58 protein-coding genes and 6 tRNA genes (2 of these 64 only partly in view) are annotated in these 55,757 nt (G+C 66.5%); 8 read left to right on the forward strand and 56 right to left on the reverse strand.

Going from position 1 to position 55,757, the window contains the following annotated elements:
* The 27 genes from rpsC to WC971_02940 form a co-directional block, all read right to left on the reverse strand.
* Positions 1-540 carry the 5' portion of a 30S ribosomal protein S3 gene (rpsC, locus tag WC971_02810; protein MFA5843746.1) on the reverse strand. The gene continues 216 nt to the left of window position 1, outside the view, so 540 of the gene's 756 nt are visible here — the first part of the coding sequence; it begins with the start codon at positions 538-540; the stop codon falls past the left edge of the window.
* Positions 541-543: 3 nt separating this feature from the next.
* Positions 544-885: a 50S ribosomal protein L22 gene (rplV, locus tag WC971_02815; protein ID MFA5843747.1), complete on the reverse strand. Its 342-nt coding sequence runs from the start codon at positions 883-885 to the stop codon at positions 544-546.
* Positions 886-891: 6 nt separating this feature from the next.
* Entirely contained in the window at positions 892-1,167 is a 276-nt protein-coding gene (rpsS, locus tag WC971_02820; GenBank protein ID MFA5843748.1) for a 30S ribosomal protein S19, read from the reverse strand.
* A 28-nt stretch (positions 1,168-1,195) separates the two neighbouring features.
* Positions 1,196-2,026, reverse strand: a complete 831-nt coding sequence (gene rplB / locus WC971_02825; GenBank protein MFA5843749.1) for a 50S ribosomal protein L2 — start codon at positions 2,024-2,026, stop codon at positions 1,196-1,198.
* A gap of 153 nt (positions 2,027-2,179) precedes the next feature.
* Positions 2,180-2,467: a 50S ribosomal protein L23 gene (gene rplW, locus WC971_02830; protein ID MFA5843750.1), complete on the reverse strand. Its 288-nt coding sequence runs from the start codon at positions 2,465-2,467 to the stop codon at positions 2,180-2,182.
* On the reverse strand, positions 2,467-3,093 hold the full coding sequence (rplD, locus tag WC971_02835; protein ID MFA5843751.1) for a 50S ribosomal protein L4: 627 nt from the start codon (positions 3,091-3,093) through the stop codon (positions 2,467-2,469). Before rplD ends, rplW begins: the two co-directional genes overlap by 1 nt.
* Before the next feature lie 35 nt (positions 3,094-3,128).
* Positions 3,129-3,749: a 50S ribosomal protein L3 gene (gene rplC / locus WC971_02840; GenBank protein MFA5843752.1), complete on the reverse strand. Its 621-nt coding sequence runs from the start codon at positions 3,747-3,749 to the stop codon at positions 3,129-3,131.
* Between the two features lie 118 nt (positions 3,750-3,867).
* Positions 3,868-4,176, reverse strand: coding sequence for a 30S ribosomal protein S10 (gene rpsJ / locus WC971_02845; GenBank protein MFA5843753.1), 309 nt, complete (start codon positions 4,174-4,176; stop codon positions 3,868-3,870).
* Between the two features lie 60 nt (positions 4,177-4,236).
* Positions 4,237-6,318, reverse strand: coding sequence for an elongation factor G (gene fusA / locus WC971_02850; GenBank protein ID MFA5843754.1), 2,082 nt, complete (start codon positions 6,316-6,318; stop codon positions 4,237-4,239).
* Between the two features lie 17 nt (positions 6,319-6,335).
* Positions 6,336-6,806 (reverse strand): 30S ribosomal protein S7, encoded by a 471-nt coding sequence (gene rpsG, locus WC971_02855; GenBank protein MFA5843755.1) that lies wholly within the window; start codon positions 6,804-6,806, stop codon positions 6,336-6,338.
* A 59-nt stretch (positions 6,807-6,865) separates the two neighbouring features.
* Positions 6,866-7,237 carry a 30S ribosomal protein S12 gene (gene rpsL, locus WC971_02860; protein ID MFA5843756.1) on the reverse strand — a complete coding sequence of 124 codons (372 nt, stop codon included), beginning with the start codon at positions 7,235-7,237 and terminating at the stop codon, positions 6,866-6,868.
* Between the two features lie 218 nt (positions 7,238-7,455).
* Complete coding sequence (locus WC971_02865; GenBank protein ID MFA5843757.1) at positions 7,456-11,709, reverse strand: DNA-directed RNA polymerase subunit beta'; 4,254 nt, start codon at positions 11,707-11,709, stop codon at positions 7,456-7,458.
* 62 nt (positions 11,710-11,771) lie between these two features.
* Complete coding sequence (locus tag WC971_02870) at positions 11,772-15,275, reverse strand: DNA-directed RNA polymerase subunit beta (GenBank protein MFA5843758.1); 3,504 nt, start codon at positions 15,273-15,275, stop codon at positions 11,772-11,774.
* Between the two features lie 254 nt (positions 15,276-15,529).
* The gene (gene rplL, locus WC971_02875) at positions 15,530-15,910 is read right to left on the reverse strand and encodes a 50S ribosomal protein L7/L12 (protein MFA5843759.1); all 381 of its coding nucleotides are present in this window, start codon (positions 15,908-15,910) and stop codon (positions 15,530-15,532) included.
* Between the two features lie 78 nt (positions 15,911-15,988).
* Positions 15,989-16,507 (reverse strand): 50S ribosomal protein L10, encoded by a 519-nt coding sequence (gene rplJ, locus WC971_02880; protein ID MFA5843760.1) that lies wholly within the window; start codon positions 16,505-16,507, stop codon positions 15,989-15,991.
* Positions 16,508-16,795: 288 nt separating this feature from the next.
* Positions 16,796-17,509, reverse strand: a complete 714-nt coding sequence (gene rplA, locus WC971_02885) for a 50S ribosomal protein L1 (GenBank protein MFA5843761.1) — start codon at positions 17,507-17,509, stop codon at positions 16,796-16,798.
* An 84-nt stretch (positions 17,510-17,593) separates the two neighbouring features.
* Positions 17,594-18,025, reverse strand: a complete 432-nt coding sequence (gene rplK, locus WC971_02890) for a 50S ribosomal protein L11 (protein MFA5843762.1) — start codon at positions 18,023-18,025, stop codon at positions 17,594-17,596.
* A gap of 48 nt (positions 18,026-18,073) precedes the next feature.
* Positions 18,074-18,604 (reverse strand): transcription termination/antitermination protein NusG, encoded by a 531-nt coding sequence (gene nusG, locus WC971_02895; protein MFA5843763.1) that lies wholly within the window; start codon positions 18,602-18,604, stop codon positions 18,074-18,076.
* Between the two features lie 13 nt (positions 18,605-18,617).
* The gene (gene secE, locus WC971_02900) at positions 18,618-18,848 is read right to left on the reverse strand and encodes a preprotein translocase subunit SecE (GenBank protein ID MFA5843764.1); all 231 of its coding nucleotides are present in this window, start codon (positions 18,846-18,848) and stop codon (positions 18,618-18,620) included.
* A gap of 77 nt (positions 18,849-18,925) precedes the next feature.
* Positions 18,926-19,002, reverse strand: a tRNA-Trp gene (locus tag WC971_02905).
* A gap of 33 nt (positions 19,003-19,035) precedes the next feature.
* Complete coding sequence (gene rpmG / locus WC971_02910; GenBank protein MFA5843765.1) at positions 19,036-19,185, reverse strand: 50S ribosomal protein L33; 150 nt, start codon at positions 19,183-19,185, stop codon at positions 19,036-19,038.
* Positions 19,186-19,357: 172 nt separating this feature from the next.
* Entirely contained in the window at positions 19,358-20,545 is a 1,188-nt protein-coding gene (gene tuf, locus WC971_02915) for an elongation factor Tu (protein ID MFA5843766.1), read from the reverse strand.
* A gap of 89 nt (positions 20,546-20,634) precedes the next feature.
* Positions 20,635-20,710: transfer RNA gene (locus WC971_02920), tRNA-Met, on the reverse strand.
* A gap of 54 nt (positions 20,711-20,764) precedes the next feature.
* Positions 20,765-20,840 (reverse strand) — tRNA-Thr (locus WC971_02925).
* A gap of 45 nt (positions 20,841-20,885) precedes the next feature.
* Positions 20,886-20,970, reverse strand: a tRNA-Tyr gene (locus WC971_02930).
* A gap of 153 nt (positions 20,971-21,123) precedes the next feature.
* The gene (locus WC971_02935) at positions 21,124-21,744 is read right to left on the reverse strand and encodes a hypothetical protein (GenBank protein MFA5843767.1); all 621 of its coding nucleotides are present in this window, start codon (positions 21,742-21,744) and stop codon (positions 21,124-21,126) included.
* 26 nt (positions 21,745-21,770) lie between these two features.
* Positions 21,771-22,193 (reverse strand): cyclic nucleotide-binding domain-containing protein, encoded by a 423-nt coding sequence (locus WC971_02940; protein ID MFA5843768.1) that lies wholly within the window; start codon positions 22,191-22,193, stop codon positions 21,771-21,773.
* 194 nt (positions 22,194-22,387) lie between these two features.
* Here WC971_02940 and WC971_02945 point away from each other — a divergent pair, with 194 nt between their 5' ends.
* Both WC971_02945 and WC971_02950 read left to right on the forward strand, forming a co-directional pair.
* The gene (locus tag WC971_02945; protein ID MFA5843769.1) at positions 22,388-23,107 is read left to right on the forward strand and encodes a DUF3307 domain-containing protein; all 720 of its coding nucleotides are present in this window, start codon (positions 22,388-22,390) and stop codon (positions 23,105-23,107) included.
* A 16-nt stretch (positions 23,108-23,123) separates the two neighbouring features.
* Positions 23,124-24,629, forward strand: a complete 1,506-nt coding sequence (locus tag WC971_02950; protein ID MFA5843770.1) for an adenylate/guanylate cyclase domain-containing protein — start codon at positions 23,124-23,126, stop codon at positions 24,627-24,629.
* A gap of 49 nt (positions 24,630-24,678) precedes the next feature.
* Here WC971_02950 and WC971_02955 read toward each other — a convergent pair.
* The 19 genes from WC971_02955 to WC971_03045 form a co-directional block, all read right to left on the reverse strand.
* Positions 24,679-24,753 (reverse strand) — tRNA-Thr (locus WC971_02955).
* Between the two features lie 72 nt (positions 24,754-24,825).
* Positions 24,826-25,476 carry an RNA polymerase sporulation sigma factor SigH gene (gene sigH, locus WC971_02960; protein MFA5843771.1) on the reverse strand — a complete coding sequence of 217 codons (651 nt, stop codon included), beginning with the start codon at positions 25,474-25,476 and terminating at the stop codon, positions 24,826-24,828.
* A 173-nt stretch (positions 25,477-25,649) separates the two neighbouring features.
* Positions 25,650-26,156 (reverse strand): NYN domain-containing protein, encoded by a 507-nt coding sequence (locus WC971_02965; protein ID MFA5843772.1) that lies wholly within the window; start codon positions 26,154-26,156, stop codon positions 25,650-25,652.
* Position 26,157: 1 nt separating this feature from the next.
* On the reverse strand, positions 26,158-26,898 hold the full coding sequence (gene rlmB / locus WC971_02970; GenBank protein ID MFA5843773.1) for a 23S rRNA (guanosine(2251)-2'-O)-methyltransferase RlmB: 741 nt from the start codon (positions 26,896-26,898) through the stop codon (positions 26,158-26,160).
* A 2-nt stretch (positions 26,899-26,900) separates the two neighbouring features.
* Positions 26,901-28,400, reverse strand: a complete 1,500-nt coding sequence (cysS, locus tag WC971_02975; GenBank protein ID MFA5843774.1) for a cysteine--tRNA ligase — start codon at positions 28,398-28,400, stop codon at positions 26,901-26,903.
* A gap of 9 nt (positions 28,401-28,409) precedes the next feature.
* Positions 28,410-29,129 carry a serine O-acetyltransferase gene (cysE, locus tag WC971_02980; GenBank protein ID MFA5843775.1) on the reverse strand — a complete coding sequence of 240 codons (720 nt, stop codon included), beginning with the start codon at positions 29,127-29,129 and terminating at the stop codon, positions 28,410-28,412.
* Between the two features lie 144 nt (positions 29,130-29,273).
* Positions 29,274-29,759 carry a 2-C-methyl-D-erythritol 2,4-cyclodiphosphate synthase gene (gene ispF, locus WC971_02985; protein MFA5843776.1) on the reverse strand — a complete coding sequence of 162 codons (486 nt, stop codon included), beginning with the start codon at positions 29,757-29,759 and terminating at the stop codon, positions 29,274-29,276.
* Positions 29,756-30,454, reverse strand: a complete 699-nt coding sequence (gene ispD, locus WC971_02990) for a 2-C-methyl-D-erythritol 4-phosphate cytidylyltransferase (protein ID MFA5843777.1) — start codon at positions 30,452-30,454, stop codon at positions 29,756-29,758. The genes ispF and ispD overlap by 4 nt, the downstream gene beginning before the upstream one ends.
* On the reverse strand, positions 30,451-31,515 hold the full coding sequence (locus tag WC971_02995) for a TRAM domain-containing protein (protein MFA5843778.1): 1,065 nt from the start codon (positions 31,513-31,515) through the stop codon (positions 30,451-30,453). The genes ispD and WC971_02995 overlap by 4 nt, the downstream gene beginning before the upstream one ends.
* 150 nt (positions 31,516-31,665) lie before the next feature.
* Entirely contained in the window at positions 31,666-32,727 is a 1,062-nt protein-coding gene (gene disA, locus WC971_03000; protein ID MFA5843779.1) for a DNA integrity scanning diadenylate cyclase DisA, read from the reverse strand.
* 41 nt (positions 32,728-32,768) lie between these two features.
* The gene (gene radA, locus WC971_03005; protein ID MFA5843780.1) at positions 32,769-34,169 is read right to left on the reverse strand and encodes a DNA repair protein RadA; all 1,401 of its coding nucleotides are present in this window, start codon (positions 34,167-34,169) and stop codon (positions 32,769-32,771) included.
* Position 34,170: 1 nt separating this feature from the next.
* Entirely contained in the window at positions 34,171-36,723 is a 2,553-nt protein-coding gene (locus WC971_03010; GenBank protein MFA5843781.1) for an ATP-dependent Clp protease ATP-binding subunit, read from the reverse strand.
* A 183-nt stretch (positions 36,724-36,906) separates the two neighbouring features.
* Positions 36,907-38,415 (reverse strand): lysine--tRNA ligase, encoded by a 1,509-nt coding sequence (lysS, locus tag WC971_03015; GenBank protein ID MFA5843782.1) that lies wholly within the window; start codon positions 38,413-38,415, stop codon positions 36,907-36,909.
* A gap of 4 nt (positions 38,416-38,419) precedes the next feature.
* Positions 38,420-38,893, reverse strand: coding sequence for a transcription elongation factor GreA (greA, locus tag WC971_03020; GenBank protein ID MFA5843783.1), 474 nt, complete (start codon positions 38,891-38,893; stop codon positions 38,420-38,422).
* A gap of 142 nt (positions 38,894-39,035) precedes the next feature.
* Entirely contained in the window at positions 39,036-39,266 is a 231-nt protein-coding gene (locus tag WC971_03025) for a twin-arginine translocase TatA/TatE family subunit (GenBank protein MFA5843784.1), read from the reverse strand.
* Positions 39,267-39,348: 82 nt separating this feature from the next.
* On the reverse strand, positions 39,349-40,002 hold the full coding sequence (locus WC971_03030) for a redox-sensing transcriptional repressor Rex (GenBank protein ID MFA5843785.1): 654 nt from the start codon (positions 40,000-40,002) through the stop codon (positions 39,349-39,351).
* 135 nt (positions 40,003-40,137) lie between these two features.
* Positions 40,138-40,932, reverse strand: coding sequence for an S-methyl-5'-thioadenosine phosphorylase (locus WC971_03035; protein ID MFA5843786.1), 795 nt, complete (start codon positions 40,930-40,932; stop codon positions 40,138-40,140).
* Between the two features lie 96 nt (positions 40,933-41,028).
* The gene (locus tag WC971_03040) at positions 41,029-42,033 is read right to left on the reverse strand and encodes an HD domain-containing protein (protein MFA5843787.1); all 1,005 of its coding nucleotides are present in this window, start codon (positions 42,031-42,033) and stop codon (positions 41,029-41,031) included.
* Between the two features lie 80 nt (positions 42,034-42,113).
* On the reverse strand, positions 42,114-42,920 hold the full coding sequence (locus WC971_03045) for an SAM-dependent chlorinase/fluorinase (GenBank protein ID MFA5843788.1): 807 nt from the start codon (positions 42,918-42,920) through the stop codon (positions 42,114-42,116).
* Positions 42,921-42,998: 78 nt separating this feature from the next.
* On the opposite strand from WC971_03045, the gene WC971_03050 reads away from it, so the two are divergent.
* Positions 42,999-43,463 (forward strand): hypothetical protein, encoded by a 465-nt coding sequence (locus WC971_03050; GenBank protein MFA5843789.1) that lies wholly within the window; start codon positions 42,999-43,001, stop codon positions 43,461-43,463.
* A gap of 5 nt (positions 43,464-43,468) precedes the next feature.
* Here WC971_03050 and WC971_03055 read toward each other — a convergent pair whose 3' ends face one another.
* The 7 genes from WC971_03055 to WC971_03085 form a co-directional block, all read right to left on the reverse strand.
* Entirely contained in the window at positions 43,469-43,879 is a 411-nt protein-coding gene (locus WC971_03055) for a hypothetical protein (protein MFA5843790.1), read from the reverse strand.
* 261 nt (positions 43,880-44,140) lie between these two features.
* Positions 44,141-44,827, reverse strand: a complete 687-nt coding sequence (locus WC971_03060; GenBank protein MFA5843791.1) for a DUF2085 domain-containing protein — start codon at positions 44,825-44,827, stop codon at positions 44,141-44,143.
* 61 nt (positions 44,828-44,888) lie between these two features.
* A tRNA-Pro gene (locus WC971_03065) sits at positions 44,889-44,965 on the reverse strand.
* Positions 44,966-45,112: 147 nt separating this feature from the next.
* The gene (locus WC971_03070; GenBank protein MFA5843792.1) at positions 45,113-46,945 is read right to left on the reverse strand and encodes a NapC/NirT family cytochrome c; all 1,833 of its coding nucleotides are present in this window, start codon (positions 46,943-46,945) and stop codon (positions 45,113-45,115) included.
* Positions 46,946-47,084: 139 nt separating this feature from the next.
* Positions 47,085-48,302: an MFS transporter gene (locus tag WC971_03075; GenBank protein MFA5843793.1), complete on the reverse strand. Its 1,218-nt coding sequence runs from the start codon at positions 48,300-48,302 to the stop codon at positions 47,085-47,087.
* Positions 48,299-48,766, reverse strand: coding sequence for a RidA family protein (locus tag WC971_03080; GenBank protein MFA5843794.1), 468 nt, complete (start codon positions 48,764-48,766; stop codon positions 48,299-48,301). The genes WC971_03075 and WC971_03080 overlap by 4 nt, the downstream gene beginning before the upstream one ends.
* Before the next feature lie 5 nt (positions 48,767-48,771).
* The gene (locus WC971_03085; protein MFA5843795.1) at positions 48,772-49,983 is read right to left on the reverse strand and encodes a methyl-accepting chemotaxis protein; all 1,212 of its coding nucleotides are present in this window, start codon (positions 49,981-49,983) and stop codon (positions 48,772-48,774) included.
* Between the two features lie 65 nt (positions 49,984-50,048).
* Here WC971_03085 and WC971_03090 point away from each other — a divergent pair, with 65 nt between their 5' ends.
* Genes WC971_03090 through WC971_03105 form a run of 4 tightly spaced genes read left to right on the forward strand, consistent with a single transcriptional unit; the run spans position 50,049 to position 51,809 of the window.
* Positions 50,049-50,291 (forward strand): 4Fe-4S binding protein, encoded by a 243-nt coding sequence (locus tag WC971_03090; GenBank protein MFA5843796.1) that lies wholly within the window; start codon positions 50,049-50,051, stop codon positions 50,289-50,291.
* Positions 50,228-50,374 carry a hypothetical protein gene (locus WC971_03095; protein ID MFA5843797.1) on the forward strand — a complete coding sequence of 49 codons (147 nt, stop codon included), beginning with the start codon at positions 50,228-50,230 and terminating at the stop codon, positions 50,372-50,374. The genes WC971_03090 and WC971_03095 overlap by 64 nt, the downstream gene beginning before the upstream one ends.
* A gap of 33 nt (positions 50,375-50,407) precedes the next feature.
* On the forward strand, positions 50,408-50,644 hold the full coding sequence (locus WC971_03100; GenBank protein MFA5843798.1) for a DUF1462 family protein: 237 nt from the start codon (positions 50,408-50,410) through the stop codon (positions 50,642-50,644).
* A gap of 4 nt (positions 50,645-50,648) precedes the next feature.
* On the forward strand, positions 50,649-51,809 hold the full coding sequence (locus WC971_03105) for a DUF362 domain-containing protein (GenBank protein ID MFA5843799.1): 1,161 nt from the start codon (positions 50,649-50,651) through the stop codon (positions 51,807-51,809).
* Here WC971_03105 and WC971_03110 read toward each other — a convergent pair.
* Both WC971_03110 and WC971_03115 read right to left on the reverse strand, forming a co-directional pair.
* Positions 51,806-52,108, reverse strand: coding sequence for a DnaJ domain-containing protein (locus tag WC971_03110; GenBank protein MFA5843800.1), 303 nt, complete (start codon positions 52,106-52,108; stop codon positions 51,806-51,808). The two genes, WC971_03105 and WC971_03110, sit on opposite strands and share 4 nt — an antisense overlap.
* Positions 52,108-54,096, reverse strand: a complete 1,989-nt coding sequence (locus tag WC971_03115; protein ID MFA5843801.1) for a transglycosylase domain-containing protein — start codon at positions 54,094-54,096, stop codon at positions 52,108-52,110. The genes WC971_03110 and WC971_03115 overlap by 1 nt, the downstream gene beginning before the upstream one ends.
* A gap of 96 nt (positions 54,097-54,192) precedes the next feature.
* Between WC971_03115 and WC971_03120 the strand changes: the two genes are divergently transcribed.
* Positions 54,193-54,870, forward strand: a complete 678-nt coding sequence (locus tag WC971_03120; protein ID MFA5843802.1) for a hypothetical protein — start codon at positions 54,193-54,195, stop codon at positions 54,868-54,870.
* A 5-nt stretch (positions 54,871-54,875) separates the two neighbouring features.
* Here the strand turns inward: WC971_03120 and WC971_03125 are convergent, their stop codons facing one another.
* Positions 54,876-55,757: the 3' portion of a DMT family transporter gene (locus WC971_03125; GenBank protein ID MFA5843803.1), read on the reverse strand. It continues 27 nt past the right edge of the window; the window shows 882 of its 909 coding nt (coding positions 28-909); its start codon lies off the right edge, out of view; the stop codon is at positions 54,876-54,878.

Raw genomic sequence — 55,757 nt, forward strand, 5'->3', positions numbered from 1 at the left:
GCGGAGCGTGTGCAGCGGCACACGGCCCTCGCGATACCACTCGCGACGGCCCATCTCAGCGCCGCCGAGGCGACCCGAGCACTGGATCCGGATACCGAGAGCGCCACTCTTCATCGACGCCTGGACGGCCTTCTTCATCGCCCGGCGGAAACTCACGCGCGCCTGGAGCTGTTCGGCGACGCCCTGCGCGGAGAGCGTGGCGTCGAGTTCGGGCCGCTTGATCTCGACGATGTTGACTGCGACGGCATGCCCCGTGAGCTTCTCGAGCTCCTTGCGCAGGATGTCGACCTCGGTGCCCTTCTTGCCGATGACGATGCCGGGCCGAGCGGTCCAGAGGTCGACGATCACCTTGTCGCCCTTGCGCTGTATCTCGATCTTCGAGAGGGCGGCGCGGGCGAGCTTCACGCTGAGGTACTTGCGGATCGCAAGATCCTCGGCGAGCGTCTCGCGGTACCCCTTCGCCTTGCCGACGAACCAGCGGGAGCGCCAGTCCTCCGTGATCCCGAGCCGTAGCCCGATGGGGCGGACTTTCTGACCCATCCCCTACGCCTCCTCTCGCTGCTTGACGACGATCGTGATGTGGCTCGTGCGCTTGTTGATGCGGAACGCGCGGCCCATCGCGCGCGGACGCATCCGCTTCAGCGTCGGACCTTCGTCGACGAACGCCTGCGAGACCAACAGCGAGTCCGCGGGGATCTTCAGGTTCTTCTCCGCGTTCGCTACGGCGCTCTTGAGCACCTTCCCGACGTCCTCCGCCGCGGCGCGCGGGGTGAACTTCAGTATCGCGGCTGCGTCCGTGGCCGACTTGCCCCGGACCAGATCGACGACAAGGCGCGCCTTGCGCGGGCTGACCCGCACGTAGCGGGCGACTGCTCTCGTCTCCATCGGTTCCTACCTCTTGCCCTTCTTGTCGGCGGCGTGCCCGCGGAACGTCCGCGTCGGCGCGAACTCGCCGAGCTTGTGGCCGACCATCGACTCGGTGACGTAGACGGGCACGTGCTTGCGCCCGTCGTGGACGGCGATGGTGTGCCCGACCATCTCGGGGAAGATGGTCGAGGCGCGGGACCACGTCTTGATGACCCGCTTCTCGCCCGCCTCGTTCATCGCGTGGATCCGCTCGAGCAACCTCGGCTGCACGAACGGTCCTTTCTTAAGACTCCTGCTCATAGTCGTCTCTTTCGCTCTCTCGTCGCCGCTACTTCTTGCGGCGGCGGATGATCAGGCGGTCGCTGCCCTTGCCCTTGGTGCGGGTCCGGTGACCCTTCGTCGGCACGCCCCACGGTGTGACCGGGTGACGGCCGGCGGTCTTGTTCTTGCCCTCGCCGCCTCCGTGCGGATGGTCCACCGGGTTCATAGCCGTGCCGCGCACGGTCGGCCTCACACCGAGCCACCTGCTGCGCCCGGCCTTGCCGACCGAGATGCCCTCGTGCTCCGCGTTGCCTACGACACCGACCGTCGCACGGCAGCGAAGCAGGACCCGGCGCATCTCGGAGGAGGGCATGCGCAGGATCGCGTAGTCGCCCTCCTTCGCCATCAGTTGCGCCGAGCTGCCCGCGGAGCGCGCGATCGCCGCGCCCTTGCCGGGCTGGAGCTCGATGGCGTGCACGACGGTACCCGTCGGGATGTCGCCGAACTCTAGCGCGTTGCCCGGCTTGATGTCGGCGGAGCCGCCGCTCATCACGGTGTCTCCCACCGACAGCTTCTGCGGCGCGATGATGTACCGCTTCTCGCCGTCGGCGTAGTGCAGCAGCGCGATGCGCGCCGACCGGTTGGGGTCGTACTCGATCGTCGCGACCTTCGCGGGAACGGCGTCCTTGTCGCGCTTGAAGTCGATCACGCGATAGCGCCGCTTGTGACCGCCGCCCTGGTGACGCGTCGTTATGCGCCCGTTGTTGTTCCGGCCGCCCCGATTGTGCAGCGGCTCGAGCAACGACTTCTCCGGCGTGCTCCGCGTGATCTCCGCGAAGTCGGAGACCGTCTGGAACCGGCGGCCCGGCGATGTCGGCTTGTACTTCTTCAGTCCCATTCTCGCTCCTTCCGTCCGATGGCCCGCCCGCCTGGGACACGCGTACCCCGCCGAGAAGCGGGTTCACGCGGCGGCGCGGACGCCGGACCTAACACGGTGCCGGGCGGCTCCATCGCGTCGTCGCGCGAAGGCCCCCGACCGTTCCCACCGCTGCTAGCGGCCCTCGAAGAACTCGATTTTGTCGCCATCCTTCAAGGTGACGACGGCCTTCTTCCACGATCGGGTGAGTCCCTTCGCGGTCCTGACCCTACGAGGCTTCCCATGCACGTTCATGGTGTTCACACTCGTCACCGTGACGTTGAAGATCTCCTGGACAGCCGAGGCGATCTCGGGCTTCTTCGCCCTCTTGTCGACCTCGAACGTGTACCGGTTGTGCTCGATCAGCCCGTAGGACTTCTCCGAGACGATCGGGCGCACGATCACGCTGTGTGCGTAGCGCATTACGACAGCACCCCCTCGAGCCAACCGAGCGCGGGCTTCGTGAAGAGCAGCGCTACGTTGTCCACCAGGTCGTATGTGTTGGCCTCCGAAGCGGTGATCACGCGGATGCCCTCGATGTTGCGAAGCGACTTGATCGTCACGATGTCGTCGTTGGCGACGACGACGGTCGTGCGTCCCGTGATGCCGAGCGCCTTGAGGACGGCTACGGCCTTCTTGGTGGAAGGCGTATCGCCGATGCCGAAGTCCTCGACCACGTGAAGGACGCCCTCAGAACCCTTGGCCGAGAGCGCGCTTCGCATGGCGAGCTTGACGACCTTGTTCGGCACCCTGAACGCGTAGCTGCGCGGGCTCGGGCCGAAGACGGCGCCCCCGCCGCGCCACTGCGGGGCGCGGATCGTGCCCTGCCGGGCTCGGCCGGTCCCCTTCTGGCGCCAGGGCTTCGCACCGCCTCCCGACACCATCCCGCGGGTCTTCGTCGAGTGCGTGCCCGAACGTCGCGCGGCCATCTGGCTGCGCACGACCTGGTGCATCGCGAAAATGTTCGGCGCGACGGCGAAGACGGCATCGGCGACTTTCGCCGTGCCCACCTTCTTGCCGCTCGCGTCCCGTATCTCGAGGCTTGCCATTGGTCTCTCTCCTTCGATGCGTCGCGCGGCCGGGCTCAGGCCTGCCGGATGGTGAGCAGGGAGTCCTTGCCGCCAGGCACGGCGCCCTTGATGACGAGCAGGTTCTGCTCGGGGTCGACCTTCACGACCTCGAGATTGCGCACTGTGACGGTCTGCGCCCCCATGTGTCCGGGAAGCCCGGTGCCCTTGAGCACACGCGACGGCGAGGCGCACATGCCGATGGAGCCGGGAGCACGATGGAAGTGGGAGCCGTGACCGCCGGGACCGCCCTTGAAGTTGTGCCGCTTCATGACGCCGGCGAATCCCTTGCCCTTGCTCGTGCCGGAGACGTGTACCTGCATCCCGGGCTCGAAACCGGAGACCGTGACCTCCTGCCCGGCCTTGAAGGTCTCGTCGCCCTCGACCCTGAACTCGGCGACGTAGCGCTTCGGGTCGACACCCGCCTTCGCGAAGTGCCCGGCGTCGGGCCGGTTCACCTTGCGAGGATCGATGTCGCCGTATGCTAGTTGGATGGCCGTGTATCCGTCGCGCTTGACCGTCTTCACCTGCGAGATGACGCAGGGGCCGGCCTCGATGACGGTGACTGGGATGAGACGGTCGTCTTCGCTCCACACCTGCGTCATCCCCAGCTTCCTGCCGAGTATCGTCGTTCCCATCGTGACTCTCCCGCTCTTCCGTGCGGTCATGGGCTCGTCCCGCCGCTTCCTCGCGGCTGCTCCCAGCGGACCGCGTCTCCCGGCCCGGGGTTCCGGGCCGCGCGACGCCGAAGCGTCGCTATAGCTTGATCTCGATGTCCACGCCCGCCGGCAGGTCGAGCCGCATGAGCGAGTCGACCGTCTTGGGCGTGGGATCCAGGATGTCGATGAGCCGCTTGTGCGTCTTCATCTCGAAGTGCTCCCGGCTGTCCTTGTTGACGTGCGGTGACCGGATGACGCAGTAGAGATTGCGCTCGGTCGGCAGCGGGATCGGCCCCGAGACGCGGGCGCCGGTCTTCTGGGCTGTCTCCACGATCATCTTCGTGGACTGGTCCACGACCTCATGATCGTAGGCCTTGAGCCGGATGCGGATCTTCTGGTTGGCCAACTCTCTACCCTCCGTACCGTTCGTGCCAGGGACGACGGTTCGGGTCCGTCGCTTGGGCGACTACCCGTGGTACTTGGCGACTATCTCTTCGGCCACACTCTTGGGCACCTGCTCGTACGCCTTGAACTGCATCGTGTAGATCGCGCGGCCCTGCGTGCGGCTGCGCAGGTCGGTCGCGTACCCGAACATCTCCGAGAGCGGGACCTTCGCACGGATCACCTGCGCGTTGCCGCGCGCTTCCATGCCCTCGATGTGGCCTCGCCTGCTCGAGAGGTCGCCCATCACGTCGCCCATGAACTCCTCGGGCGTGACGACCTCGACCGCCATCATCGGCTCCAGGAGCACGGGCGTGGCCTTGCGCATGGCCTCCTTGACGCACATCGAGCCGGCGATCTTGAAGGCCATCTCCGACGAGTCCACCTCGTGGTAGGAACCATCCACCAGCTGGACCTTGACGTCGACGACCGGGAACCCGGCGAGCACGCCACTCGTCATCGCTTCCTGGATGCCCTTGTCCACCGCGGGGATATACTCCCGCGGGATGACGCCGCCGACGATCTTGTTCTCGAAGACGTAGCCGTCGCCCGGCTGCTGCGGCGTGAGCGTCAGGACGACATGGCCGTACTGGCCGTGCCCGCCCGTCTGCCGGACGAACTTGCTCTCGACCTCGACGATCGCCTTGGAGATGGTCTCGCGGTATGCGACCTGCGGCTTGCCGACGTTCGCCTCGACCTTGAACTCCCGCAGGAGGCGATCGACGATGACCTCGAGGTGGAGTTCTCCCATCCCGGCGATGATGGTCTGGCCGGTCTCGGTGTCGGTGCGGACCCGGAACGTCGGATCCTCCTCGGCGAGCTTCTGTAGAGCGACGCCGAGCTTGTCCTGCTCGGCCTTCGTCTTCGGCTCGATCGCGATATCGATGACGGGGTCCGGGAAGACCATCGACTCGAGCAGTACCGGCGCGTCCTCGCTGCACAGCGTGTCGCCGGTGGTCGTGTTCTTGAGCCCGACGGCGGCGACGATGTCGCCGGCGAAGACCTGGTCGACGTCCTCGCGGTGGTTGGCGTGCATCTGCAGGAGACGCCCGATGCGCTCCCTGTGCCCCTTCGTCGAGTTGATGACGTAGGAGCCGGAATCGAGTTTGCCCGAGTACACGCGGAAGTACGTCAGCTTGCCGACGTACGGATCGGTCATGACCTTGAACGCGAGCGCCGCAAAGGGAGCATCCTCGTCCGGCGGGCGGCAGACCTGCTCGCCGGTCTTGATATCCTCACCGTTGATGGGCGGTACATCGAGGGGCGACGGCAGGAAGTCCAGTACCGCGTCGAGCAACGGCTGGACGCCCTTGTTCTTGAACGACGCCCCGGTGACCACCGGGGTGACGGCGCATGCGATGGTCCCGACACGCAGGGCCGAGCGGAGCTCGTCCGCGGAGAACGGCACGTCATCGAGCACCTTCTCCATCAACGAGTCGTCGAACTCGGTGGCGATCTCGACCAACTCGTGACGGTGCAGCTCGGCATCGTCCGACATCTCGGCAGGTATCTCGCCCACCGTCGGATTGATGCCCTTGTCGTCCTCGTTGAAGTAGATGGCGTTCATCTCGACGAGATCCACGATGCCGATGAAGAGGTCCTCGGCTCCGATCGGGAGTTGCAGGAGCGCCGCGCGAGTGTCGAGACGGTCCTTCATCATCGAGACCACGTTGAAGAAGTCAGCGCCGGTGCGATCCATCTTGTTGATGTAGGCGATCCTCGGGACCCCATACGTATCGGCCTGCCGCCACACCGTCTCGGACTGGGGCTCGACGCCGCCGACCGCGCAGAAGATGGCGACAGCGCCGTCGAGGACGCGCAGGCTGCGCTCGACCTCGACGGTGAAGTCGACGTGTCCGGGCGTATCTATGATCTGGATGCGGTGGTCCTTCCAGAAGCACGTCGTCGCGGCGGACGTGATCGTGATGCCGCGCTCCTGCTCCTGGACCATCCAGTCCATGGTGGCCGCACCCTCGTGGACCTCGCCGATCTTGTGCGTCTTCCCCGTGTAGAAGAGGATCCGCTCGGTCGTCGTGGTCTTACCGGCATCGATGTGGGCCATGATGCCGATGTTGCGGGTCTTGGCCAGTGGATATCGCTTCGCCATTCGGTGCGCTACCTCGTCTACCAGCGATAGTGGCTGAAAGCCCTGTTGGACTCGGCCATCTTGAATAGATCCTCGCGCTTCTTGACGGAAGCGCCCGTCCCTGCGGAGGCATCCATGATCTCGTTCGCGAGACGCTCCGCCATCGTCTTCTCGCGGCGCTTGCGGGAGTACCCGACGATCCAGCGGATGGCCAGCGTCGTCGAACGGCGCGAGTTCACCTCGACCGGAACCTGGTACGTCGCCCCACCGACACGCTTCGGGCGCACTTCGAGGGTGGGCCGCACGTTGTCCATCGCCTTCTTGAACGTCGCAAGAGGATCGGCGGCGGTCTTCTTCTCGATGATGTCGAAGCTGTCGTAGACGAGGCGCTCTGCCAGCGATCGCTTCCCGTCCAAGAGGACCTTGTTGATCAACTGGGTCACGAGCCGGTTGTTGTACACGGGGTCCGCCTGGACCTCACGTCTGGTGGCTGCTGCGCGCCTAGGCATCGCGTATCTCCTTCATTACCGAGCGTCGCTCCGCGGTCTCCCCGCGGCCGCGTGCGTCCTTACTTCGGCTTCTTCGCTCCATAGCGGGACCGTGCCTGCGCGCGATTCGTCACAGCGGCGCAGTCGAGCGCCGCACGGATGATCTTGTAGCGCACACCCGGAAGGTCCTTCACGCGACCGCCCCTGACGAGCACGATCGAGTGCTCCTGCAGGTTGTGCCCGATCCCCGGGATGTACGCCGTCACCTCCATCTGGTTCGAGAGGCGCACGCGCGCTACCTTGCGCAGAGCCGAGTTCGGTTTCTTCGGTGTCGTGGTATATACGCGGGTGCAGACGCCGCGCTTCTGGGGGCTGCCCTTGAGCGCTGGCGTCTTGCTCTTCTCAGCCACCTGCTTGCGGCCCTTCCGGACCAGCTGGTTGATCGTCGGCACGACCCTCTCCTCGTCTCGTCGTTCACTTTCGCACGGCACGCGCGCAGGGCGCACGTCACCGAGTGCAGTCACAAAGCCGGACTATACCGAAGCAGCCTCGTGGTTGTCAAACCACGCACCCGGGCGTATCGCATCGCCCCCACACCCTCGCGGACGTCGGGCCTCCGCCGCCTACGTCGACGGCGGAGGCCCCTATGGATCGGATCCCCGTCCGGCTCCTAGGAGCCGGACCCCTCTAGCTTCGCGTGAACGCCACAGTACTCGCTGCCTTCGCGCGCCTTGTTCTTGCACTGCCGGCCGTCGCCGTAGTTGCCCTTGCACATGCCGTCGGTCTCGGCGAGCTTCACGTGGGTGCGGCAGTAGCGTGCGCCGGAGAGCGCCTTGTTACGGCACCGCTCCCCGTCCTTGGTCGTGGCAAGGCAGCGGTCCTCGTCCGGCTCCTCTGCCCCGGCGGCGCCGACGAAGAGCTTCTCGTCAGGTTCGAACACCTTGCCCGCGAACAGCGAGGGGTCGATGTCGAGATCCGCGTCGGCGAGGGCGAGGTCCGCGAAGAACGCTGCGGCCTCTTCCTCGCTGAGCGCACTGTCGTCGGACTGCGGTCCTGGCAGGAGCGCCTCGAGTTCCTTGAGCTCCTCCGGAGCGAAGTCCGGCAGAGGCCCACCGCCCTCTTCGGCCGTCCACTCTGCGCGCTGACCCTTGTAGGTGAGCTGCACGCCGCGATAGCGCTTCATGCCTGTCGCCGCAGGGATGAGCTTGCCTATGATGACGTTCTCCTTGAGCCCGAGGAGCATGTCCTCCTTGCCGGCGATCGCCGCGTCGGTCAGTACGCGAGTCGTCTCCTGGAAGGAGGCGGCAGACAGGTAGCTGTCGGTCGCGAGCGACGCCTTCGTGATGCCGAGCAGCACCTTCGATCCGTTCGCCGGCACGCCACCGTCAGCGATGATGCGCTCGTTCTCCTCGTCGTACACGAACCGGTCGACGAGCTGGCCGGGAAGGAACGCCGCGTCGCCGGGCTCGAGCACCGAGATCTTGCGCATCATCTGCCGCGCGATCACCTCGATGTGCTTGTCGTTGATGTCGACGCCCTGGCTCGCGTAGACTTCCTGCACCTGGCGGACGATGTACGTGAGCACCGCTTTGTCGTCGCGCAGGTGGAGAAGGTCATGCGGGTTGAGGGAACCTTCGGTCATCTGGTCGCCGACCTCGACGGTCACGCCGTCCGCAATACCCGGGCGCAACCTGGAGCGGCGGGATACCGTGTAGGACTTCTCGTGTCCGTCCGCGCCCGTGACCATGATCTTCCGGGTCTTGTCGCCTTCTTCGATGGTAAGCTTACCGGCGCTCTCGGCTAGAAGAGCCTGCCCCTTCGGCTTTCGGGCCTCGAAGAGCTCGGTCACGCGCGGAAGGCCGTGGGTGATGTCCTCGCCCGCGACGCCGCCGGTGTGGAAGGTGCGCATCGTGAGCTGCGTGCCCGGCTCGCCGATCGACTGTGCCGCGATGATGCCGACGGCCGTGCCGATGTCGACGGGACGGCTGCTCGCCAGGTCCCAACCGTAGCAGCGCTGGCAGATACCATGCTTCGCGTGGCAGGTCATGACCGTGCGCAGCTCGAGGGTCGGCACGCCGCGGTCGGCGAACCGACGAAGCTCGGCGTCGGAATCGACGAAGTCGCCGGCCTCCTTGAGGATCTCCCCGGTCTTCGGATCGACGGCCGGAGAGAGCAGACAGCGCCCGACGAGGTTGTGATCGACCTTCTCGCCCTTGGCGTCGAGGATCCGGAAGACGACGCCCTCGTCGGTCTCGCAATCGGCGTGGCGGACGATGACGTCCTGGGCGACGTCGACGAGGCGTCGAGTCAGGTATCCGGAGTCGGCGGTGCGAAGCGCCGTGTCCGCGAGTCCCTTGCGGGCGCCGTGGGTGGAGATGAAGTACTCGAGCACCGACAGACCCTCGCGGAAGTTCGCCTTGATGGGCCGGTCGAGGATCTCGCCTTTGGGGTTCGCCATGAGACCGCGCATACCTGCGAGCTGGCGGATCTGCTTGATGTTTCCGCGCGCTCCGGAGTGGGCCATCATGTAGACGGGATTGAACTTGTCGAAGTTCGCTGCCATCGCGTCGCCGACATCATCGGTCGCTTGCGTCCAGACACCGACGATCTGGCGGTGCCTCTCGTCCTTCGTGATGAGTCCGCGGTCGTATTGCGCCTCGATGGTGGAGACCCGCGCGCCGGCGGCGTCGAGGATCTCGCCCTTCTGCTCCGGGATCACCGCGTCGTAGACGGAAACGGTCACGCCCGCACGGGTCGCGTAGTGGAAGCCGAGGCGCTTGACCTCGTCGAGGATGTTCGCCATCTGGTTCGTCGAGTAGCGGACCGAACAGTCCTCGACGATGCGCGAGATGCCCTTCTTGTCGACCTCGTGGTTGATGAAGGGGTAATCCTCGGGCAGCGAGCGATTGAAGGTGATGCGGCCGATCGTCGTCTCGATGCGCGTACCCGCTTCGCGTGGCACGGGGACACCGTCTCCCGTCTCCTCCATGATGTCGTGAGGCAGCCGGACCCGGACCTTGGCCTGCAGATCGACGGTACGGTTGTCGTACGCGAGTATCGCCTCGTCGAACCCGAAGTACGCGGTCCCCTCCCCGACGACCCCTTCGCGCAGAACGGTCAGATAGAAGAGCCCGATGACCATGTCCTGCGTCGGGGTGGTCAGCGGTCGACCGTGCGCGGGCGACTTGATGTTGTTCGTCGAGAGCATGAGAACGCGCGCCTCGGCCTGCGCCTCGGCGGACAGCGGCAGATGCACCGCCATCTGATCGCCGTCGAAGTCGGCGTTGAACGCAGTGCACACCAGCGGATGGATCCGGATGGCCTTGCCCTCGACCAGCACGGGCTCGAACGCCTGGATGCCGAGGCGGTGCAGGGTGGGAGCGCGGTTGAGCATGACCGGATGGTCGCGGATGACCTCCTCGAGCACGTCCCACACCACGCTCTTGCCACGGTCGACCATGCGCTTCGCGCTCTTGATGTTCTGCGCGTGGTCCAGGTCGACCAGCCGCTTCATGACGAAGGGCTTGAAGAGTTCGAGAGCCATGACCTTGGGCAGGCCGCACTGGTGGAGTTTTAGCTCCGGACCGACGACGATGACGGAACGGCCGGAGTAGTCGACGCGCTTGCCGAGCAGGTTCTGGCGGAAGCGGCCCTGCTTGCCCTTGAGCATGTCCGAGAGCGACTTCAGGGGACGGTTGCCGGGACCGGTCACCGGACGTCCGCGGCGGCCGTTATCGAAGAGCGCGTCGACCGCCTCCTGGAGCATGCGCTTCTCGTTGTTGACGATGATCTCGGGCGCGCCGAGGTCGAGAAGCCGCTTGAGGCGGTTGTTCCGATTGATCACGCGCCGGTACAGGTCGTTCAGGTCGGAGGTCGCAAAGCGCCCGCCATCGAGCTGGACCATCGGGCGAAGATCCGGCGGGATGACGGGGATCGCGTCGAGGATCATCCACTCGGGGCTGTTCTTGCTCGCCTTGAACGCGGCGACGACCTTGAGCCGCTTGACGGCCTTCTGGCGCTTCTGCCCCTTACCGTCGGTGATCTGCTGGCGCAACTCGGCGGCGAGGTCATCAAGGTCGATCTGGCGCAGCAGGTCCTTGACCGCTTCCGCGCCCATGCCGCCACGGAAGTAGTCGCCGTAACGGAGCTTGAGCTCGCGATAGAGGGTCTCGTCGTTGATGAGCATCTTCACCGAGAGCTTCTGGAAGGTATCGAACGCCTCGGAGAACAACTCACGACGCTCGGCGTACTCCTCGTCGAGATCGCGGATGTCCCGCTTCGCCTCGGCCTCGATCTTCTTCACGCGGTCCTCGACCGGCACCTCGTCGTCGAAGGCCTCGCCCTCGTCGGGCTCCACCTCGCCACGGGCTATCGCGACCATGCGGTCGCGCTCGCCCTCGATCGCTGACGCCTCTTCAGCCTTCTCGGCGTCGAGAGACGCGAGGTCCGAGGCGAGCTCGTCCTTGAGCATCGCCAGGTCGGTCTCGCGGTCGGCGTCATTGACCGACGTGATGATGGAGCTCGCGAAGTACAGGACCTTCTCGAGATCCTTCGGCGCGATGTCGAGCAGGTACCCGAGACGACTCGGAACGCCCTTGAAGTACCAGATATGGCTCACGGGCGCAGCCAACTCGATGTGTCCCATGCGGTCGCGGCGGACCTTCGCCCGCGTGACCTCCACGCCGCAGCGCTCGCAGATGATCCCCTTGAAGCGAACGCGCTTGTACTTGCCGCAGTAGCACTCCCAGTCCTTGGTGGGACCGAAGATCTTCTCGCAGAAGAGCCCGTCCTTCTCCGGCTTCAGCGTGCGGTAGTTGATGGTCTCCGGCTTCTTCACCTCGCCGCGTGACCACTGCCGGATCTGCTCGGAGCTGGCAAGCCCGATGCGCAGCCTATCGAAGTTGTTGACATCGACGTCGAGCAACGTTTCCTCCTCAGCTCGGCGACCCGCCAAGACGGCGGGCGCCCAAACTCCGGCGGGCCGGCCTAGATCTCGGCCGGCCCTTCCTCATCGGTATCGAGCGTGATGTCCAGATCCGGCAGATCCAGGTCCTCGAGGTCGTCGAGATCGTCGAGCGATCCCTCCTCGCTCTCGAGCGCGCCGCGGCCGATACCGTCACCGATACCGGTGAGGTCGAGACCAAGCTCCTCGGCCGTCTTGAAGATGTCCTCGTCCTCCTCCTTGAGTTCGATCTCCTCGCCCGTCTCTCCGAGGATCTCGACGTCGAGGCAGAGCGACTGCATCTCCTTGACGAGGACCTTGAACGACTCGGGGATGCCTGGCTCGGGGATGTTCTCCCCCTTGACGATGGCCTCGTACGCTTTGACGCGACCGAGCACATCGTCGGACTTGATCGTGAGGATCTCCTGCAGCACGTATGCGGCGCCGTACGCGTACAGCGCCCAGACCTCCATCTCTCCGAAGCGCTGGCCGCCGAACTGGGCCTTGCCCCCGAGAGGCTGCTGCGTGATGAGCGAGTACGGGCCTGTCGAGCGTGCGTGGATCTTGTCGTCGACAAGGTGCAGCAGCTTGAGCATGTAGATCTGCCCGATCGTCACCGGCTCTCGGAACGGCTCGCCCTTGCGGCCGTCGTAGAGGACCGTCTTGCCCATGCGGCTGATCTGGGGAACGACCGAATCGAAGACCTTGTCGCCATACCGGTCACGGTACTTGAGCGCGATGTTCCGGTTCGACGCCTCGAGGACGTCGGAGATCTCGGCCTCGCGGGCGCCGTCGAAGACCGGGGAAGCGACCGGGATGGGGCCATCGACGTGCGACTTCTGCTTGGGGTCATCTGACCAACCGACAAAGGAAGCCCAGCCAAGGTGGGTCTCGAGAAGCTGACCGATGTTCATTCGCGAGGGGACGCCGAGCGGGTTCAGGATGATGTCCACCGGCGTGCCATCCGACAGGAAGGGCATGTCCTCCACAGGGAGGATCTTGCTGATGACACCCTTGTTGCCATGGCGTCCGGCGAGCTTGTCGCCCTCTTGGATCTTGCGCTTCTGCGCGACGTACACGCGCACGAGTTCGTTGACACCCGGTGACAGGTCGTCGCCCGCGTCGCGGGAGAACGTGCGCACGGAGATGACGCGGCCGGTCTCGCCGTGCGGGACCTTGAGCGAGGTGTCGCGCACCTCGCGGGCCTTCTCTCCGAAGATGGCGCGCAGCAGACGCTCCTCAGCCGTGAGCTCGGTCTCGCCCTTGGGCGTGACCTTGCCGACGAGCACGTCGCCGGGGAAGACCTCCGCACCGATACGGATGATCCCGTCCTCGTCGAGATTCGCGAGGACGTCCTCGCCGACGTTGGGGATCTCGCGCGTTATCTCCTCGGGGCCGAGCTTCGTGTCCCGGGCCTCGACCTCGTACTCCTCGATGTGGATCGAGGTCAGGAGATCGTCCTTGACCACCTTCTCGGAGAGGATGATCGCGTCCTCATAGTTGTAGCCCTCCCAAGGCATGAACGCGACGAGGAGGTTCTGGCCGAGCGCGAGCTCACCGAGCTCGGTCGACGGGCCATCGGCGAGCGTCTGACCGACCGTCACGGTCTGACCTTCCTCGACGACAGGTCGATGGTTGATGCACGTCCCCTGGTTGCTGCGCTGGAACTTCGGAAGACGGTATTCGTCGAGCGTACCGTCCTCGGCACGCACTGCGACATGCATGCTGTCGACCTCGACGACGACGCCCGAGCGGCGCGCGAGGATGATCTCGCCCGTGTCGACGGCCGCGCGGTGCTCCATGCCCGTGCCGACGAGCGGCGCGGCCGGCCGCATGAGCGGCACCGCCTGCCGCTGCATGTTCGAGCCCATGAGCGCGCGGTTCGCGTCGTCATGCTCGAGGAACGGGATCAGCGCGGTCGCGACCGAGACCATCTGCCGCGGCGAGATGTCCATATAGTCGACGTCCGCGGGGCGGTGCTCCTCCGGCTCCCCACCCTTGATACGGCAGAGAACGCGCTCGTTGGCGAAACGGCCGTTCTTCGCATCGAACGGCTCGTTCGCCTGAGCGATGATGCAGCGCTCTTCTTCGTCCGCGGTCAGGTAGTCGATCTTGTCCGTGACCTTGCCCTTGACGACCTGACGGTAGGGCGTCTCGATGAAGCCGTAAGGGTTGATCCGGGCGAAGGTCGCCAGCGAGCCGATGAGCCCGATGTTCGGGCCTTCGGGGGTCTCGATAGGGCACATGCGTCCGTAGTGCGAGGGGTGCACGTCTCGAACCTCGAAGCCGGCGCGTTCGCGAGAGAGGCCACCGGGGCCCAGTGCCGAAAGCCGGCGCTTATGCGTCAGACCGGCGATGGGATTCGTCTGGTCCATGAACTGCGACAGCTGACTCGACCCGAAGAACTCCTTGATGGCCGCGACGATCGGGCGGATGTTGATGAGGCTCTGCGGAGTGATCTGATCGACGTCCTGCGTGGTCATGCGCTCGCGCACCACCCGCTCCATGCGGGCGAGCCCGATGCGGAACTGGTTCTGGATGAGCTCGCCCACCGAACGGACGCGCCGGTTCCCGAAGTGGTCGATGTCGTCGACATCGTATCCGTCCGTGCCTTCCCACAGGTTCACGAGGTATCGCACCGCGGCGAGTATGTCCTCGTTCGTCAGCGTCGACTGCTCCATCGGCAGCTCGAGGCCCAGCTTCTTGTTCACCTTGTAGCGGCCGACCTTGGCCAGGTCGTAGCGCTGCGCGTTGAAGAACAGGCCGTCGAGCAGTGAGCGAGCGCTCTCGACGGTGGGCGGCTCTCCGGGGCGGAGGCGCTTGTAGATCTCGAGGAGCGCTTCTTCCCGCGTCTCGGTGAAGTCCTTCTCGAGCGTGCGCTTGATGCACTCCGAACCGCCGAGCATCTCCAGCAACTCCTCGCGGTCCTCGGCGACGCCCAGCGCCTTCAGGAGAACCGTGACGGGCTGCTTGCGCTTGCGGTCGATGCGGACCGACACGACGTCGCGGCGATCGGTCTCGAGTTCGAGCCAAGCCCCGCGCGCGGGAATCACCTTCGCCGTGTGGATCGCCTTGTCCGTGGTCTTGTCGCGCTCCTCGGAGTAGTAGACGCCCGGCGAGCGGACGAGCTGGCTGACGACGACGCGTTCCGTCCCGTTGATGATGAACGTGCCGCGATCGCTCATGAGAGGGAAGTCTCCCATGAAGACTTCCTGCTCCTTGAGCTCGCCGGTCTCCGTGTTCGTGAACTTCACGAGCACGAACAGCGGCGCCTGGTAGGACATGTCCTTCTCTTTGCACTCCTCGGGGCTGTACTTCGGATCGCCGAAGGAGTGCTCGCCGAACTCGACCACCAGGTTGCCGGTGAAGTCCTCGATGGGAGAGATGTCCTGGAAGGTCTCTCTCAGACCCTCGTCGAGGAACCACTTGAAGGAGTCTCGCTGGATCGCGATGAGGTTCGGTACCTCGAGGATCTCGGGAATCTTTGCGAAGGTACGACGCTGACGAAGGCCAGTGTCGATAACGGGGGAACCTGCTTCGCGGCGCACCAGGCGTTTCCTCCTTATGACGGCGGAGCGGCGTACACGGGTCGCAAACTATCAGGGTAGTAAAACATGGGTCCGGGGTCAACAGGTCCTCGCGACATACCTCCGGGCGCCTTCATTCCGGAAGCCCCCCGCCCCTCGCCTACATACCCTTTCGGAACACTACCGCCCGCCGTCTCGAACAGACGCGATGGCCGGAGCCCACACGGGCCCCGGCCATCATCGCGTCCGTCCGCTCGACACGGACGGGAACGGAGCTACTTGAGCTCGACGGTGGCGCCTGCCTCCTCGAGCTTACCCTTGGCCTCCTCGGCCTTCTCCTTGTTGGCGCCCTCGACCACGGTCTTCGGCGCACCGTCCACGAGGTCCTTCGCCTCCTTGAGCCCGAGGCTGGTGAGTTCGCGGACGACCTTGATGACCTGGATCTTCTTGTCGCCGGTCGCGGTGAGGACGACATCGAAGCTGTCCTTCTCCTCGGCTTCGGCTTCGGCTTCGGCCGGCGCGCCGGCCGCGGCGAACGCCATGGGCGCAGCCGCGGAGACGCCGAATACCTCTTCGAGCTCCTTGACGAGCTCCGCGAGCTGAAGGGCGGGCATCTCCTTGAGGGCCTCGATGATCTCTTCCTTGCTGACTGCCATCTCTGTCTCCTTACCGATCACATGGCCACGCGGTTCGCGCGCGGCGGTCCGTCGTTCCGGACGCCCAAGGCGTCCCCTTTACGCGGCCTTCTGGTCGGCGATCGCGCGCACGACGCGAGCGAACGCCGCAGCCGGGCCGTTGAGTACCCGAACGAGCCCGGAGGCCGGATTGTTGAGCGTTCTGAGCAGCTTCGCGAGGAGTTCCTCGCGGGACGGGAGAGCGGCGAGGGCCTTGATGCCCTCGGCACCGACGACGGCCCGCTCGATGAAGCCGCCCTTCACCTCGAGCGCCTTGTGCTCCTTCGCGAAATCCACGAGCACCTTCGCCGGCGCGACGGGGTCCGCGTCGGTGAAGACGAACGCCGTAGGGCCGACGAGCAGGTCGCCGAGATCCGGAAACGCCAGTTCGCGGAGCGCGATCTCGGTGAGACTGTTCTTGAAGACGAAGACCTCGCCGCCGACCTCGCGCAGCTTCGTGCGCAGGGCCTGCATCTCCTTGACGGTCAGCCCGCGGTAATCGGCCATGACGACAGCGGACGAGCCCGTCATCTTGTCCTTGATCTCGGCCACGAGGGCCGCCTTCTGAGCGGTCGGCATACGGTATCCCTCCTTCCGGTGCGCACGCGATCGTGATGCGGATCGCGCCGGACGGGGGACGAACCCCCGAAACGACGTGACCCCCGCCGGATCGGCGGAGGCCACGGATCTCTCGTGTCCGAGCGTCGCGGTCACGGCTCTCGGGTGGCTCCACCTCGGCAGGCGGGGCCTTTATGCCCCCTTCGGCCCTCAAGTTCCAGGGCGCCGGCTGTCTTCGGTAGCGATCGTGTGCGGTTGTCAAGCGCGCGACGTAGTATGCACCGCACTCGCGCGGCAGCGCAAGTCCGATCACGCGGACGGTTCGTCGAGCAGGTTGCGCGTCTTCGCGGTGTCGATCGGGATGCCGGGGCCCATCGTCGTGGCGAGCGTGATGGACTTGATGTAGCGGCCCTTCGCCACCGAAGGCTTCGCCCGGAGCACCTCGTCGAGGACGGCGCCGTAGTTCTCCACGATGCTCGCGGCATCGAAGGAGACCTTGCCGATCCCGACGTGGGCGATGCCGAACTTGTCCGCGCGATACTCGACCTTGCCCGCCTTGAGCTCGCCCACCACGCGTGAGACGTCCATCGTGACGGTCCCGAGCTTGGGGTTCGGCATGAGACCGCGCGTGCCGAGGATCTTGCCGAGACGCCCCACCTTGGCCATCATGTCCGGCGTCGCCACGGTCGCGTCGAAGTCGAGGAATCCGCCGGAGATGCGCTCGATGAGATCGTCCCCACCGACGACGTCCGCGCCGGCCGCCTCCGCCTCCTTGGCCTTCTCGCCCTGAGCGAAGACCGCGACCCGGACCGTCTTGCCCGTGCCGTGCGGCAGGACGACGCTCCCGCGGACCTGCTGCTCCGCCTGGCGTGTGTCGATCCCTAGGCGGAAATGGACTTCCACGGTCTCGTCGAACTTCGCCGAAGCGACCTCCTTGGCGAGACGCGCGGCTTCGATGGGAGTGTAGAGACGATCCTTCTCCACGCGAGATCTGGCCGCGATGGCCTTCTTGCCCTGCTTCATGTCGTCAACCTCCGGTGGTCATCGGGCCGGGCGGGCCCTCCCACATGTTCGGCGCGGCGCGGATGCGCCGCACGCGCACGCCGCCTAGTCGGCGACGGTGATACCCATCGAACGCGCGGTCCCCTCGATGATGCGGGTGGCCGCCTCGATGTCGTTCGCGTTGAGGTCCGGCATCTTCGTCTCCGCGATCCGGCGGACCTGCTCCCGCGAGACCGTGGCGACCTTGTCCTTGTTCGGTGTGGCCGATCCACTCTCGATGCCTGCAGCCTGCTTGAGCAGGATCGCGGCGGGCGGTGTCTTCGTGATGAACGTGAACGACCGGTCCTCGTAGACGGTGATCTCGACGGGGATGATCGTGCCCATCTGGCTCTGCGTGGCGGCGTTGAACGCCTGGCAGAACTGCATGATGTTCACCTGGTGCTGACCGAGGGCGGGACCTACCGGCGGGGCCGGATTCGCCTGACCTCCCGGGATCTGGAGCTTGATGTAGCCGGCGATCTTCTTAGTCCTAGCCATTGCGCTTCCGTCCTACTAGGAGCGCCCATCGGACGCTTTCAGTCCCGGTCACAGCCTGGAGACCTGGTCGAACCCGAGCTCCACCGGCGTCTCGCGACCGAAGATGGAGACCATGACCTTGATCTTCCCCTGGTCCGGATTGACCTCGGAGATGGTCCCGTCGAACTCGGCGAGCGGTCCCGAGGTCACCTTGACCGCCATGCCCTCCGCGAACTCGGTGTACGTCTTCGGCTTGACGACGCCGGCGACGCGACCCTGTATCCGCTTGACCTCGTCGCGGGAGAGCGGGACCGGCTTCGCCTGGGCGCCGACGAACCCGGTCACCCCGGGGGTGTTGCGAACCACATACCACGAATCGTCGTCGAGCTCCATCTGGACGAGGATGTAGCCGGGGAAGACCTTCTTCTCCTGCGTGACCCTTCGGCCGCCCGTCTTGAGGTCGGTGACCGTCTCCTTCGGGATGAACACGTCGAATATCTTGTGCGACATGTTCATCGACTCGATGCGGTGAAGGAGATTCGTCTTCACCTTGTTCTCGTAGCCGGAATACGTATGGATTACGTACCACTTCTTCGCCATCGGGCGGCGCTTCCTATCTGCCGATGCGGCCGAGGGTATCGATGATGAGGAACGACGACGCCTGGTCGACGACGAAGGTGAAGATGATGAACGCGATCAGCGTGAAGATGACTATCAGGCTCGAGTTGTAGACCTCGGTGCGGGAGGGCCAGACGACGCGCTTCATCTCGGCGCGCACGTCGGTGAAGTACTTCCCCGCCCGCGCGACGATGTTGGGCTTGGCCGCTTTGTTCGCCTTTGCCATCCGTCGTCCCTTCCGTTCTCACATCCACCACGGGGGCGGCCGACCAGGCCCCATTGCGCCGCGGAGATGGTTTCGTCTGGCAGGCCAGGAGGGGCTCGAACCCCCAACATCCGGTTTTGGAGACCGGCGCTCTACCGATTGGAGCTACTGGCCTACTTCTCCCGATCGCGCCGTCATCGAGCGACGGTCACCTCGTCTCCTTGTGCACGGTATGCGTGCGGCACCACTTGCAGTACTTCTTGAACTCTATGCGCTCGGGATTGTTCTGCTTGTTCTTCTTCGTGGTGTAGTTCCGGCGCTTGCACTCGGTGCACGCCAGGGTGACGAGAGTCCTCATCATGCCTCCTCGCGTACCCTCTCCACGCCGCGAAGGCGGGTGGGTGGGCACGGTAGCGTAATCTAACACCCGCCCCACAGCAGTGTCAAACCGCGTCCCTGCTGCTCCAAGGCGGCGAAACGGGACCCGGCTGCGGGCCGGGCCCCGTCCTGTCGCACGGATACGAGAGGCTCTACTTCAGGATCTTCACGACTCGGCCGGAGCCCACCGTACGCCCACCCTCACGGATGGCGAACCGGAGGCCCTCCTCCATCGCGATCGGGGCGATGAGCTCGCCGCGGACCTCGACGTTGTCGCCCGGCATGACCATCTCGGTGCCCTCGGGCAGGTGAGCGATGCCGGTGACGTCCGTCGTCCGGAAGTAGAACTGCGGACGATAGCCGTCGAAGAACGGGGTGTGGCGGCCGCCCTCTTCCTTCGTCAGAACGTAGACCTGACCCATGAACTCCGTGTGCGGCGTGATCGAGCCGGGCTTGCACAGGACCTGACCGCGCTCGATCTCGGTGCGCGCGACTCCACGCAGGAGAACGCCGATGTTGTCGCCCGCCTGGGCCTGGTCGAGCAGCTTGCGGAACATCTCGACACCGGTGACGACGGTCTTCTTGGTCTCGGGATGGATACCGACCATCTCGACCTCGTCGCCGACCTTGACGACACCGCGCTCGACGCGGCCGGTGGCCACGGTCCCGCGACCCGTGATCGTGAAGACGTCCTCGATCGCCATGAGGAACGGCTTGTCGATATCACGCTCGGGCTGCGGGATCCAGGTGTCGATGGCCTCCATGAGCTCCCAGATGGACTTCTTCGCCTCTTCGTCACCCTCGAGCGCCTTGAGGGCCGAGCCCTTGATGACCGGCGTGTCGTCGCCGGGGAACTCGTACTCGGAGAGCAGCTCGCGGACTTCCATCTCGACGAGCTCGATGAGCTCGGGGTCGTCGACCATGTCGATCTTGTTCATGTAGACGACGATGTAGGGGACGCCGACCTGACGGGCGAGCAGGATATGCTCGCGGGTCTGCGGCATCGGGCCGTCAGCGGCCGACACCACGAGGATGGCACCGTCCATCTGTGCCGCGCCCGTGATCATGTTCTTGATGTAGTCGGCGTGACCCGGGCAGTCGACGTGCGCATAGTGCCGCTTGTCGGTCTCGTACTCCACGTGGGCGATCGCGATCGTGATGCCGCGCTCGCGCTCCTCGGGAGCCTTGTCGATCTGGTCGAACGGCGTGTAGTCCGCGTAGCCCTTCTCCGCCAGAGTCTTGGTGATGGCCGCGGTGAGCGTGGTCTTACCGTGGTCCACGTGGCCGATGGTGCCGACGTTCACGTGAGGCTTGGTGCGCTCGAACTTCTTCTTCGCCATGGTTCTCCTCCTCTATGGATATCGATGACGGTGCCGCGGGTCGCGTGGCGTCGTCCACGCGGGCCGTGGCGGTCCCGCGTACGTGCCGGTGGTAGCGGTGACTGGATTCGAACCAGTGACTCCGCGGGTATGAACCGCGTGCTCTAGCCGCTGAGCTACACCGCCGTGTGCGGCCGGGTCACGCGGACGCCTGGTCCGCCTCCGGTCCGGGGAACTGTCTGGAGCCCACAACCGGACTCGAACCGGTGACCTCTTCCTTACCAAGGAAGTGCTCTGCCTGCTGAGCTATGTGGGCGCCTCCCGGGGCGGGCCGGCAAGCCCGACCCCGAGGTCTTATCGCTGGTGGGGGCGCTTGGATTCGAACCAAGGTAGGCGTAGCCAACGGGTTTACAGCCCGTCCCCTTTAGCCACTCGGGCACACCCCCGACATGAAAGAAGCACGTTATTGGACGTATCAAAGGGCTCGCCTGGGACAAAGGCACGTGAATGTTACTGCATCGCGTTTTGCTGTGTCAACGACGACAACGCCACCGGGCGTATCGCTTCTCCTCCGTCATCTCCGACGGCCCCTGCCGACATCAGTCGATGACGATCTTGCCGAAGACCGGACCCACGATGCGGATGCCCTCCACCGATCCCTCGATGTCATCGCGTGGGATGAGACGATACCACGCCGAATGGTCGCCAACGAGAACCGGTCTCGGAGGATACTCCTCGAAGTGCTCCTCGAACCAGTCGCGTGTCTGCAGCATCGGGAGGACACGCAGCTCGTCGCGGTCGACGCGCAGTTCGGAGAAGAAGACCTCGTCGGGTTCGGCCATGAGCGCCGCGACCTCGGTCTCGGTCTGAGACAGTGCGCACAGGTAGTAGAAGAGCTCCTCGGCCTCGGACAGGAACATCCAGCCCGGCTCACGCGTGACGGCATGCGAGATCGCCTCGAACGCGTAACTTCCCTCTTCCGGCCGATAGAAGAGCAGGTCACGGTCGGCGATCTTCGAGGGGTCCCTACCAAAGTAGCTGTCGGCCTTCACCTTCACGGTCACGGTCCGACCCAGGAAACGGTAGCGCAGGTCGATGCCGAGCCGCCGACCCTCGCCGACCGCGGGGTCGACCACGACCACATCCGACCCGCCGGTGCTCTCGACCCAGCGCGCAAGGATCCGCTCCGCGACGGACTGGAGTAACAGACTTCCCGCCATAGAGTGCATCCGCTCTCCTCGCCGTTCTAGCCGTTGGGCCGGCTCAGGCGCTCGTCCGCGGCCCGCAGGCGTCGACTCATCACCTCTAGCAGCCTGATCGCTATCGAAGGCGTACGCTCGAGAACCGCTTTGAAGTCCCAGCTCGAGAGCATCAGACAAGAGGTCGGCTCGACCGCGCGGATCGTCGCCGAACGAGGCGCCGAGTCGAGAAGCGACATATCTCCGAAGAAGTTGCCGGCGTCGAGCGTACCGAGCGACCGGTTGTCGCGGATGATCTCGACCCGGCCCGACAGGACCAGGTAGAACGCCTGTCCGGGTGTCCCCTGCGTGACGATGACCTGCTGGGGAGCGTATACGTGCTCCTGGGCCACCGCGGTTATCGCCGCGATCTCCTGCGGGCTGCAATTGGCGAACAGCGGCACCTTGGACAGGAACATCTCGTTCGCCATCCGCAGCCTCCCATCCCTCATCCCTCGCCGACCGATCGGTTCTGCTACACGCTAGAGTATGCCCGACACTTGGGGCAATAGACGCCCGCGCAGAGGTGACAGCCATCATATGCGCTTACACAGGTACCTGGAAGCCGTACCCTCGAAGGTCGCGTTCATGCACAATGGAGTACGTAGGCTGCCGCGGAGGAACGATGGGGCTCTTCCTAGATCTCTACCTGGGCCATCTGCTCGGAGACTTCGTCTTCCAGCCCGGGAAGCTGGTCGCCGCGAAGAGGGCAGGCGTCCCGGGGCTGTTGACACATGCCGTCATCATCGCGGTCTGTTCCGCCGTCGTCCTCGTCGGGACTCTGCGTGCCCACTGGCCTATCGTGGTCCTCGTGACGGGAGCGCACCTGGTCATCGAGCGTCTCACCATCACGACGAGGTTCCGGACACGGACGCGGGGCCTGTTCGTCTTCGTCTTCGACCAGACCCTGCACGTGCTGTCGATCGTACTCCTCATCTGGGCCATGGGCGCATGGACCCTCGACCGGACTGCGGTGACGTTCGGCTCGATCGTCGGCATCGCCGACCTCGCCGCGGCATGCGGCATCATCACCGTGGCGTTCCTCGGATCGATACTCGTGTTCGAGACCGACGTCGCGATCGAGGACCCCGAGAACGGGAAGGGCCGCCTCCTCGCGTTCGACCTACCAAGGATCGCCGGCATGGCCGAGAGGGCGACCGCTCTCGTACTCGCCTTGTACGTCTCCCCGACCGCGGGACTCATCGCGTTCCTCCCGCGGTCGTTCATGGCGATCACTCGTCGCGACGACCGCCGCCGCGACATCGTGGCCGTGGTCGTCGGCTTGGCCCTGTGCGCGGTGGCGTACGCGTTCGTCGTGGGGATCCGCATCGTGTCGCTAGCGTAGGGACCAGGAGGGGACCATGCCCAGGAAGAGGACCATCCGGCGCTTCGGAGGGACGCTGCCTTGGCTGCGCGCCGTTGCGTTCGCCACGATCGCTCTCGGCTCGCTGTCCGCGATGCCCTTCTACCCCTCGAGCATCACCCCGGTGATCGCCCTCGTCATCGGAGGTCTCGGAGTCCTCTCCGCGCAACTGGCGACACTCGCCGTCCTCACGCTCCTCGCACTGCCGATCGCCGCCGCGAACATCGTCGCGGGCGCGCTGTTCGCGCTCGTCGGCTACAGCGCGATGTCGTACCTCGGGCAGGACGACGCGAAGCCGTTCCTCGTCGTCGCACTGGCGATGCTAGCAGCCGGCGTCAAGGCGCAATGGGCGCTGCCGGTCCTCGCCGGCTACCTTCTCGGCTCGGGCGAGGGTTCGATCGCCGCGCTAGCCGCCTGCCTCGCCGCCGAAGGGGCGGGCCTCCTCCTCGGACACCCGGTCTTCGGCGTCGTGGTGGCCGGCGGCACTCCACCCCCCATCGTCGACCTCGCCCATCCGCCGGTCGACCCGCTCGCCTTCAAGTGGTTCGCCGCGTCGGTCTCCTCGCTCGACCCCAATCCCGTCATCGCACGCATCACGGCGGCGCGAGACGTCCCACTGCTTGCGACCCAGCCGTTCGCTTGGGCGGGAGCGGCGTGGCTCGCCGGCTTCATCCGCCGACCTGTCGGTCACCGGTTCCGCGGGGTGTGGGGACTGGGAGCGGTGTTCGCGGGTGTCGCGGCACTGGGGGGGTCGAGCGTCGCGCTCATGCGGGCGTTCTCCGGCCCCGTGAACGGAGCGACGCTCGCAGCGACAGGGGTGACCTCCTTCGTCGTGGCCCTCTTGGTCTCCGCTGTCAGCGACTGGGTGTTCACACCCTCCACCCCGAAGGCCATCGTCCCGCTCTCGTCGCTGGACACAGAGGACGCGGACGTGGACGAACTCCTGCGCCTCATATCGCAGGCCGAGGAGACGGTCGCAGCGAAGCACACCGTCGAGGCGGTGGTGCTGATCACCGACATGAAGTCCTTCTCGAAGATGACCGAGGAGGAGGGCAGCATCACCTCGGCGAAGCTCATCCAGCGACAGAGAGACCTGCTCCTTCCCCTGGTCACCGAGCATCGCGGGTGCGGCAAGTCGACCGGAGGCGACGGACTGCTCGCGAAGTTCGACCACCCGATCGACGCCCTCGAAGCCGCGATCGCGATGCAGCGAAAGCTCTCGGAGTTCAACACCGCGAAGGACATCGGCCATTCGATGACGATCCGCATCGGCATCGCGTCCGGCGAGGTCGTGCTCGACAAGCACGGCAGACCGTTCATCGGCAACGGCCTCAACATCGCGGCCCGAGTGATGAGCCTTGCCGACGGAGGCCAGATCTTCGCGACCCGGCCGGTCGTCGAACGCGCCGGACTCGACCGCTTCAAGGCCGAGGAACGCGGCACCTTCGACCTGAAGAACATCGCGACGCCGACCGACGTCTTCGAGATCGACAGCGGCGTCTAGTGACATACGCAACGGGGCCCGGCCTTCAAGACCGGGCCCCGCGGATGTCTGGAGCCGGCGGAGGGGATCGAACCCACAGCCTGCGGTTTACAAAACCGCTGCTCTGCCGTTGAGCTACGCCGGCGGCGACCCTGATTGTAGCCGCCAGCGCCCCGCGAAGGAACGCGATACTTCCAGCGTGCGTCGACGGTGGCGCTCAGCAGGCCCGACAGCGCTCGACCTGGAGCTCGACCTTGCGCTTCGTCCGCTGCAGGGCGTTGTCGACGGACTTGACATGCCGTCCGAGATCCTCGGCGATCTGCTGATAGGTGCGGCCCTCGACGTAGCGCCGGAGCACCTCCGTCTCGAACGGCGACAGCATGCTCGTGAAGCCGTCGCGGATACTGCGCGACTCCCACGCGGCGACGACGATGTCGGCGGGATCGCACTCCCGGGCAGCGAGTATGTCCGACAGCAGCCGCTCGCCCTCGTCCTCGGCCTGCTGAGTGCGGCTGAGGGAGACGTACCCGTTGAGGGGAGCGTGTTTCCTGCGTGTCGCGGCCTTGATCGCGGAAATGAGCTGGCGAGTGACGCACAACTCGGCGAAGGAGCGGAACGACGTCTGACGGCCACAGTCGAAATCGCGGATCGCCTTGAACAGGCCGATCATGCCCTCCTGCACGACATCGTCACGCTCGCCGCCGGCGATGAAGTAGGAGCGCGCTTTGCCACGGACGAAGGACCCATAGCGCGCGAATATCTGCGCGCATGCGCGTTGGTCGCCGGACTGGGCTGCTCGGATCAGCTCGAATTCCCCGTCGTGCCCCCGGCAGGGTCGACGACGTGCGGTCTCCCCTCCGACCGACACTTTACGTCCTCCCGTGAGAACCCTCTGCGATCGAGGGAAAGGACCGGCGCGGACAGGCCTCCGCACTCTCCCCGTACCCCGACGATACCACCGCGCCAGGTCGTGTCAATGCGACCCCGCGAACGTGAACAATCCTGAAAGGGCACTGTGTGACCCGGCTCACACGCCGTCGCTCATCGGCCCGAGCGAGCCCAGCGAAAGAGCGCAGCCCGTACCTCGGGATCCACTCGCTCCTCGACGGGGCCCCGGATCCCTCCGGAACGTGAGTGTGAGACGCGCACTGCGTTCTCGCGCGACTCGCGGACGAACTCCGCCGCCGACATCCGGGTCGTGCTTCCGCTCATGACCGCCCATTGCGTCTGCGCGTCGGACGTGACGACGACGGCCCCTTCTCCGCGCTCGCGAGCCCGCCTTGCGAGCGACTCGATCACTGTGTCGGCGTCCGCACCGCCTCTTGAGAAGACGACTGCGACACCCGCGACGTGGTGTACTCCCTCGTCGGGCGCGGAACGACCGGCTCCGTCGAAGACGACCGTCGCACGGAACGCACCGGCGGCGAAGGCCGCCACGTCCTCGACAAGACGAGCGCGCGCGGTGTCGAGATCGCGCTCGGCCAGGTCGCGATAGGAGGCGTCCGCGTGGATGACGTTGTACCCGTCGACGATGAGCCGACGAAGCATCTCAGCCCCGGGTCCGCCCGCGGCGCACCCATTCGAACGCGAGAGCCGTGGTGGCCTGAGCGACGTTGAGCGACGAGACGCGGCCTGCGAGCGGCAACCCGACGAGGAAGTCGCATGTCTCGGAAGTGAGCCGCGCGAGCCCGCTCCCCTCTGAACCCATCACGAGAACGATCCGTCCCTCTAGCGGTGCATCCCACACGGCGATCTCGGCGATCTCCGATGCCCCCGCGACCCAGTAGCCGGCGCCCTTACACGTGCGCAACGCCGAAGCGAGATTCGAGACACGCACGATCGGGAGGTACTCCTGCGCCCCGGCTGCGGCCTTGTAGGCGGCGGCGTTCATCGGAGCCGCTCTCCTCTCGGTGACGATGACCGCGTCCGCGCCGGCGCACTCGGCTGACCGGATCACGGCGCCGAGATTGCCCGGATCGGTCACGTGGTCCAGCGCGACGATGAGGCTCAGAGAAGCGCCCGACGTCGACGCGAGCACCCCGTCGAGGCTCGCATACTCGAAAGGCGCGACCTCGGCGATGACACCCTGATGCGCACCTCGCTCGCTTCCGGCATCGAGGATGCGGCGCGCGACGACGACCACGGGTACGCCCGCCTCGGCGGATCGTGTCCGCACCTCGTCGAGCCCGGGATCCGGACGCACGCCCTCGGCGATGAGAACCCGCTCGATCCGGCGGCCGGCTCGCAGCGCCTCGAGCACCGCGTTGCGGCCCTCGACGATCTCGCGCACCGCTATGCTTCCGACCGGTAAGTGACGCGGGCGCCCTGGGCCGTGTCCTCGACAACGAAACCGAGCCCGGCGAGACCGTCACGCACCGCGTCCGAGAGCGCCCAGTTCTTCTCCGTACGGGCGGCGGCACGGGTCGCGAGCAGCGCGTCCACGGCCTTCGCTGGATCGTCACCTGCGTAGCCTGCGACGTTGCGTGCCAGATCGACGACCTCTACCGGGAACTCGGACTCAGCGTCAACGCCGGCGGCAAGAGTGACGCCGAGGACGCCGAGCAGGCCGGAGACCTCCTGTTCCGCCCGGCCGAGCACGACCCTGTCGTCGGCACAGACGCCAGCTGCTCCCGCGCCCGCGAGAAAACCGTTCGCCGCCTTAGCCAGTTCGAACAGGGCGCCTAGGGCGCCGGCCGTGTTGAAGTCATCGTCCATCTCAGCTTCGAACTTCGTGCGAGCTTCGGCCGTCGCGCGTTCCAGAGACTCGCGAGCGGCCTCCCCCGCGCCAGCGCCGTCGGCAGCGCGCGTGCGAGCCCAGTCCAGGTTGCGGACGAGATTCGCTATGCGGTCGTATGCCGCGCCGGCCTCGTCGAGGCGCGTCGTCGAAAAGTCGAGCGGGGATCGATAGTGGGTCTGCAGCATGAGCAGACGCACCACCGGCGCAGGATAGGACTCGAGCACATCCTTCAACAGCATGAAGTTTCCGAGCGACTTGCTCATCTTCTCGGCGTTCACCTGCAACAATCCGCCGTGGAGCCAGTATCTGACGAACAGTGAGCCTGTGGCGGCCTCCGACTGGGCGATCTCGTTCTCGTGGTGCGGGAATATGAGGTCGCTGGCGCCCCCGTGGATGTCGAAAGGCAAGCCGAGTTCCTGCTCGGACATGACCGAGCATTCCAGATGCCAGCCAGGGCGTCCCTCTCCCCACGGGCTCGGCCAATGCGGCTCGCCCGGCTTGGCGGCCTTCCAGAGGGCGAAATCGAGAGGGTCGGCCTTGCGCTCGTCGATGTCGATACGCGCACCGGAGCGCAGGTCGTCGACGTCGCGGCCGGAAAGCTTCCCGTACCCCGGGAAACTCCGGACCGAGAAGTACACGTCCCCGTCGACGGCGTACGCGTGCCCGCGCGAGATGAGGCGCTCGACCATCCCGATCATCGCGGGGATGGTCTCGGTCGCCCGCGGCTGGGCGGTCGGCGCAAGGATGCCGAGTGCATCCATCGCCTCCAGGAACGAGAGAGTGTACTCGGAAGCGACCCGCGAAGCCGGTACGCCCTCGGCCATGGCCTGCTTGATGATCTTGTCATCGACGTCCGTGATGTTCTGGACGAAGCGGACATCGAAGCCGCGGTGGATGAGGTAGCGCCGGATGACATCGAAGGTGAGGAACGTCCGTGCGTTGCCTATGTGGATGTGGTTGTAGACGGTAGGCCCGCACACGTACATCGCGACCCTGCCGGACTCCCTCGGAACGAAGTCCTCCTTGGCCCGAGCCAGCGTGTTGTAGACGCGCAGGGTCACGTGTCAGCCTCCCGTGTCGCAGGTCTCTTCGTCCGCTTGACCGGTCTCGCCCGAGGGAAAGGTGGTCGTGTCCCGCTCCGACGCGGAGTCCTCGTCACGCGCAAGACGCGCCTCCAGGCGGTCCACACGCCGCTGCATGCACCGGAACATCTCGACGACGGGGTCGGGAAGGTCCTCGTGATGGAGGTCGATCGTCTCGAGACGCATGCCCTCGCGCACGACGACGCGCCCCGGGATACCGACGACGGTACAGTTCGGCGGGACGTCGTGGATGACGACGGCGCCGCCACCGATCTTGCTGCCTCGACCTACGGTGATGTTCCCGAGCACGGTCGATCCCACGCCGATCACCACGCGGTCCTCGATGGTAGGGTGACGCTTGCCCGTCTCCTTGCCTGTGCCTCCGAGAGTCACGCCCTGATAGATCGTCACGTCCTCGCCGATGATCGTCGTCTCACCGATCACCACGCCCATGCCGTGGTCGATGAAGCACCGCTTGCCTATCGTCGCCGCGGGGTGGATCTCTATCCCTGTGTGGTGCCGCACCCACTGCGAGATGACCCGCGCAAGCAGGACGAAGCCCGCCCCGTGAAGACGGTTCGTGCGGCGGTGCCAACGGATGGCTTTCAGCCCGGGGTAGTTGAGGAGCGCGGACAGGGTCGACGTGCAGGCGGGGTCCCGCTCCTTGACGGCGGCGATGTCGGCGCGCAGACGCGAGAGCATGCTCGAGACGACCTCCTCGTCGGACGCGTGCCTGCCGCTCACTATGGCAACCGGCGACCGCCCGTGTCAAACCCGCGCGGCGGTATCCGATCACACCGGTCGAGCCCTGCTACCTGCACGAACACATCACGAGACGGATCCGGTTCACACACGCCGAACGAGGACCACGGCGTGGGCCGCAGCCCCTTCGCCGCGCCCTTCGAAACCGAGACCCTCGGTCGTGGTCGCCTTCACGCCCACCCTCTCGACCGGCACACCCAGCGCTTCGGCGAGATTCGCTCGCATGGCTTCACGGAAGCCTGCGACCTTCGGCCGTTCGAGCACGAGTGTCGTATCGGCGTCGACCAGCTCGAAACCCCGCGCCTCGAGGAGGGAGGCGACCTCCCGCAGGAGCCCGAGACTCGAGGCGTCGGCGTAGCGCGGGTCGTCGTCGGGAAAGAGCCGCCCGATATCCCCTTCTCGCAGAGCGCCCACGATCGCGTCCATGAGCGCATGCGCGAGGACGTCCGCGTCGGAGTGACCGACGAGCCCCGCGTCGAAGGGGATGTCTACGCCTCCCAGGACGAGCCGCCTACCAGGCTCGAGACGATGGGCGTCGTAGCCGACACCGATGCGGAAGTCGCCGGTCACGCCTCGACCTCCCGAAACGCGATGATCGCCTCGACTAGGGCGAGGTCCTCTCCTGTGGTGACCTTGAGGTTGTCGCGCGGGCCTTCGAGCACGCGCACGACCCCGCCCGCCCGCTCGACCACCGACGCATCATCCGTCCCCTCGAAGACGTCCACTTCAGCGGCCGCCATCGCCTCTCGCAGGGCCACCGCACGGAAGACCTGCGGCGTCTGCACGACCCAGAGGCGCGAGCGATCCGGCGTGTCGACGATCACCCCGTCCAGCGCAACGACCTTCACCGTGTCGGACGCGGGATGACCGACGACCGCACCCACCGCCTCGGGATGATCGGCGAGCTCGTCGACGACCGACTGGATCAACCGCGAAGTGACGAGAGGGCGCGCACCGTCGTGGACGAGGATGGTCGCGACGTCCGGGCCGACCGCGGCGAGACCCGCCGCGACGGACATCCGCCGCGTCTCCCCACCGGAGACGAAGATCACTCCATCAGCCAGCGGTCCACATGCAAGGCGGTACTCGTCGACGCGATCGGGATGCGTGACCACCACGACCGCGTCGACGGCGTCGCATCCGACGAACACCTCGAGAGTGCGGGCGACCAGAGGCCGCCCCACGGCGAATGCGGTCTGCTTGCCGCCCTCGCGGCCGAACCTCGACCCCGAGCCCCCCGCGACGATGATCGCCGCGACGCTCATGATGGCCGCACCTTCGAGAAGACCATCCGCCCAGCGGACGTCTGAAGAACCGACGTCACCTCCGCGTCCACGTCCGAACCGACGTGGTCGTGCCCGCCGGCGACGACGACCATCGTCCCGTCAGGAAGGTAACCGACACCCTGGCCGGGCTCTTTGCCCTCCTTCGCGATGGTGACCCTCAGCACCTCTCCGGGAAGGTGACTCGGCTTGAGCGCCAACGCGAGTTCGTTGAGGTTGAGGACGGGAAGACCCTGCACGCGAGCGACCTTCGTCAGGTTGAAATCGACCGTGACGATCGCCCCGCCGCCGTCCTTCGCCAGCCGCAGAAGCTTCCCGTCGACGTCGGGAACGTCGGGATAGTCGGCGTCGAACACGTCGACCGACATGGTGCCGCTGCGAGCCGTCGCGAGCAGGTCGAGACCGCGACGGCCGCGTGCACGCCGCTCGTCGTCGGCGGAGTCCGCCAGCGTCTGCAGCTCGGCAAGGACGAAGCCGGGCACGCGCAAGCGACCCTCGAGGAAGCCGGTCCGGCGCAGTTCGGCGAACCGCCCGTCGATGACCGCGCTGGTGTCGAGGATCTTCGGGAGGGCCACGTCGGAGGAACCGGGCAAGTCCCCCCCCGCACCTGCGTTGAGCTTCCCCAGCGCGTGGTTCACCTCGATGCGCTTTATGAGCGCGACACGGACCCCCGCGTAGCAGAGCAACCCGTACAGCAGGACTATCGAGAGGAACGAGACCCACTGGGGCCGCAGCATGCGCAGCGGGTATGACAGCATGAGGGCGACGACGAGGCCCGTGACCAATCCGACAGCGGACAGCACGATGTCGGCCGTCGAGTACGTCTCTAGAGAGCGCTCGATGCGGTCGTAGAGGCTCGTGAGCTCCCTGCCGACGATGCCACCGATGAGGTAGCCGATAGAGCATCCCAGGATGATGAAGATGAAGATGACGAATGACTGCTGGAAGCCTATCTGGTCGGTCCAGTCGATGAGCTGCGAGACCCGGAACCCGCCGAGCGCCCCCGCGGTGAAGAGCACGAATCGCGTGAGCTGAACGATCATGGCGGTTGACGCGTCAGTCGGCGCTCAGCTTCGAGCGCGCTGCGAGCCGTCACCTCCCTAGTCTCCATATCCGTCCGGCCGAGTGCCGTCGGAACAGGAGAACAGCCTAGCACATCAGGGAGTCCCCACGGTCCCGCGGATAGAACAGGCTCAGATGGATGAATGGTCCTTCAGCCGCCGCAGTCCGTCGAAGATCGTCCGAGCCCGGCGGGCGCCGACACCGTCCACCTCGTCCAGCTGCTCCACGGTCGCGACCAGCAGCGCCGGGAGGGTCTCGAAGCGCTCGATGAGCCGGTTCACCACGGTCCCCGGCAGACCGGGCACGCGACGCAGTATCCGATACCCCTTCGGCTGCACGTGGCTCTCCGAGACCTCCGCGCTCGGAGGAAGCCCGAGCATGCCCGCGACGATCGCGGCATCGAGCAACTGCTCGGAGCCGAGGCCGCCCACCTGTGCCCTGAGCGCCGTGATCTTGCGCGGCCCGGCCTCCGGCGAATAGTCGCGCAGAAGGCTCAGGTAGTCCTCGTCGGTCGCGAGCATGAGCTCATCGGCCTGCAGCCGCACGAGACGCCCCTCCGTACCGAGCTCGGCGATGTAGCGCCCGACCTCCCGGGCGACCCGATGCAGCATCTCCGAGCGCTGGATGACCGTCGCCACGTCCGAGAGCGTGACGGCGTCCTCGAACTCGAGAGCGGCGAGATGCCCGGAGACCTCGTCGAGTCGGCTGCGGTACCTCTGGAGTGTCTGCAGCGCCTGGTTGGCCTTCGCGAGAACGACGTCGATCGCCTCGAGCGTGAGTTTCTCCCCGTGCTGATAGAGGCTGACGACATCTCGGCGCGCAGAGACGGAGATGACCAGCGCTCCCGTCTGCAGGCTGACCCTTTCCGCTGTGCGGTGGCGCATCCCCGTCTCCGACGTGGGGAGACGGTGATCGGGGACGAGGTGCACGTTCGCCTTGAGGATCCGCTCGCATTCGCCGTCGAGGACTATGGCGCCATCCATCTTCGCCAGTTCGAAGAGTCGCTGCGGCGTGAAGGTGATGTCGACGGCGAAACCCCCGTTGCACAGCTTCTCGACGCGGTCTTCCGCCCCGATGACGACGAGCGCGCCCGAGCGCGCGGAGAGGATGTAGTCGAGACCTTCCCGCAAAGCCGTTCCGGGTGCCACACGGTCGAGCGTCGCCCGCATGAGTTCGTAGGTCCTCGTGTCCACCGCTCCCCCTCTCGCCCAACCGACGGGATCCTCCGGCTCGATCACCGTTCGCCCGACCGCACACCGTCCTTGCGCCCATCCGACACCCGCGCGCTACGCGGCTCGAGCCCTGCCTGACGGATCGCCGACGCGATGTCGCCCGCCTCCCGCGTCTCGACACCCGTCCCTCCATCGCCCTCGGAGGGCGCGAGCACCGCCGCGGAGAATCCCATGCGTCCCGCTTCGCGCAGGCGCGACTCGCGATGCGGGACGCGACGCACGACACCGGTCAGACCGACTTCACCGAAGGCGACGAGTCCGACGGGCACCGGGACGTCGAGCCTCGCCGAGGTTATCGCTAGCGCGAGCGGCAGGTCGACGGCGGGCTCCGTGACACGAACGCCACCGGCGACCGCGACGTAGACATCGTGCTGTCCGAACACCATCCCCGCGCGACGCTCGAGGACGGCGAGCACCTGGAGCAGCCGCCCGGTATCCACTCCGGTAGCGAGCCGACGGGGCATCTGCAGATACGACGGCGTGACGAGCGCCTGGACCTCCACAAGGAGCGGCCGGGAGCCTTCGACCGCCGCCATCACGGCGGACCCGGGCGCATGTGCGCGCTCGGCGAGCAGGGTGCCCGACGGCTGACCGACGCCGACCAGGCCGTCCTCGCCCATCTCGAAGATGCCGATCTCGCTCGCTGAGCCGAAACGGTTCTTGGCAGCGCGCACGACGCGGAACGCATGGTCACGATCGCCTTCGAAGTACAGGACCGTGTCGACCATGTGCTCGAGCACACGGGGGCCGGCGATGGCGCCGTCCTTGGTCACATGACCCACGACGACGATGATGGTGTCTCGTTCCTTCGCCAAGCGGACGAGACGGGCGGTGCACGCTCGCACCTGCCCGACGCTACCGGCGACGCCGGCGAGCCCAGGGTCGGACGCCGTCTGGATCGAGTCGACGACGACCAGGTCGGGACGCCGATCCTCGACCACCGATACGACGGCCGTGACGTCGACCTCCGCGAGCAGTTCGACACCCTTCCCCGACACGCCGAGCCGATCGGCGCGGAGCTTGATCTGTCGCGGCGACTCCTCGCCGCAGACATAGATCACACGCCCACCGCGGCGTGCGAGGCTGTCGGCGGCCTGCAGCAGCAATGTCGACTTCCCGATACCGGGTTCGCCCCCGATCAGAACGACCGAGCCGCGGACCAGTCCTCCGCCTAGGACGCGGTCGAACTCGGCGATACCCGTCGCGACACGCTCGTCCTGTGCTGAGGAGACCTCGTCGATCGGTACCGGCTGCGCGTGCACACGGGCGGGATCGGAGATGGAGACGGTCTCGGACTCCTCGACGAACGACCCGAACTCGCCGCACTCGGGACAACGGCCGACCCAGCGGGCGGAACCGTATCCGCATTGCTGACAGTGGAACACAGAGTGCGGTTTCGCCATCTCAGCCTGCGGCGCCGCCGGCCGCCGACGGGCCACCGGAGGAGCGGCCGCCGGAGCGTCGAGGCATGGTGGCCTTGGGTTCGCGCGGCGCCGCGGGCGCGACGGGCACCGCCGCCTTGCCCTTCCCGCGCTCGAAGACGAGGGACCCGTCGCGGACCTCGAGAGAGACGACATCGCCGGCGCTCCATTGGCCGGCAAGGATCTGCTCGGAGAGTGGGTCCTCCACGAATCGCTGGATCGTGCGGCGAAGCGGCCTAGCGCCGAGCGCAGGGTCGAAGCCGTTCGCGGCGAGCAGCTTGCGCGCCTCCACCGATAACGTGATACCGATGCCCTGCAACGCGAGCTGTTCGCGCAGACGGGACACCATGAGGTCCACGATCGACCCGATCTCATCGGAGTCCAGGTCGTGGAAGACGATCACCTCGTCGACGCGGTTGAGGAACTCGGGACGGAAGGCCTTCTTGAGCTCTCCGGTCACGCGCTCCTTCAGGATCTCGTACGGGATAGCACCGCCGGACTGCGCCGGCCCGAAGCCGAGTGTCTTGCCCTTGGCGATATCGCGCGCCCCCAGGTTGCTCGTCATGATGAGGATCGTGTTCTTGAAGTCGATCCGGCGGCCCTGCGCGTCGGTGAGGCGGCCCTCCTCCAATATCTGGAGCAGGACGTTGAACACGTCCGGATGGGCCTTCTCGATCTCGTCGAAGAGCACCACCGAGTACGGCTTGCGACGCACGAGCTCCGTCAGCTGGCCGCCGTTCTCGAACCCGACGTAGCCCGGAGGGGAGCCGACCATGCGCGAGACGGTGTGTTTCTCCATGTACTCCGACATGTCGAGCTGGATCAGCGCGTCCTCCGTACCGAAGAGGAACGAAGCGAGCGCCTTGGACAACTCGGTCTTGCCGACGCCTGACGGCCCGAGGAAGATGAACGAACCCGCGGGACGGCGCGGATCCTTGAGCCCCGCCCGCGTGCGCCGGATGGCGCGTGAGACGGCGCAGACGGCCTCGTCCTGACCGACGATCCGCTCGTGGATGCTCGCCTCCATGCGCAGGAGCTTGGCGGTCTCCTCTTCGGTGAGGCTCGTCACCGGGATACCGGTCCACATCGAGACGATCTCAGCGATCTCGATCTCGGTGACCTCGACGAGTCGCCGGTTGTCCGGCTTCAGCCACGCGTCCTCGATGCGGCGCTTCTCGGCCAGCACCTGCTTCTCCTTGTCGCGCAGGCTCGCGGCCTTCTCGAACTCCTGCGCCTCGATCGCCGCTTCCTTCTCCTGTCGCACCCCCCTGAGCCGCTCCTCGACCTCCCGGACGTCGGGTGGAGCGGTCATGGTCTTGATGCGCATCTTCGAACCGGCCTCGTCTATGAGGTCGATCGCTTTGTCGGGCATGAACCGGTCGGAGATGTAGCGGCTCGCCAGGTTCGCGGCCGCCAGTATCGCACCGTCGGTGATCGAGACCCGGTGATGGGCCTCGTAGCGGTCGCGGAGACCGTGGAGTATCTCGATCGTCTCCTCGATTGAGGGCTCGCCGACCACGATCGGCTGGAACCGGCGCTCTAGCGCGGGGTCCTTCTCCACGTACTTACGATACTCGTCGAGCGTGGTCGCTCCGATGGTCTGCAGTTCTCCGCGCGCCAGCGCGGGCTTGATGATCGACGCCGCGTCGATGGCGCCCTCCGCCGCGCCCGCGCCGACGAGGGTGTGCATCTCGTCGACGAACAGGATCACGTCACCACGCTCGCGGATCTCCTTCATCACCTTCTTGAGGCGCTCCTCGAACTCGCCTCGATACTTGCTCCCCGCGACGAGCGCCGCTAGGTCGAGCGTGTAGAGCTGCTTGTCGCGGATGGTCTCGGGCACCTCATCTCGCGCTATCGACTGCGCGAGTCCTTCCACGACCGCAGTCTTGCCGACGCCGGGCTCGCCGATGAGCACCGGGTTGTTCTTGGTGCGCCTCGACAGGATCTGCATCACGCGCTCGACCTCGACCGCGCGGCCGATGACCGGGTCGAGCTTGCCCTCCTTCGCCTGGCGAGTGAGGTTGCGGCCGAACTCGTCGAGCAGCTGGCTCGACGAGCCGTGTCCGTGCTCCTCGCCACCCTCCGTCTGCTTCCCGTAGTAGCCGGAGAGCAGCTGGATGACCGCGGAGCGGACCTTCTCGAGGTCGGCGCCGAGGTTGAGCAGGACCTGGGCGGCTACGCCCTCGCCCTCGCGGATCAAGCCGAGAAGGACATGCTCGGTGCCGATGTAGTTGTGCCCGAGCTGAAGAGCCTCTCGAAGGCTGAGCTCGAGTACCTTCTTCGCCCGAGGTGTGAACGGTATGTGACCGGTCGGGACGTACGTGCCGCGCCCGATGAGCTCCTCCACCTGGGTGTGGACGTCCTCGAGAGAGATGTTGAGGCTCTCGAGCGCCCTCGCGGCGATGCCGTCCTGCTCGCGGATGAGCCCGAGGAGCAGGTGCTCCGTACCGATATAGTTCTGGTTGAGGATGCGCGCCTCTTCCTGGGCGTACACCACGACCCTGCGTGCCTTCTCCGTGAAACGCTCGAACATCGCTTATCTCCTATGGATGTGCGACCGACTCGGCCGGACTCGTCGTGATCCTGGCGGGATACCCGTCCTCCTAGTATACCCCGCTCGACGGGCGAACGACCTCGGAGTGGACGTCAGCAAGCGCGGTGCCATCGGATGTGAGCGTATCTGACTCATATCCTACCGCGGCGGACGCGGTGGGGATCAGGATTCCGGACGCATGTGCGGGAAGAGGAGCACGTCCCGGATCGAGGCGGAATCGGTCAGGAGCATGGCGAGACGATCGATCCCCACACCGAGACCCCCCGCCGGCGGCATCCCGTACTCCATCGCTCGAAGGTAGTCCTCGTCGTAGCCCATCGCCTCGTCGTCGCCAGCGCCCTTCGCGTTCGCCTGCTCGGCGAAGCGCTCCCTCTGGTCGACCGGGTCGACGAGCTCCGAGAACGCGTTCGCGATCTCGCGACCACAGATGATCAATTCGAAACGGTCGGTGACCAGAGGGTCGCCGGTCTTGCGCCGCGCCAGCGGCGATGTCGCCAGCGGGTAGTCGGTCACGAAGGTTGGCATGCGCAGACCGCATTCGACAAGCTTCTCGAACAGCTCCGTGAACAGCTTGCCCGCCTGCCATGACGGTTCGTGCGGAACACCCCGGCGGTCGCACAGCGCCCGCAGCCCAGCGTCGGGCAGGTGCACGTCGACACGCTCGCCGACGGCCTCGGAGACGAGTTCGGCCATCGTGCGACGTGGCCACGGCGGGGTGAGGTCGAGTGCCTCTCCCTGGTACGAGGTCACGAGCGTCCCGAGCGTCTCGCGAGCCGCGGCTTCTACAATCCCCTCGGTCAGAGACATCATGCCGTCTATGTTGGTGAAAGCCTGGTATGCCTCGAGCATCGTGAACTCGGGATTGTGGCGGACGGAGACGCCTTCGTTGCGGAACGATCGGTTGATCTCGAAGACACGCTCGAACCCCCCGACGAGCAACCGCTTCAGGTAGAGTTCGGGCGCGATGCGCAGGTATAGATCCATGCCGAGGGCGTTGTGGTGGGTGACGAACGGCCGCGCCGTGGCGCCTCCGGGGATCGGATGGAGCATCGGCGTCTCCACCTCGAGGAACCCCTCGGTCTCCATGTACCGCCGAACGGCCGCGATCATGCGGAAGCGCGACTCGAAGACCTGTTTGACCTCGGGATTCACCACAAGGTCGACATAGCGCTGCCGATACCTGGTCTCCGTGTCGCTCAGCCCGTGGAACTTCTCCGGCAGGGGACGCAGCGACTTCGCGAGCAGCGCGATCCCGGCAGGAGCGACCGACAGTTCTCCCCGTCTTGTACGGAGTACGGCGCCGGTCGCACCGACCCAATCGCCGAGGTCGAGACCGTCGACGACCGCGAGCGCTCCCTCGTCTAGAGTATCCGCGCGGCAGAACAGCTGCAGATCGCCGGTCGCGTCGCGCACCACGAGGAATACGAGCTTGCCCTGATCGCGCTTCGCGACGAGCCTTCCAGCCACAGAGACCGTCTCGTCCGCCTCCGTCCCCGCAGGCAGGTCAGCGAAGCGGGCATGGAGATCGGCGGAGCGTGCGGTCACATCCCAGCGATCCCGGTAAGGCTCGACGCCCGCCGTACGCATCGCGTCGACCTTCGCGCGCCGGACGGCGAACGGGTCGTCCAGCCCCCGTGCCCCGTCCCGATCGGCGTGGCTGCCTTCGCTCATCGGCTCAGTGGCTGATGGCGAGGATCTGGTAGCGCAGGATGCGGCCCGAGGGGACGGAGACCGCTACGGTATCGCCCTTGCGGGCTCCCATGACCGCCTGCCCGACCGGCGACTCGTTCGAGATGCGACTGTGGGCGGGGTCCGCCTCCGCGGAGCCTACGAGCTGATAGGAGTGGACCTCCCCGGTCTCCTCGTCCTGGATCTCGACGCGCGAGCCGAGGTTGACCTTGTCGCTCTTCTTTGGCGTATGGATGAGCGTGGCGTTCGCGAGTATCTGGTTGATCTCGATGATGCGACTCTCGACCCACGCCTGCTCGTTCTTGGCGTCGTCGTACTCCGAGTTCTCGGAGATGTCCCCGAACTCCTTGGCCTCCTTGATCCGCTCCCCCACCTCGTGGCGGCGGACCGTCTCCAAGTGGCGCAATTCTTCTTCGAGCCGAGCAAGACCCTCTGCGGTGAGGGCGACTTCCTTCTGCATCCGTACTCCCGACAGGTCGTGGCTGGCGGCACCGTCACCGCATCCGAAGCTCTAGAGCACCGAAAGGGGTGACGGTCCGTGAGAGTATACCGGATACGGGATGGCGGACAAGACCACGTCCGTAACCGGCGGGACGATGCCTCTAGGCCTCGTCCTCTTCATCGGCATCCTTGGCGGGCTTCGCCTTCGGCTTGACCGGCTCGGACCCCTCGTCCGCTTCGTCGTCCTTGCCGTCGACGCCTTCCCGGATGGCCTTCACGGTCTTCCCGAGCGACTTGCCGAGCTGCGGGAGCCGCTTCGGACCGAAGAGCAGCAGGATCGCGGCGGCGATCAGCAGGAGTTCGGGAGTCCCTAGTCCGAACAATGCAGCCATGACGCCTCCTTGCTTCGTGACCGGCCGCTCGGCCGGCCGTGACAGGCCGCTCGCGCAGCCGACGGCTAGGTTACCACCCCGTCTACGCAGACGCCACGCCTTCCCTGCGCGACAGGTAGTACAGGGTATGAAGCAACTCCTGCACCGGATCGGTGTTGTGCAGCGTCACATGTCCCGGCACGCGCACCATCACCGGCGTGTAGTTCAGGATGACGGACACCCCCGCATCGACGAGCCGATCCGCCACGACCTGCGCCGCATCCGGCGGAACGGCGATGACCCCGATGCGTATCCCCTGCTCGGCGACGAGCGACTCCAAGTCGTCGATGTGGCGGACGACGGTCCCCCCCAGGCGCAACCCGATCTTGCGGGAGTCGTTGTCGAATACGCCCGAGACGATGAAACCGTGGGTGCGCAGACCTTGGTAGTCCGCGATGGCGGATCCGAGATTGCCGGCGCCGACGAGCGCGAGACGATGCGTGTGGTCGGCGCCGAGGATCTTCTGGATCCTCCCGACGAGCGTCGTGATGTCGTATCCGACGCCGCGCTTGCCGAAGGAACCGAAGTGAGTGAGATCGCGCCTGATCTGGGCGGGGTTCACCGACGTGAGCTCCCCCAGCCGAGCAGACGAGACGGTCGCTTGACCATCCTGTCGCAGCGAGATGAGAACGTTGAGGTAGTGCGGCAACCTCTCGATGACACCCTCTGGTATCCGATTGACGACTACCGGGACCATGCTTCGCATCATCTCCACGCATCACTGAGGCCGACCGTGTCCCCGGTCTGCCCATCGAGTATGCCCGATATCGTAACTACTGTTACAAACTGGGGCAAGGTGGAGTGCCCCAACACCTGGCGGGACTCGAGTGGCTCAGAACGCGGCGCCCTCGAGACCATGTGCGCAGACGCACTCCCGATCGACAGGAAGAGCCGGGATCATCGCGAAGAGCAGATCGCGTACCTTCGCATTGTTCTCGTTGAACACGCGCACGACTTCGTCGTTCGTCACGGGCTCTGCCCCATCGGCTCCAGCGTCGTGATCGGTGATCAGCGAGATGTTGCAGTAGCATATCTCGAGCTCGCGGGCGAGGTAGCACTCAGGGTACTGGGTCATGTTGATGACCTCCCAGCCCTGGGCGGCGAACCAGCGCGACTCTGCGCGAGTGGAGAACCGCGGACCCTGGATCACGACTACCGTACCGGTGGGATGGACCGTGATGCCTAGCTCGCGAGCCTTGTCGACGGCGACGCCGCGCATCACCGGACAGTACGGGTCCGCGGACGAGACGTGTGTCGTCGTGGGACCGTCGTAGAACGTGTCCTTCCGGCCGCTCGTGCGGTCCACGAACTGGTCGCAGATGACGAACTCCCCGGGCTTCACGTGGGACTGGAGACTCCCGCACGCGTTCGGGCCGATGATCCTGCCGACACCCAGTTGCTTCATGGCCCAGACGTTCGCGCGGTAGTCGATCATGTGGGGCGGAAGCGTATGCTCCTTGCCGTGGCGCGGAAGGAAGGCGACCGAGCGTCCACCGATCTCGCCTACCGTGACCGGCGCCGAAGGCGCTCCGTACGGAGTATCGACCTTGTACTCCCTGGCGTCGGACAGCAGCGAGTAGAAGCCGCTGCCCCCGAATACCCCGATCTCAGCGGTGGGGTGCGTCATTTGCCGTCCTTTCGTCCTGCGCAGAATCCAGTTCACGCAGATTGTAGCGGAACCCGCTGGGTGCCGACGCGGGCCGCCCGACATCGCCCGGCGCATCTACGCGGATCTGACCAGGTGCTCGTCGTCCTCCTCGGGAACGTCGAGCGGCTCGTCCTCTAGCGCGCGCGGCACGTAGAGCGGGCGGCGGAACAGGTTCGCGACATCGGTCCAGCGCTCCTCGACCGCGGAGGCCCCGGCGGCGATCTCCAGGAATCCGGACGCCTTGGCGTCCAGGTTGTCGGCGTGGTGCAGAAGCAGAGCCTCGACCGTCGAGGGTCGCTTGGGCGCTCCCCACTCGAGCTCGCCGTGGTGCGACAGGACGACGTGCGACAGGCGTCCGGCCACGTCCGGTCGAAGCGTCGTCCCGAGACGCTCTGCCGCGGCGCGCACCCTGCGGTCTCCAAGGACCACGTGACCGATGAGCCTCCCCTCGTCCGTGTACTCGATGGACACGTCACAAGTGAGCTCGTCCACCTTCCCCACATCGTGCATCAGCGCGGCGGCGAGCAGCAGGTCGCCGTCGACTCCTTCGTAGACCGTGGCCAACCGCCGACACAGAGAGGCGACGCAGACCGTGTGCTCCAGCAGACCGCCGACGTATGCATGGTGCGCCGACCGGGAAGCCGGCCATCGTCCGAAACGGCTTGCGACGACCGGATCCGAGAAGACTCCGTCAAGAACATCCGCGAGCGCACGATCGCGTACGGAAGAACGCAACGTGGTGAAGCGTCGCGCGAGTTCGGCGCGGTCGCGTCGACCGGACGGCAGGAGGTCCGCAACGTCATAGGCGGCGACGGGCCTCAAGGATTCCACCGACACTCGGCGCACGCCGCGATACGAGGTCACCGTTCCCCGGACCCTGACTACCGTCCCGACGGGAACGGATCGGGCATCGCCGTCGGGGCGGAAGCAGACCGCGGGGATGTGACCGGTGCGGTCACCAAGATCCAGCGAAAGGTACGCCTCGCCGGAGCGGGTCGATCGGACCTCCTTCGCGCGTAGCGCGAACGTCGAGTCCACACCCTGTCCCTCGCGCAACCGCGCGACGTAGTCCTCCTTCATCGCCGACCTCCCACGTGACCTCGCCCGGATCGCATGACCCGCTTGCACGCACCATACGGCGCGGGTCTGACACGGGCGGGTCAGGACGCGGGCTTGAGTCGCGCGGTGTGGCCCGGCTCGATGCCGTATCTCTCGGAAGCGCTCCCCATGCGCACAGCCAGCGTGAGCCACCCGGATGAATCGACCAGGGCGACGGGCGCCCCTTCCGGTACGTCCGAGAAGGTGGTCGCCAACGGCGCGCGAACACTCAGGTGGCCGAAACCGAGTTCGAGGGTAGGAACGTCGAGTCCGGCGTCGGGCAACTCCCCGCCCGCGATACCGATCCGCACGGAGCCGAAACGGTCGATGTCGAGCACATCGGCCGCCACCTCACCGGACTCGATCCTCCAGGACGAGAAGGGTGCAGGCTCCAACTCCGCCGGGTCGAAGGCGGTCCCCACCTTGCGCGGCGGCACTCCGCTGGCAAGGAGCGCCGCCGCGGGCGAGAGGATGTCCCGTGCGTGGAACGTCGGAAGCGGCGCACGGTAGTCGAGGCACGAGGGATCGATCGCGTACGCCTCGGCCACTCCGCCGCTCGCCCATGTGGCCGGGAGCAGGACTCCGTTGTCGGGACCCACGAGCCGCGTCCCGGACTTCGTCACCAAGCAGACGTCGCGTCTTCCGCCCCCCACCCCGGGATCGACGACCGCGAGGTGTATCGCGTCAGGCAACTGCCAGACACCGGATGCGCACACGACAGCCCCTTTGCGGATGTCGAACGGGGGCACGAGATGCGAAAGGTCGACGACGCGCGCCTGAGGACATGCGCGGTGGATGACCGCATGGCACACCCCCACCCACGTGTCGTCGAGACCGAAGTCCGAGACGAAGCAGATGATCGCCTGCAATCCCGCTCACCCCTTCGCTCGCGGAGGAACCCGACTCCTTGCGGTACCATGGTCTCATCATACGACCGGAGGTTCCCCGTGTCGTCGTCGCGCAAACGCATACACAAGCACAGCGCTGCCCTGGCGCTGATGTGCATCATCGTCCTCACGACCGGCGGCTGCCGCGGACGTGACGCCGTCGCGTTCGTCGACCAGCGGAGCGTCTACACGACGCAACAGGTTCGCGAGATGGCGAGAAAGTGCGCGTTGGGTGACGTCGCCGGACGCCCGGTGTCCGAGGCATCCGAACTCCGTCACGAGCGTCTCTCGGAACTGCGAGAGAAGGGTGCCGACTGGGCACGGGCAGCTGACGTTCTCACTGTCGGGTTTCCAGCCGACACCCGCTCGGTCCCGGTGCGGGTCGAAGCCGCCTCGGTCGACGGCGTCGAAGCGTGGGTCGTCGTCGAAGCGTGGGGGCCGCGAGGCGGCGCCCTCGATTCGAGACGCGTATGGGTCTTCGACCGCTCGGACGGCCGAGTGCTGACGGTGGCCACGTTCCGCTGATCCGGTCACGCGACGAGTCCATCAGGCCACAAGGCCGCCCTGTAGTCGGCGAGCGCCTCCATCGACAGAGTCTCCCCATACGTCGACACCAACTCGCCGTAGATCCGTGGATCTTCCCAGCCGGCCGAGCGAAGGTCCGCGACCAGAGTGGCTGCCACGAGGCGTCGCCGGAACCCGGCTGCCTCCCGCCGGTGAGTCGAGAAGGCTCGACGACGCACCACTCCCCAGAAGAAGGCTGTCGCGCGCCGGGAGCGGGCCTCGGCGGAACGCTCCGGCCAGCGCTCCGCTGCTTCACCGACCACGCGCTGCGCAAGGTCGATGAGAGACTCGGGCACCTGCGCATCGCGCGCCTCGGCGCGCAGCCGTGCGAACGGGATACCCTTCGTCCGATCGGACGTGCGATCCGATGTCGACACGACCGCCTCCTCTCGCTTCCACCCCGAGAGGGTATCTCGCAGCTACGACATCGGAGCCCGTGCCACTAGAGAGGGTAGACGACCTCGATGGCCGCTCGGCTCACTGCGACATCAGGGACCTCGTACGTCTCGCCCGCCTCCCAGGAAGGACACCTTGGCGTCCGTGACCGGCAGGAAGTCCTTGATCCGCACGTCGAGAGCGTCGGTCAGCCGGCTCCCCGACTCCGCGACATCGTGAAGCTCGCCCCCGGAGGAGCTACCCTACCGCAGTCCTGCGAGACGCTCCAACCACATCCTCAGAAGCCCGGATGCCGCGATCTCCGCCAACGCAGCCACGGTAGCAAGCGCTATCGGCACCGCGGCGTCGCCTAGGCTGTCAGCCCGCCCCTCGAACCGGGGTGCCAGGCAGACGAGCACCAGGTTCACCGTCACGAACGTCGCGACGACTGAGACCGCCACGAGCCCAGGGTATGCTGCGCCGAGAAACGGGAGACCCCATCTCACCAGCGCGAAGCCGCCCGGCACGACGGTCAGCCAGAGCCCGAGTTCGCGGCCTGTGGCTAAGGGGCCTTCGCGACCCGGCCTCCGCCAGAGTTGCCCGTTGACCATCGGAAGCACGACGACGGCGAGGCCCGAGCCCGCGAACAATCCGGTCAGGAGTCTCAGGTCGTTGCCGGTCGAGCGCCACCCGGCGTACGAGGAGATACCGTCCCAGGCCATGATCCCGACGAACACGACGACGACCGCGAGAACCAGCCGACGCGGTGCGCCCGAGGGACGAGAACCGCGCGCGAGAATCGCAAGCAACGCGAGGGAGAGAACGAACCCCATGTAGATGCCCGTGTCTCTCGCGCACACAGGGACCTGCACGCCGCCCGAGAAGAACGAGCGCGCGGGCAACTGGTGGCAGAGCCCGAAGCCGATGGACCGCAGGATCGAGCTCAGCACGACGCCCCCAAGACGTCAGCGGCAGACCCGGGCCAGCCGGGCCTGCCGCGTCTGTGACCGATGGTCGGGATGGCGGGATTCGAACCCACGACCTCTCGGTCCCGAACCGAGCGCTCTACCAAGCTGAGCCACATCCCGACGAGCCGCTATGATACACGGTCGCGCTGGCTGGGCAAACCCCGCCGTCGGCGCATCGCAGCGCCGCCATGCACACTTCGCGAACGTGGCGAGGCCCGGCCGTCTCGCGGCCGGGCCTCGCGTGCAGATCCGTTGGCGAGTCTCGCGCTAGCGCAGGAGTCTCACGTGGCAGTAAGAGCATGCCGTCGGCGCGTGACACTTGAAGCACGGGTCGGCGCCGTTCTGCTTCACGATGACCTGGTGCCGCCTGAGCCATGTCACCGTCTGGACGGAGCCGACGTGGTGACACTTGTCACAGAAGAACTGGATGTGACAGTTGGTGCAGGTCCGCTTCGCGAGTCGACGCGCCTCGAACTGCGCCTTGTGCGTGTCCTTGAAGTCCGCGGCGTGCGGCATCTCGAGCTTGTGGCATGCCATGCAGAACCGCGACTTCGGTCCTCCGTCGCCATGGCAGTACGTGCAGGACTCGGCGGACTGCTCGAACGACTTCGGATGCTTCGCCGCCACGTTCACGTTGGTCCGCCTCGTCCAGTCACGCGCACGGTGCGAGGTCGGGAGCGCCTTGAGCCTCGTATGGCACGTGACGCAGAAGTTCTTGTCCTTGTGACACTTCTCGAAGCACCCGGCCGCGGAATCGGACGCAACGGTCTTCGGGTGGACCCGCAGCCACGGGACCCGGTTCGAAGCACCCTTGTGGTGGCAGTTGCTGCACAGTTCGCGGAAGCGATGGCAGTTCGCGCACACCCTGGGGGCCTTGCGGCCGGTGCCGGCGTGGAAGCTCTTGAACGACGCCGGGTGCGGCATCTCGATCTTGTGGCACGCCATGCAGAACCGCGACTTGGCGCCGCCGGTCCCGTGACAGATCTCGCAAGCCGTTATCTCCTTCTTGGCACCCTCGGCGTGAGCGGCACGCGCATCGAGCTTCGCGCGATGCAACCAATCCTTCGCCTTGTGCGAGGTCGGGAACGGCTTCGTCTTCGTGTGGCAGTCGGAGCAGAACTTGGCCGCATGGCAGGCGCCCAGGCACGGCGCGACGCCGTCGGAGGCGACCGTCTTGGCGTGCTGACGCGCCCACGGCACCGTCTCGGCGAAGCCCTTGTGGTGACACTTCGAGCAGAAGAACGTCTTCGACACCTTGTGGCAGTAGTCGCACTTCTTGAACTGCGTCTTCACCGTCTCGGGGTGCGTCTTGGTCTTGAACTCCTCGGGGTGCGGCATCTCCATGCCGTGGCAGTCCATGCAGAACTTCTTCTCGACATGGCACATGCGACAGTACTTCGGCTCTTCCTTCTTCAGCTCGGCATGGCCCTTGGGGAAGAAGCCCGGCTCGAGGTGGTTCTCAGGCTTGAGCTCGAAGTCCCTTGTGTGGCAGACGGAGCATGCGCCCGGAGCCTTCGAGCCCTCCTCGAGGCCGTGGCACCGGAAGCAGCCTTCCATCTTCATGAAGTCCTCGTGCTTGTGGTTGCCCTTGAGGACGAGGGTGAAGTCCTCCTTGTGCGCGATGCGGTTGTGGCACTTCGCGCAGGCGACGCCCTTCTTCTTGTGGATCTCGTGATTGATGATGATCCCCGGGCTCGGCGTGACCTCACGGTTGCTCGAATGGCACTGCGTGCACCGCTCGGACTCCATCTCCTGGGAGACTTCCGATTCGGCGTTCAGTGGCAACTCGAACTTGTTCGCGATCGTCAGGTACGCCTCGCCCAGTGCCTCCGCCTTGTGCAGCACGAAGATGATGGGATTGGCGTTCACGGGCATGTGACATGCCATGCAGGATATCACTGAGTGAGACGAGTGTTCGTAGGCGATGATCGTGTCGTCCTGGACCTTGTGGCAAGCGTTCGCGCAGAACCACCGCGTCGATGTGATGCCCAGGGCTACGACGATGAATGCCGCCAGCAGGAGCACGATGACGCCGGTCCAGATGATGTATCTCGGTCTGCGTACCGGGTCCTTGAACCCGGCAAGCGAGATCCTCGCCATACGTGTCTCCCCTCTACCGCATGGTCCCCGCCCATGCGAACTGACGCGCATCCGGCGGCGCATCACACTTACGATATCGGATGCCCCTAGGTGCCGCAACCGATTCGGACACTCTCGTGAAACGAATCGCGAGCGTCCCCTATCTGCCGGATTCGGCGCCGGAGCTCCGCATCCCTCCCGACGCCGACAAGGACCGTGCAGACGCCACTCCGACCGCGGCGACCCCCATCAACGCGGAGCTGAACCAGAACGGAGCGGAAGGCGAGACGAGGTCCCAGAGCAATCCCCCGAAAGCGCTGGCGGGGAGCGCCACGAGACCGAGGACGAACGTGTATCCGCCTATGGCGGTGGCGCGCCTGTCCTCGCCCACAAGGTCGACGACGAACGCGCGCGTGAGCCCCTCCGTCATCCCGTATGGAACGCCGTATGCCGCGAAGAGGACCCAGGGCGACCAGGACGGGCCACCGGCCGCGAACCCGGCGTACACGAGCGCGTACAGGGCGAATCCCGCCGCGACGACCTTCCTGCGCCCGACACGGTCGCTGCGCATGCCGGCCGGAACGGCGACGAGGGCACCGACGACGTTGAACAGGGCGTACATGAGGGCGACGAGCGCCTCCGGCGCGCCAAGGTCGCGCGCCCTGAGCACGAGGAACGCGTCGCTCGTGTTGCCGAGCGCGAACACGGCGCTCATCGTTGTGAAGACGATGAACGGCCTCCCCAGCCCTCTCAGACTCGGCGGGACCGCACGGCCGGCACCCGCGGAGGACTGCGATGCGGGCACTTCACGCACGAGGCGCGACAGCAACACGACCGCGAGGACGCCGGGAACGGCGGAGATCAGGAAGACCGTGCGATAGGCGTTCGCCGCGCGAGAGAGAACCAGGAACGCGACGAGCGGCCCTATCGCCGCCCCGACGGTGTCGAGTGCTCGGTGCACGCCGAAGTTCAACCCGCGATCGGCCTCCGTCGACGAATCCGCGATGAGAGCGTCACGCGGCGCCGTGCGGATCCCTTTGCCGAACCGGTCGACGAAGCGCAGCGCGAGCACGGCGGGCCAACTCGGGGCGAACGCTAGGAGCGGCTTGGCGAGGTCGGACAGCGAGTATCCGGCGAGGACCAGAGGCCGCCGCTTACCGAGCCGGTCCGAGAGCCACCCCGAACCCACGCGCGTGAGGGAGGCGGTCGCCTCGGCCACGGACTCGATAAGGCCTACGACGGCCACCGGCGCGCCGAGCGCGGTACTCAGGAAGAACGGGAGGATGGGGTAGACCATCTCGGACGACGCGTCGGTGAGAAGACTGACGATGCCGAGCGCCGCGACGTTTCGCGGCACGCGGCCGCGACGGTGGCTCATCCCAGCGAGGGGAGCTCGAGCACGAGCGAGACCTCCACGGGCGCGCCGAGCGGCAGGACGGCGACCCCGACGGCCTCTCTCGCATGGACGCCACGCTCTCCGAAAGCGATGGCGAGCACGGCGCTGGCACCGTCCACCACCGCCGGCTGGCGAGTGAATCCCGCCGACGACGCGACGTATCCGACCATCTTCACGACTCCGGAGACCTCATCGAGGTCGCACACGGTAGACGCCGCGGCCAGCGCGTTTAGCACGGCCTGCGCTGCGCAAGCAGCCGCATCCTCGGGTGTCACCTCGGCGCCGACGGTCCCTTCGCGCATGAGTGCGCCGTCACGCATCGGGATCTGACCGGCGGTGAAGACGAGGCCACCCGCGCGACGCGCGGGGACGTATGCGCCGAGCGCGGACGGCGCCGACGGGAGCACATGTCCCGCTGCGGCGAGCCTATCGGCGACAGAGCCCATGCCCGTCAGTTGGAGCCGAGCGAGTCCGCGAGCTGGTTGAGTTCACCGATCGCCGCCGAGACCTGCCGCGAGGTCTCGGCGGACTGCTTCGAGACCTGCGCGACCTCCTTCATCGAGACGACGACCTGGTCCGACGCGGTCCTCTGCTGCTGGGTCGCGATCGAGATCTGTTTCGCCGCATCGGTGGTCTCCTCGACCTGAGAGACGATCTTCTCGAGAGACGCGGCCGTGTGGTACGCGAGCTCCTTGCCCTCGTCGACCTTCTTCGCCGCGCGCTCCGTGGACATGACGAGCGCCGACGTAGACGCCTGGATCTCGCGGACCACTCTCCCGATCTCCTGCGTCGACTCCGTGACCGAGTCCGCGAGTTTGCGGATCTCCTCGGCGACCACGGAGAAGCCCTTGCCCGCCTCTCCGGCGCGAGCGGCTTCGATGGCCGCGTTCAACGCGAGTATCTTCGTCTGCTCGGCGATCTCGTCGATTATCGTCAGAACACGACCGATCTCCTGACTGCGCTCGCCGAGCGCGAGGATCCGGTCCGACGCCTGCATCGTCGTCTGACGGATCTCCTCGATCCCCGCAGCGGTGTCCGATACCGACGTCATGCCCTCCTCCGCGCTCGCCAGCGTGCGCTCGGCGACGCGCACGACCGCTTCGGAGTTGTCCGCGATCTGGCTCGAGGTCTGCGCCAGCTCCTCGAGGGTGGCGGACGTCTGCGTCACCGCGGCGGCCTGCTCCGCGGCGCCGGAGGCCTGCTGCTCCGTGGCGGCGAGAACCTGGGCGGTGAGCGCCCTGATGTGCGCGTTCACTCCACGGGCGCTCTCGAGCACCTCGGAGACCGACTTGAAGACGCGCAGGGTCTCCTCTGCTGAGGCCTGTGAGCCGCGGACCTGTCTCGCCGCCACACCGAACTGCTCGGACGCCCGGCGAAGCACGTCGCTCATGATGGCCTCGGTGGATTTCTGCGACGTGAAGAAACAGAGCACGCCGAGGCCAGCTCCGGCCGCGACACAAAGAAGAGCGAAGGCTATCCACGCAGGGGTGGACTTCGCGGTCACGAACAACCCGGCGAATGGCGGGAAGATCATGCCGAAGATGAGCCCGCCGACCAGCATCGTAAGGAACATCCGCCGCGCGCTCATGTCGAAGAACCCGCGCTTGTCGCTCACCCGCGACCCCCAGCCCGTCGTCGGCGCCCGCTGCGCGACCGCCTTCATCGCCGATTCTACCATCACCTGAGGAACGCGCGCGTCTCCGGTTGCACTATACCCCCTTGGGTATTATGATACGGCATGACAGCGCCGACGGAGGAGGACGAGTGGCGGAAGCACACATCGACACGGCCCGATGCGACCGCTCACCGGGCTGCCCCGCCAGAAGGCTCTGCCCGCGTGGTGCGATCGTCCCGCTTCCCGGCGGGAGATACCCCGGCGGGAACGGCTACACTATCGAGATGGCCCGATGCGCCGGATGCGGTGTGTGCGTCAGTGCCTGCCCGACGGGCGCCGTCTCGGCCACGATCTGAGAGGGACCAAGATGGGTGAACCGATCATCAAGGTGGACGTCTTCGACATGCCGTCGCAGGCCGGCTGCTCGCAGGGCGGTTGAGGACCCTCCTGGTCTCCGGAGGAGATCACCGCCATCGTCCGCGACGAGCTGGCCCAGCGATTCGGCGACTCGGCTGCCATCACATATCACGACGTGAGTGACGCGAGCGTCCGCTCGAGCGAGAGCGACGCCATAGCTCACATCCAAGCCGAGGGACTCCTCTACCCGGTGACGTTCATCGACGGACGGCCCGTGTACGACGGCGCCGTCTCATACCCCGCGATCCTGCGAGCGGTCCAGAACGCCCTGAGCGCGGCAAAGACCGGCTGAGCGGATGGGCCAGGGGGTAGTCTCCATCTCGCGTTGCGGCGTATACGAACCATCGGAGATCGCGAGTTCGCTGCGGGAGGTCCTCAGGCCGCTCGGAGGCATGAAAGCGTTCGTCAGTCCGGGGCAGAGGGTGTTCCTCAAGGTTAACCTGCTGAGCAAGGCGGTGCCCGACCGCGCCGTCACCACACACCCCGAGATCGTGCGGGCGCTGATCCGCGAGGTGCGCGCGGCCGGCGGAGAACCCGCGGTGGGAGACAGCCCGGGCGGACGTCCGACCGCCGCCAGCGCCGCCCGGCTCTTCGAGACGACGGGGATGACACGGGTCTGCGCGGAAGAGGACGTCCGTCTGGTCCTGCTCGACGACGACGTCGTCCGCGTTCCGGCACCGACCGGCTCGGTGCTCTACTCGGCGTTCGACCTGGGGCGCGAGGCTGTCGAAGCCGACGTCCTCATCAGTGTCGCCAAGCTCAAGACGCACGGCTTCATGATGTTCACCGGAGCTGTGAAGAACCTGTTCGGCTGCATCCCGGGTCTCGAGAAGGCCCGATTCCATCTCAAGGTGCCCGACCGCGACGATTTCGGATCGATGCTCGTCGACCTCATGCTCGCCTGCCGTCCCTCGCTGGCCGTGATGGACGCCGTCGTGGGCATGGAAGGCGAGGGACCCGCGGGCGGCTCGCCGCGCCACATCGGCGCACTGCTCGCGTCTGCCGACCTCGTGGCGATGGATGTGATCGCCTCCTCGATGGCAGGCTTCGACCCGCTCGAGGTCTACACGAACAAGGCCGCCGCTTCCCGGGGCATCGGGCCCCGCACGGCGGACGAGGTCACCGTGGTCGGCGAGGACTGGCGCGCGCTCGCGCCTGACTCGTTCGCGCGCCCGGCCCGCGACATCGCATCGCGCATGCCGCGCGGCCTCCCTGCCCGGATGAAGCAGGCGGTCACGGCCCGACCGCACCTGGCGCGACCAGCGGACTGCACGCGGTGCCGCGAGTGTGAGGCGAACTGCCCGGTGAGAGCGATCGAAGTCGATCGCGACCATGGGCCGCGCTTCGACCTCAAGACCTGCATCCGCTGCTACTGCTGCCAGGAGCTATGCCCGCCGCAGGCCATCGGCATCCGCGTCCCACTCCTCGCACGCCTGATGGACTCGGGACGCCGCTAGGAGTCATCGCGGGCGCGGGCCCACCCCAGGAAGAGCCCGACCAGACCTTCGTCGAGGAAGAGCTCCCACGCTTCTCCACCGTGGCGGGCCGGCAACCTGGCGTCGTACTCGGCGCGAAGGCGGGGGTCGCTCAGCACACGGTAGGCTTCGTTGATGCGCGCCATCCGTGCGTGACCTACGGTGCCGTCCGACACGTCGGGGTGGTGCTTGAGAGCGAGCACCCGGTACGCCTTCTCGACGACCTCGGGGTCGGCGTCGCGATCGACCTGCAGGGTCCGATAGTGATCCGCCGCCGCCATCAGTGCTTGTCGCAGACACGCTTCGGAACGAGACCGGGCTCGAGCTCGAGTTCCGTCGTGTTCGGACAACGCGGATTCGCGAGCAGGAAGGTCTCGTCGCAGATCCGGACCCGGACGACGGTCGGCGAGCCCGACACGCCTGGCAGGGGGACGGGGGCGACCACCGCGGCACTGCCGTACGATGCGGCCTGTCTCATGAACTCGCGCCAGATGATCGCCGGGAAGCTGCCTCCCGTGACCTTGATGCCGTGCACGTCGGTCATCGATACCTGCCCGTCGCGATGGCCGACCCAGACAGCGGTCGAGACGTCGCCCGCGTAGCCGACGAACCATGCGTCGCGGTACGACTGCGTCGTGCCCGTCTTGCCCGCCGCCCACTGAGGGATCCTCGCGGACGTCCCGGTCCCGTTCGTGACGACCTCATGCAGCATCAGCGATGCCCGCACCGCCACGTCCTGGGGGATGGCGCGCTTCCCGGTGAAGTCGGGGGCGTAGACCAGCCGGCCACGATCGTCGGTCACCTTCACGACCCCGGTAGGCACGAACCTGAGTCCGCCTGTGGCGATGGTCCCGTATGCCGCGGCCATCTCCAGCGGCGTGACTCCTGTCGAGAGACCGCCCAGCGCGATGGCGGGGTTCGGCTCGACCGGGCTGACGATGCCCATCGATCTCGCCACACGCACCACGGCCTTCGGGCCGACCTTCATGATCAAGCGAGCGTACACCGTGTTCACCGACCACATCGTCGCAGAGCGCAAGGTCAGTGACCCTGCCGTGCGGGCGTTCTCGTAGTTCTGCACCCGCCAGACCCCGTCGGTCACCTGCACGGAATACGGTGCCGCGGAGAAGACCTGGTCGGCCGAGACGCCGCGTTCGAGCGCGGCGACAAGGACGAACGGCTTGAATGCAGAACCGGGCTGTCGTCGGCCCTGTGAGGCAAGGTTGAACTGGTCCTTCTTGTAGTCGCGGCCGCCGACCATAGCGAGGACTCGACCGCTCCGATGATCGACGGCGGCGACCGAGACCTCCGGATCGCCGGGCTGATTCAAGGTGCCCCAAGCGGCGTGCTCGGCTATCTTCTGCAGGCGCAGCTCGAGAGAGGTGTGGACTCGAAGTCCCCCGTTGAACACCTTGTCGGCTCCGAGCCGGTCGATGAGGTCCTGCTTCACGTACTCGATGAAGTAGGGAGCGACCTCCGGCACTTCGCGCGGGGGCGCGAGACCCAGTGGCGACGCGGCCGCATCGCGCTGCTCGCCCTCCGAGATGTACCCAAGCTCGAACATCTTCTTGAGCACGACGTTGCGGCGCTTCACCGCGTTCTCGGGATGCGCTGTGGGCGAGTAGTACGCCGGCGACCGGATGACCGCGGCGAGCAAGGCCGCCTCTGGCAGGCTCAGATCGCTCGCGGCCCTCCCGAAGTAGCGGCGGGAGGCGCTTTCGACGCCATAGCTCCCGCCACCGAAGTAGACGACGTTGAGGTAGGTCTCGAGCACCTTGTCCTTGTCGGCCTTCGTCTCGAGCTGGAACGCGAGGAGGGCTTCCCTGACCTTCCGCGTGATGGTGCGGTCTCGACCGAGGAAGAGCACCTTCACCACCTGCTGGGTGATGGTGCTGCCGCCCTGAGAGTAGTCGCCCGTCTCGGTGTTCACCTTGAGGGCGCGGGCGATCGCCTCGGTGTCCACTCCGTGATGCATGTAGAACCGCTCGTCCTCTATCGCGACGACCGCGTCACGCATCACCTTCGAGACCCGGTCCAGAGAGACGAGCTTCCGGTCCTCCGCTCCATGCCACTCGGTGAGCACGGAACCATCCGCCGCGTACACGACCGATGTCCGAGCGGAGCGGAAGGCCGCGGGGTCCACCTCGAGGTCGGGCAGCGTTCGTGAGAGCAGGTAGAGGTAGATCCCCGAAGCGGAGAACAGGACGAACATGCCGACGAGCGCCCCGATGGCGAGATTGATGGTGAGCCTTATGCGCCGAGATTCCACGCATGCCTCCGGCCTGGACTGATGCCGCCGCGCACTCCCGAGCAAGCTTCGGGCCGGTTCGTCACCGGGTCGGCGCGACGCGGTACAATCTGTCCGATGGTAGCACGCCGGGACACGAGCGATAGCGTACACACCACGAGCGCGGACGTGTCCGCGGCCGCGGTCTCGGTCGTCCGCTGGTGGAGGCGATTGCTCGCGCGACCCACCCCCGTTCCGGCCACGGTGCCCAACCCTTCGCACGCGCTCAGAAGATCGGCGCTCCTGCGCTCGACGACCGTCTTCACGCAGTACGCGCTCGCGACGGCCGCCACGGTCGGGGACGCGCAGCGCGGGCGTCTTCGCGCGCTCGCCGCGACCGGCTGGATCGGCCTCGTGATCGGCGCGGCCGGCGCCGCGGTGATCGCCCGTTTCGAGGGAAGCAGCGCCGTGGAGGCCGCCACGGCGGCGGGATCGCTCCTCGCATGGGCCGCCATCCGCGTCCTCGTCGTCGCCGTGACGGCTCCCGACCGTCTCCGCCGCGAGTCCCGCCGGGTACGCGCAGTGTCCGAGGCGGCGCTCGTCCCCTGGCTGCTGGCGGTCTCGGCGTACACTTGGCCGGTGGCGTTCGCCGCATCCGCGTGGCTGACCTGGGCCGGACTCCTCGGCATCGGAGCGACTCCCCGCGAGGCCCGTGTCTCCGTCGCATGGGCCTTCGGCGGCCAGGCCGCGACGCTCCTGGCCGCGTGGGTGGCGCGCCCCCTCTTCCTGTACTGGATCTTCCTCCGCCTTCAGTGACGCGCTCAGACCGTCGCGAACTCCTCGGTGCGACTCGCTCCCGGACGCCACTCTGCGGCGGCGACGCCGGCTACCACCAGTAGGGCTCCGGCGATCTGGGTCGCACTCAGCCGGTCTCCGAGGAAGATCGCCGCCAACACTATGGTGAACAGCGGCTCGAAGGTCGAGACTATCGCCGCCTGTGGCGCCCCGAGTCCTTTGATGCCTTCGAGGTAGAGCACTACCGCGAAGAACGTGGGCACGACGACGATCGCGGCGAGCAGTCCCCACAGCGTCGGCGGCCACCCCGCGACCGACAGAGACGAACCCGTGAGGACCGAGACGAGACCCATCCCGGCGGCCGAGAGACCGAACGTGTAGGTCATGAGTACCATCCTGGGGTAATCTCCCAGCCATCGCGCGGAGAGAAGATTGAACATCGAGTAGCCGAGAGCCGCTCCGAGACCGAGGAGTATCCCTCGCGGATCGATCACCTGGCCAGCCTCGAAGACGCGCAGGACCAGGGAACACCCCGCGAAGGTCATCACGATCGCGAGTACGCGCGACGCGCCGAGGCCCTCGCCGAACACGACACGCGAGATGAGAGCGACAAGCGCCGGATACGTGTAGAGCAAGACCGCCACCACGGATGCGTCGACGTACTTCAGCGCGAAGAAGAAGCACAACGAGGCCGCTCCGTACCCCGTCAGTGAGAGCAGCGAGAACCTGCCGACATCGAGCGGACGCACGAAGAGCGCGCGATGACCGCGTGAAGCCTGGACGGCCGCCATCAGGAGCGCGGCGAACATGAAGCGCCACGTGAGGAGCTGCAGCGGCTGCGCGCCCAATGCGTACGCCTTGTTCGTGAGGATCGCCAGGGTCGCGAAGCAGGCCGCGGAGACGATGAC

The sequence above is a fragment of the Coriobacteriia bacterium genome, from assembly GCA_041658765.1.
Lineage (GTDB): Bacteria > Actinomycetota > Coriobacteriia > Anaerosomatales > JBAZZO01 > JBAZZO01.

What these genes read in the sequence shown, in the direction of transcription:
- WC971_02940 (MFA5843768.1), bottom strand. Translation starts at nt 22,193, where the DNA reads ATGGCGAACGAGATGTTCCTGTCCAAGGTGCCGCTGTTCGCCAATTGC.
- rplL (MFA5843759.1), bottom strand. Translation starts at nt 15,910, where the DNA reads ATGGCAGTCAGCAAGGAAGAGATCATCGAGGCCCTCAAGGAGATGCCC.
- WC971_02945 (MFA5843769.1), top strand. Translation starts at nt 22,388, where the DNA reads ATGGGGCTCTTCCTAGATCTCTACCTGGGCCATCTGCTCGGAGACTTC.
- rplB (MFA5843749.1), bottom strand. Translation starts at nt 2,026, where the DNA reads ATGGGACTGAAGAAGTACAAGCCGACATCGCCGGGCCGCCGGTTCCAG.
- rpmG (MFA5843765.1), bottom strand. Translation starts at nt 19,185, where the DNA reads ATGAGGACTCTCGTCACCCTGGCGTGCACCGAGTGCAAGCGCCGGAAC.
- WC971_02965 (MFA5843772.1), bottom strand. Translation starts at nt 26,156, where the DNA reads ATGCTTCGTCGGCTCATCGTCGACGGGTACAACGTCATCCACGCGGAC.
- WC971_03030 (MFA5843785.1), bottom strand. Translation starts at nt 40,002, where the DNA reads ATGGTCCCGGTAGTCGTCAATCGGATACCAGAGGGTGTCATCGAGAGG.
- fusA (MFA5843754.1), bottom strand. Translation starts at nt 6,318, where the DNA reads ATGGCGAAGCGATATCCACTGGCCAAGACCCGCAACATCGGCATCATG.
- WC971_02935 (MFA5843767.1), bottom strand. Translation starts at nt 21,744, where the DNA reads ATGGCGGGAAGTCTGTTACTCCAGTCCGTCGCGGAGCGGATCCTTGCG.
- WC971_02995 (MFA5843778.1), bottom strand. Translation starts at nt 31,515, where the DNA reads ATGATCGTTCAGCTCACGCGATTCGTGCTCTTCACCGCGGGGGCGCTC.
- cysE (MFA5843775.1), bottom strand. Translation starts at nt 29,129, where the DNA reads ATGCTCTCGCGTCTGCGCGCCGACATCGCCGCCGTCAAGGAGCGGGAC.
- rplD (MFA5843751.1), bottom strand. Translation starts at nt 3,093, where the DNA reads ATGGCAAGCCTCGAGATACGGGACGCGAGCGGCAAGAAGGTGGGCACG.
- WC971_03040 (MFA5843787.1), bottom strand. Translation starts at nt 42,033, where the DNA reads ATGAAGGAGGACTACGTCGCGCGGTTGCGCGAGGGACAGGGTGTGGAC.
- WC971_03035 (MFA5843786.1), bottom strand. Translation starts at nt 40,932, where the DNA reads ATGACGCACCCCACCGCTGAGATCGGGGTATTCGGGGGCAGCGGCTTC.
- WC971_03085 (MFA5843795.1), bottom strand. Translation starts at nt 49,983, where the DNA reads ATGAAGGCGGTCGCGCAGCGGGCGCCGACGACGGGCTGGGGGTCGCGG.
- ispD (MFA5843777.1), bottom strand. Translation starts at nt 30,454, where the DNA reads ATGAGCGTCGCGGCGATCATCGTCGCGGGGGGCTCGGGGTCGAGGTTC.
- rplA (MFA5843761.1), bottom strand. Translation starts at nt 17,509, where the DNA reads ATGAAGCAGGGCAAGAAGGCCATCGCGGCCAGATCTCGCGTGGAGAAG.
- rpsS (MFA5843748.1), bottom strand. Translation starts at nt 1,167, where the DNA reads ATGAGCAGGAGTCTTAAGAAAGGACCGTTCGTGCAGCCGAGGTTGCTC.
- WC971_03080 (MFA5843794.1), bottom strand. Translation starts at nt 48,766, where the DNA reads ATGGGCTCTGTCGCCGATAGGCTCGCCGCAGCGGGACATGTGCTCCCG.
- WC971_03075 (MFA5843793.1), bottom strand. Translation starts at nt 48,302, where the DNA reads ATGAGCCACCGTCGCGGCCGCGTGCCGCGAAACGTCGCGGCGCTCGGC.
- secE (MFA5843764.1), bottom strand. Translation starts at nt 18,848, where the DNA reads ATGGCAAAGGCGAACAAAGCGGCCAAGCCCAACATCGTCGCGCGGGCG.
- rplV (MFA5843747.1), bottom strand. Translation starts at nt 885, where the DNA reads ATGGAGACGAGAGCAGTCGCCCGCTACGTGCGGGTCAGCCCGCGCAAG.
- rpsG (MFA5843755.1), bottom strand. Translation starts at nt 6,806, where the DNA reads ATGCCTAGGCGCGCAGCAGCCACCAGACGTGAGGTCCAGGCGGACCCC.
- WC971_03110 (MFA5843800.1), bottom strand. Translation starts at nt 52,108, where the DNA reads ATGGCGGCGGCGGATCACTATCGGACCCTGCAGGTCGATCGCGACGCC.
- WC971_03010 (MFA5843781.1), bottom strand. Translation starts at nt 36,723, where the DNA reads ATGTTCGAGCGTTTCACGGAGAAGGCACGCAGGGTCGTGGTGTACGCC.
- lysS (MFA5843782.1), bottom strand. Translation starts at nt 38,415, where the DNA reads ATGAGCGAAGGCAGCCACGCCGATCGGGACGGGGCACGGGGGCTGGAC.
- nusG (MFA5843763.1), bottom strand. Translation starts at nt 18,604, where the DNA reads ATGGCGAAGAAGTGGTACGTAATCCATACGTATTCCGGCTACGAGAAC.
- rplW (MFA5843750.1), bottom strand. Translation starts at nt 2,467, where the DNA reads ATGCGCTACGCACACAGCGTGATCGTGCGCCCGATCGTCTCGGAGAAG.
- rplK (MFA5843762.1), bottom strand. Translation starts at nt 18,025, where the DNA reads ATGGCTAGGACTAAGAAGATCGCCGGCTACATCAAGCTCCAGATCCCG.
- WC971_03095 (MFA5843797.1), top strand. Translation starts at nt 50,228, where the DNA reads ATGCGCCGGATGCGGTGTGTGCGTCAGTGCCTGCCCGACGGGCGCCGT.
- WC971_03120 (MFA5843802.1), top strand. Translation starts at nt 54,193, where the DNA reads ATGGTAGCACGCCGGGACACGAGCGATAGCGTACACACCACGAGCGCG.
- rplJ (MFA5843760.1), bottom strand. Translation starts at nt 16,507, where the DNA reads ATGCCGACCGCTCAGAAGGCGGCCCTCGTGGCCGAGATCAAGGACAAG.
- rplC (MFA5843752.1), bottom strand. Translation starts at nt 3,749, where the DNA reads ATGGGAACGACGATACTCGGCAGGAAGCTGGGGATGACGCAGGTGTGG.
- tuf (MFA5843766.1), bottom strand. Translation starts at nt 20,545, where the DNA reads ATGGCGAAGAAGAAGTTCGAGCGCACCAAGCCTCACGTGAACGTCGGC.
- radA (MFA5843780.1), bottom strand. Translation starts at nt 34,169, where the DNA reads ATGGCGAAACCGCACTCTGTGTTCCACTGTCAGCAATGCGGATACGGT.
- WC971_03025 (MFA5843784.1), bottom strand. Translation starts at nt 39,266, where the DNA reads ATGGCTGCATTGTTCGGACTAGGGACTCCCGAACTCCTGCTGATCGCC.
- WC971_02950 (MFA5843770.1), top strand. Translation starts at nt 23,124, where the DNA reads ATGCCCAGGAAGAGGACCATCCGGCGCTTCGGAGGGACGCTGCCTTGG.
- WC971_03090 (MFA5843796.1), top strand. Translation starts at nt 50,049, where the DNA reads ATGATACGGCATGACAGCGCCGACGGAGGAGGACGAGTGGCGGAAGCA.
- WC971_03070 (MFA5843792.1), bottom strand. Translation starts at nt 46,945, where the DNA reads ATGGCGAGGATCTCGCTTGCCGGGTTCAAGGACCCGGTACGCAGACCG.
- WC971_03105 (MFA5843799.1), top strand. Translation starts at nt 50,649, where the DNA reads ATGGGCCAGGGGGTAGTCTCCATCTCGCGTTGCGGCGTATACGAACCA.
- greA (MFA5843783.1), bottom strand. Translation starts at nt 38,893, where the DNA reads ATGCAGAAGGAAGTCGCCCTCACCGCAGAGGGTCTTGCTCGGCTCGAA.